This window comes from Zavarzinella formosa DSM 19928 (assembly GCF_000255705.1).
GTDB lineage: Bacteria > Planctomycetota > Planctomycetia > Gemmatales > Gemmataceae > Zavarzinella > Zavarzinella formosa.
Map to the genome: position 1 here is coordinate 1,249,236 of NZ_JH636439.1, position 40,812 is coordinate 1,290,047.

The following is a 40,812-nucleotide window of genomic DNA, read 5'->3' on the forward strand; positions in this document are numbered from 1 at the left end:
TGTCAGGGCGGCAGCGATGACCTCGGCTTTCTCGTCCGGCGTGTAGGTGGCCGGCCGGCCGGACCGGGCGGCGTCGTGCAACGCCCGCAGGCCGACCCGGTTGAACCGGCGCAAGCGGCCATACACGGTGATCCGTGTGACGCCCAGCCGGCGGGCAATGTGGGCTGGCTTCTCGCCATCGGCCAGGGCCAGGAGGATGGCGGCCCGTTCGACGACGCGGGCTTCGGATTTACGAGAACGAGTCAGCCGGGTGAGTTCGGCCCGTTCCTCAGCCGTCATCTCCCGGAGACGTAGTGGCTTCCAAACACGTCGTGGCATGCGGAGATTCCTGCCAAAAATGAAGTGCCAAATAGTGTATTGATATTTGGCGGATGCACCACTAAAAATGTCGCCGCCGGGACAGCCGGCGTTCGATCTGGTCCTTACCGACGCAACGCAGGGCTATCCCGCGATTCGAGAGGGATTGTTTCAAAAGATCGACATGTCGCGCATCTCGAATCTGGCGAACCTCAGCCCGTCGGTCCTTGACACTTGGGTGCATCGGGAAGGCTATGGCGTCACCTTCCCCGAATCGGCGCTGACGCTGGCATACAGCAAAGAATTAGTGGACTTCGAGCCGAAAAACTGGAGCGACCTGCTGAGGGAGAGCGTGAAGGGCAAAGTTGGTCTAAACGCCGCCTTCTACATGTCGCTTTACACGTTCGCCTGCATGAAGGTATCGCAAGAGGGCAAGCCCGGAACCGCTCACGCGGAGGTGAACACTAACCTCAACGGCGTTCTCAATTTCGCCAAGGAACACCGAGATCAAGTCAAGCTTTGGTGGCCGAGCGCGACCGACATGATGTTGAATCTGACGCAACGGAATCTCGCCATCGGCAACATGCACAGTTCCGAATTGTTGCGAGTGCGGCGGGAGAAAAAAGACATCGGCGCGGTGGCGCCGGTTGAGGATCGCGCGTTCCAGCAGTTGATGTGGGTCATTCCCGAAGGCACCAAAAAGAAGGAATTGGCCGAGGCGGCGATCAACGTCCTGTTTGGCGAAGAGGTCCAAACCGACTTTGCCCGAAACGGTTCGATGACGCCCCTTCTTTCCGTCGCGAAGAAGATGGCTGAAGAAAATGCTTTGTGGAAGCAGATTTATCCATCGACCGAAGAGCAATTGAAAGCCATTGAGTATTACCCCTACGACACCTTTTCCAAAGACTGGGACGATATCGTTTCGACGTGGGACAAGGAAATCATGCGGAAGGCCGGTTAACCCGGCTCACCCGCGTCGGACGAACGGAGGTTTTGAGTTTGGCGACAAACGATGTATTGCGGCTGGAAGGGTTGACCCGTTCGTTCGGCCACAACGCGCCCGCCGTGAACCAGGTCGATCTCCGCTTGGAGGCCGGCAGCCTGTTTTGCCTGCTCGGGCCGTCCGGGTGTGGAAAATCCACTTTGTTGCGGCTCGTCGGCGGCTATCTTGCGCCCGACGCCGGACGAGTCTTCCTCGCCGATGTTGATGTCAATGACATGCCGTTGGAGCGGCGCAACATCGGCATGGTGTTTCAAAACTACGCTCTCTTCCCGCATTTGACGGCGCGGGCCAATGTGGCCTTCGGACTGGAGGCGCGCGGCGTGCCGCGATCCGAACGGCGACAGCGAGTCGATGCCATGTTAGACCGCGTTGGCCTGTCATCGACTGAGCGAGAGCGCCGGCCGCGCGAACTCTCCGGGGGCCAGCAACAGCGCGTCGCCTTGGCTCGCGCGCTTGTCATTCAACCGAAACTGCTGCTGCTCGACGAACCGCTCGCCAATCTCGACCGCCAGTTGCGCGAGCAAATGCGGCTCGAACTCAAGGAAATCCTGCGCACCACTGGCGTGACCGCGCTGTTGGTGACACACGATCAAGAAGAGGCCCTGTCGCTGGCCGACCGTGTCGGCGTCATGCTCGGCGGACGATTGTTGCAGACGGACGCGCCTCGCGTTCTTTACAACCATCCACGCACTCCGTTCGTCGCCGGCTTTCTTGGTTTGGCGAATTTGCTGCGAGTCGCGGACGCCGTCGGCGACATGCTCCATCTCGAAGGGGGCCTGTCGTTGCGTGGGAAAGGGACGAAAGACAACCGAGTGATGATCCGCCCCGAAAAGTTCCTGCTCGGCCCCGCCGCCGAGCGATGCCCGACCCGTTGGACCGGCCGCGTCATCAACACGCTTTTTCTCGGAGCTCAGCAGATGCTTCAGGTGGCGGTGACACCCGCCGTCACGGTTCGCGCATGCTGCCGACCCGGCGAGGCCGGCGATGGTGACGAGGTGACGCTTGGCATCCCCGACGATGCCGTCTGGATCGTGCCCGGAGAGGATGTATGACGCCGTCCCGTTTCCGGCCGTATCTGCTGGCCTCCCCGGCGATCGTGTTGTTGCTGGGGTTCTTCCTCGCACCGATGCTGCAACTCGGCCGCGTCAGCCTCTACGACGGTGGCGGTCGCAGCGGATTCGGCATCGGCGGGGGTGGTTTCTACAAGCCGAACACTTGGACATTTCAGGCGTATCGGACGCTCGCCGGAGAAACCTACTTCCGCGAGGTATGGACCTTCACCGTTCTGCTTGGCCTCGGTGTGGCTTGCATCACCTTGCTGATTGCCTATCCGCTGTCGCTGTTTATTCATCGTCTTCCGCCTCGCGCCAAGGCGCTGGCCCTGACAGCCGTGGTGTTGCCCAAACTCGCCAATGTCCTCGTCCTCATCTATGGCTTGGAACTGCTGCTCAGCAACTCCGGCCCGGTCAACGGATTGCTCGTCGGATTGGGTGCGGTGTCGGAGCCGGTGGCATTCTTTCACAATCTGCCGGGCGTGCTGATCGGCGAGACGTATCTGATTCTCCCCTATGCCGTGCTGGCGCTGGTCGCCTCGCTCGACCGCATCGACCCGGCGTTGGTTCCCGCGGCGCGCGGCTTGGGCGCGGGGCCGCTGCGAGTGTTCTGGCGCGTGACGTTGCCGCTGTCGGCTCCCGGAATCGCCCTAGCGGCAATGCTGAGCCTGATCTGGGCCTTGGGGGCGTTCACTGGCCCAGTGCTGCTGGGCAGTCCGCAGGAATTGACGCTTGCCGTCGAAGTGCAACGGCAAACCTTCGAGAACCTCAACTGGCCGCGCGGCGCGGCGACGGCGGTTCTCATGCTCGTCACTCTCGCCGCCTGTCTCGTGTTGTATCAAGTGCCGGCGCGCTTCCTCCGACGCCGGGGAGGAGCGCCATGAGACGACGCCTGTCAGTATCCCGCCTGACGGGAAATATCTTCGGCTTGGGGACGCTCTTGCTGCTGTTGTGGCCGCTGGCTTACGCCGTGTGGATATCCTTCACGCCGAGTGAGTTGTTGGAGCCGCCACGCGGGGAACTATCGCTGCGCTGGTATCGGCGATTTTTCAATTCGCCGCAGTGGACCGCCGGGGTGTGGAACAGTCTGGAAGTGGCGGGGCTGGCTGTCGCCGGGTCGCTAATAGGCGGGACGGGATTGGCCGTGGCGGTGACTCGCCACCACTTTCGCGGACGACGGCTGTTGTCCGGCGCCGTGATGCTGCCGCTGTTCGTGCCGTCCGTGGTGCTGGGAATGGGGCTGTTGCCGTGGGTGCGATTTCTGGGATTCTGGGGATCGCTCTGGTCGTTGGGGGCAGGACATGCGTTGTGGAGTCTGCCGGTTGTGTTCCTCGTCGTCCGCTCAGCGCTGGAGGAACTCGATCCGGCGTTGGAGGAGGCGGCCCGCGGCCTGGGGGCGTCGCCGTTCCTGACGTTTCGCCGGGTGACACTGCCATTGATTATGCCGGCTGTGCTGTCGGGGGCGGCGATGGGATTCGTGCTGTCGCTCAACGAGTTCATGATCGCCCTGTTCCTGGCGACGCCCGACACGGAGACTCTGCCGAAAGTGATCTGGCCCAATCTCCGCTACACCCTGACACCACTGGTCGCGGCAGCTTCATGTGTGACGATGCTATTGACGCTGGCGGGCTTGGCGCTGACATCATCGTTGCTGCGAATGGAACGGTTCGTGGACCGGCTGTTGAGCCGAGGCAAGTAATAGAATTGCCTCTGCGATTTCCACGAGAAATGTTCGGGATAAAAGGAGACTACCAGCCTGTGGACGCACATCACCACAAGCCAGAAGTCTCCGAGGGAATCTGCCCGGCGCCTTCACTTCTCGCCACGGCGAACCACCGCCAGCACGGGTCGGTGATCTGACGCGATCTTCTCATCAATGACTTTCACTTCAACGGCTTTGAACTTTCCCCGGAAGAGGACGTAATCGATCTGTTCGGTTGGTGTGTCGGAGGGACTGGTGAGCAGCCCCTTCCCGCCCGGTTCCGTCACAAAAGTCCAGCGTTTCGCCAACGCCTTCACCGGCTCGCTGTTCGGCTCGGCGTTGAAGTCGCCCGCGAGAATCAGCGGGCCGTCCTCGTTGCCGAACAATTCGTTGATCGTTGCGACCTGCCGCTCGCGCGTCGCGCCGTCGTCATGCTGCAAATCGGTGTTCAAGAACGTGATCGCCTCGCCCTCGTCGGGAACGACGGTCGCCCGCATGACGATTCTTGCCTCCTGCCCGGCCTTGCCCGGAAGCTTGTGGGTCTTCACCTCTTTGATTGGAAACCGCGAAAGCATCGCGAGACCATAACCGCCCCCTTGAAGGTCAATGGCCTTGGCGAACTCGACGTTCATCCCGGTCAGCCTTCCCAATTCCACGGCCTAGTCGGTTTTTTTGGTGCGGGTGGTGTTCCGGTCCACTTCCTGGAGGGCAACCAAGTCTGGCTTGGACACCTTGATGACTTCCGCGAGGCGGGCCAAGTCGACTTTGTCGTCGGTCCCCTCTCCGTGGTGAATGTTGTAAGTGAGAACGCGAAGCACCTTCGGCGCCGGAGTGTCCCCGGCGTGAACCAGCCCGGAGAATCCAAGCATCAAAGGAAGAAGCAACAATCGCATGTCTTGTTTCCGGGCGTTCGCCCGGCCCGTTTGCAGAATGGCTCGGTTACTTTATGGCGATTGCCCGCGAGAAATGGCAGGCCGATTTTTTCAACAAAACTTCTTCCGCCGGCGACAAACCCAGATAGGCTTTAGTCAGGACAAGCGAGTGGCGATCCGGGCCGCGACAGCGGTCAGCAGTGCTTCGTCCGTAACGACGATCTGCTTCGAGGGCGATCTTCGCGTTGTATGCCCAACTGGCTTTCAGGTGCTGACGCTCTTCCTCGGCGTGGGCCTCCAATATCCATCCCCGCTCCTGGCCTTCACTCTGGTGACAGCGACGGTATTGGCTGACTGTCGTACTCATAGAGTTCCGCGCACGCCGGGCAGAGCATCGTGTACCTTTCGTTCGTCGAGAACTCAAGGAGATATTGTCCTTTCCCGCATGGGCAGACATGCGAGTGCTGGTAATCAAAATGCGGAACATGAAGCGTCACGGGATCGGTCTTGGCTATTGGTAGACTCCGGAAGGTTGGCGATAGCGATCAAGCATGTTTTCGGCTACGCCATGCCTGATATCCGAACACGCCTAAAACATTTTAGGCGTGTTCGGATATCAGCCGACCCAAGCTTTACTGACACATAATCATCCGCAATGTTCTCGTTGAAGCAGTAATCTGTGCACCGCAACGACTTGTCAGCAAATTCACATAGCCATCCATCAGAATTTCGTATGAGTTCACGATCCGAGGTTTTGTTTTCCGAGAGCCTATGGTGGCGTCGGCCACATGGATGTGCCCAAACTGACGCCGGAGATGCTGGCCGGTTTCCCGCCCTCGGCGGTGGAACTCATCCAACAGCTGCTCGCGGTCATCCAACTTCAAGCGGCAAAGATTGCGGAGCTTGAAGAGAAGCTGAGTCAGAACTCGCACAACTCATCGAAGCCGCCGTCGAGCGACGGACTGGCGGTCAAGCCGTCTCCCCCCAAGTCGGCCACGGGAAAGAAGCCGGGCGGCCAGCCGGGGCATTCCAAACAATCCCGGACGCTGATCCCGACCGTCGAATGCCATCGCATGATCCCCTGTTTCCCCGCCGTCCGCCGCAACTGCTCGAAACCACTGGCGGGAAACGATCCGAATCCGTTGCGTTTCCAAGTGACCGAACTGCCGCCGGTGAAGCCCGAGGTCACGGAATATCAACGCCACCGGCTCGTATGCGCCTGCGGTTTCTCCAATTGCGGCCCGCTGCCGACGGGCGTGACCGGGCAGGACGGTCCCCGGTTGCGGGCGTGGGTCGTGCTGCTGACCGGGCGATACCGGATGAGCAAGGAAAACGCGGCGAACCTGACAGGTGATGTGTTTGGGGTGTCTCTCTCGGCCGGGCAGGTCTGCTCCGTCGAGGCCGGGGCGGGCCGGATGTTGCAACCGGTCGCCGATGAAATCCTCGCGGCCGCCCGCCGGTCGGCGTCCAACATCGACGAGACGTCGATGGGCCGGGGCCGCTGGCTGTGGGTGATGGTCACGGCCGTCGGCACGGCCTTCCAGATCGTGACCGGCCGGAACCGCGAGGAACTGTTAAACTTGATCGGCGATAACGATGTCCGCGTGCTGACGAGCGACCGGCACAGTTTGTATTCCCGACTGTGGTCCGGGCAACATCAACTGTGTTGGGCTCATTTGCGTCGGGATTTCCAGGCGATGATCGACCGGAACAACGACGGCTCGGAAGTCGGGCGGGAGCTGTTGATGCTGTCGGACGAGTTGTTCGGCCTGTGGAAACGGGTGCGGGACGGAACCCTGACAAAGAAAGCGTTCGCCTCGAAAATGACCCGGCCCGGCGTCTTCCGGACCCGCCTCGACGCCGCGTTGAAGCAAGGCCTCGCCGGCGGCTGCGCCAAGACGCGCGGGACGTGCGGGCAGTTGATCGAACGGGAGGCGTCGTTGTTCCGGTTCGCCTTCAACGACGGGGTGGAACCGACCAACAATGCCGCCGAGCGGGCGATCCGGCATGGAGTGATCTGGCGAAAGCAGAGCCACGGCCCGAAGAGCGAGTCCGGGGCGGCATATCTGGCCAACATCTGGAGTGTCGTGGAGACCTGCCGTCAGCAAGGCCGACGAGTCTGGGACTTCCTCGCCGAATGCTTCAATGCCGCTCAAACCGGTCAGCCATTGCCACGCCTCGTCACGCCAGTTCCGCAACTTCAAGCGGCCTGAGTTAATATGGGTCGTGAACTACTACGCTTGAAGTCATGTCGGCAGACCGATTCGTTGACCGACATTCTAACCAAATTTCCTTGCTTGTTTCGCATCATCCGATGCCCGAAAGCAAACCGGCCGTTTTTGACTTTGGACCCTTGATGAGAGATTGAGATACCTTTTGCTGTCTGTTTCTTAACTCAGGAGTGTACTCGTGCCCATGCCTTTCGCCAGCAGGCTGTCTGCCTGCCTTCTCATGATTGTCATCACCGTTTCGGCGTCTGCCCAAGCACCAAGAGGGTGACTGGGCCGGTCGAGAAAATCCAAAAGGATTCCGTCGATCCTGTCGATGATCGGAAACCGATCATGAAGCCAAAAATGGAAGCAGGCAACGAGAAAAAAATGAAGCAGGCAGATGTCGCTGTGGCCGTCGGGATGAGCATTGTCTCTATCATTGTGATCGTTGTCATCATCGTGGGGTTTTCGATGATCCCTTTCCTCATCGCAATGATGCGGGGTCACAACAATCTCGCCCCCATTTTCCTCGTATGCTTCTTCTTCGGTTGGTCATGCATGGATGTATCATCGCATTGGTCTGGTCATTTTCAGACAACACACGAGCAAACAGGTATCGCCAAAGGTGGTAAGATTCAATCGACAGCCGGTTCAGATCGTTGTGATTTCGTCATAACTCCCCGTTAATCGAAGCAAGCGTTTTGGTGTTTTGGTAATGCTGGTCTAATGGTCTGGCCATACGTCGCCGATCTTCAGAACTTTGTAACAAGAGCTTATGCGGAAATTTATGCTGTAGCATATTCGACTGGTAGCACGCTCCGCCATCGCGAACCCTTCAGGGCATGCCTTGTTCGCCATGCGGCTTCGACCTCTTTTTGGAGCTTGCCTCGTGAGCCGACGCGCTTTTACGCTCATCGAATTGCTGGTGGTGATTGCCATCATCGCCATCCTCATCGGATTGCTGTTGCCGGCCGTTCAGAAAATCCGGGAGGCCGCCAACCGGATGAAGTGTTCGAACAACCTGAAGCAAATCGGGCTGGCGATTCATGGCTACGCCAGCGCCAACGACGACCAAATGCCGGACTCACATCGATACACGGCCCCGCTTTACGGCTGGGCGGTGAAATTACTGCCGCACATGGAGCAAGGATCGCTCTTTCGTCTTTATGACCCGACGGTGGACTGGTTTCACCCGAACAACGCCGCGATGTATCGCACCAAGTGGTCCGCCATGCAATGCCCTGGCACGCCCGACCCGGATCGCCGGTCGGTCGGGACTCAGGGAGCCGTCTCCGTGGATGCGGCCGTTTCGGACTACAACGCCATCTATGGCCTGACCACCAGTTTGGTTCCCTCGGTGATTCCCGCCACGTACCCCCGCTACGGGGCCATGCCCATCGACGAAAGCGTCGGCGGGGTGGTGACGGTTTACACCCGGAAGATCACGCAAATTCCCGACGGGACCACGAACACCATGCTTGTTTCCGAAAGCGCCGGGCGCCCCATGATTTATCAGGCAAACAAACCAAGCGTCGCCTCGTATCAGGAGAAGAATGCTTGGGCCTCGTGGAACGGCAGCTACATTCGCGGCTTCACGTTTGACGGATTGTTGTCGCCCGGCCCGTGTCCGGTGAACTGCTCGAACGACAACGCGATTTATAGCTTCCACATCGGCGGGGCGAACGTCGTGTTCGGGGATGGGTCGGTGCGGTTTCTGCGGCAGTCTCTTGATGTGTGGGTGGTTTATGCGATGGCCACCCGCGAGGGCGGCGAACTCCAACCCAACGGGCAGTGACCAACCATGACCCAAAACTTCAGCCGTTACGGGTTCGCGCTGGCCGATGCCGTGACGATGATCGCCCTGTCCGGCCTCCTGTGTGGAATCGTCACCCCGGCGATTCACAAGGCCCGCGAGACGGCGGCGAAGAAAACCTGCGAGCAGAACTTACGCAAACTTGGCCAGGCCGTGCATGAGTACGCCGATGCCAACGCCGATCACTTGCCGCATGGCCACCGATTCAAGGCACCCCTCAGCGGATGGGCCACGCTGCTGCTGCCTTATCTGGGCGAGGACAAGCTGTATCGCCAGTATGATTGGGAACATGATTGGTGTCATCCTGACAATCAGAAACTCGCCAAGACCCGGCTGGCAGTCTTTGAATGCCCCGCGACGCCCGACCCCGACCGGCTGATGGTCGGCGACGCGGGCGGGACGAAGTACGCAGTGCCTCCGGCCGATTACTTTGGCGTCAGTGGCTTCACGGACATGCTGATCCCGGAAGTGTTCCCGGTCGGCACGTCAAAGCACGGCGCCATGCCGGTGGACGAGGTTCGCAAGCGATCCGAGGTTCCCGACGGATTGTCCGCGACGCTCATCATCGGCGAGGACGCCGGACGGCCGCAAGCTTGGAGATTGCGGGAGAAACAGACAGCGATCCCGCCGAACGACAAGAACACTTGGGCGGCGTGGAACGGAAATTATGTGCGGGCGTACACTGCTGATGGCAAGTCGGCCCCTGGCCCGTGTGCCGTGAATTGCAACAATGTGAACATCTTTTACTCGTTCCACGACGGCGGAGCCTACGCGGCCCTCGGGGATGGCTCGGTGCGGTTTCTCAAGGTTGGTTTGGATGTGTATGTGATGTATGCGTTGGTCACCCGTGAAGGTGGCGAAATGGTGTCTCCAGACGATTATTGAGGCGGGCGACCATGAATCGATTATTCGCCTTGCTGACGCTCGTTTTCGTTTTTGCTTCTCCGGTGTTTGCCGCCGGACGCGATCCCGCCGAACTCGCCCGTCGCATTGACCGGCATTTGGAGGAGGCGTGGAAGCGGGAAAGAATTCAACCGGCGGCCAAAACCGACGATGCGGAGTTCCTTCGCCGTGTTTCCCTCGACCTGACGGGCCGCGTTCCGACGATGTCCGTCGTCCGATCCTTTTTGGCGGACAAGACGGCCGACAAACGAGAGAAGTTGATTGACCGGCTTGTCTCCCAACCGGGCTATGCGGCCCATTTCTCCCGCGTCTGGCGGCAGCGCTGGCTGCCCCAATCGGCGGCCCAATTCGAGGAACTGTGGCCGGAGTTCGAGGAATGGCTGCGGAGTCAGCTTCGGGGAAACGTCTCGTATGACCGCATGGTGCGGTCGTTGCTCGTGGCCTCGGGAGGGCCAATGGCGGGCCGGTCAGACCGGGTGTTTCTTCAGGCCAACGAATACAAACCGGCCAATCTCGCGGGGGGCACGGCCCGTCTTTTCCTCGGACTGAATCTCGATTGCGCCCAGTGTCACAACCATCCCTTCGCCCGCTGGACAAAAGAACAATTTTGGGAGTTCGCGGCGTTCTTCGCCGATCCGAGAACGGAAGGCAAGCGGGCGTTGCGGATCGCACTGCCTGATTCCAAAAAAGAAGTGGCCGCCCGTTTTGTGGATGGCGGCGAACCGAAATGGGCGGGAGAACCCAATGCGACGACCGGCCGGGCGGTCCTCGCGGACTGGCTGGTGTCGCCGAAGAACTCGTACTTCGCCAAGAATGCCGTGAACCGCGTTTGGGCCGGGTTGTTTGGCCTCGGCCTCGTCGAGCCGATTGACGATCTCAGCGGCGAGATCAAGCCAAGCCACCCCGAATTGTTGAACGATCTGGCCGATGCCTTCATCGCGAGTGGATTCGATCTTCAATATCTGATCCGTGCCCTCGTCCGCAGCCGGGCTTATCAACTGACGAGCGTCGGCTCGGCGGCTGATTTGCCGCCATCAATGTTTGCCCGCTTTATCCCGCGTTCGATGAGCGGTGACCAACTGTTTGACAGCGTGGTTCTCGCGGCCGGGTTGGAAACCCGCGAGGCGAACCGGGCGGCATTTTTGGCCCGGTTCGGTCAGTCCGAACATCCCGCCGAGGAAGGCCGCACCATTTTGCAATCGCTGACCCTGATGAACGGCAAGACGCTAACCGATGCCACTTCCCTCAAAGAGCGGGGTGCTCTGGCGGCGATTGCCGACGCTCCGTTCCTCGACACCGCCGGGCGAATCGACGCTTTGTTTCTGGCCGCCCTCGCGCGTTCGCCGAGTCCGGGGGAACTGAAACGGTTCGTTGCGTTTGTCGATGCGGGCGGGGCTTCCCGCGATCCGCGCCGGGCGCTGGCCTCGGTGTTCTGGGCCTTGTTAAACAGCCATGAATTTGCCGTCATTCACTGAGCCGGGGAGAACGGTCATGTCGGGTTCTTTTCAATTGTCACGGCGTCGTCTCCTCGGGGCGCTGGCCGGCGTCGGCGCGAGCGGCTGGCTTCCGGCGCTGGCCGCCGATGTCGCGCGGAACCCGGCCCGGAAGCGATCCTGCATCCTGTTGTGGATGAACGGCGGCCCAAGCACCATCGATCTGTTCGACCTGAAACCCGGCCACAAGAACGGCGGGCCATTCAAGGAAACCGCCACCAAAGTTCCCGGCTTGCGCATTGGGGAGCTGTTGCCGAAACTGGCCCGGTTCGGCGACCATCTTGCGGTGATTCGTTCAATGTCCACCAAAGAAGGGGACCACGGCCGGGCCTCGTACATCATGAGGACGGGTAACCTGCCCCAAGGCGCCATTCAATTCCCCGGTTTCGGGGCGTTGGTGGCGAAAGAACTGGACGACAAAGCCGCCGACCTGCCGGGGTATGTTCGCGTTTGCCCGCCGCTGCGGGAACGGGCATTCGGCTTGGGCACGGGCTCCGGGTTTCTCGGGCCTCGTCATAATCCCTTGGTGATTGGCGAGAGCGACCAAGCGGATCTCTCGGCCGATGAATTGTTACGGGTGCCGAACTTGGAGCGGGCGAATGGTGTGACAAATGCCGAACTGGATGAACGGCTTGGCTTGCTTGCGGAGATGGATCGAGACTTTGCCGCTGGTCGAACGGGTTCGCTGTCGGCCGCCCATCGGGATTAAACCAACCGGGCGGCTCGGCTGATGAGCCCTGCCGCCGCGAGTGCTTTTCGGTTGGATGATGAAAAGCTCGCGATCCGCGAACGCTATGGCCGGACACCGTTCGGGCAGGGTTGCTTGATGGCCCGCCGATTGGTCGAACGCGGCGTGCCCTTTGTGGAAGTCGGACTTGATGGCTGGGACACCCACAATCAAAACTTTGACTCGCTACGACGACTGGCGCCACCGCTCGACGCCGGATGGTCCTCGTTGCTGGAAGACCTCAAGGAACGCAGCCTGCTCGGCACGACCACGGTGGTCTGGGCCGGGGAATTTGGCCGCACCCCGGCGATCAACACCGGCAATGGCCGCGACCATTATCCGAAGGCATGGGCCACGGTGATGGCGGGCGGCGGCGTCAAGGGAGGCGTCGCGGCCGGCCGCACCAACTCCGACGGCACGGAGATCGAGGAGCGGGCGGTGGGTGTGCCAGATTTTCTCGCCACGATTTGCCGGGCCTTGGGCATCGACCCGCTGAAACAAAACCCGTCAAATGTGGGCCGGCCGATTCGGATCGTGGACAAATCCGCGAAGGCCATCGAGGAGGCGCTGTCATGAGACATTTGCCCCTCGTTGGTTTGATCGTCTGGGCCATGCCGCTGTTGGCGGCCCCGCCTGCGGAGAAAGGTTCTCCGGTTGAGTTGCTTCTGATTTCCGGGGATCGACTTTCTCTTCTGTCCATCGCAACGGAATTGGATCGTCGGCCTCATGCCGACGTTTGGGCAGACGCGGTCGCGGTCATCTTCGCCGACGCCGATGTTGATGGAAATGGATCGCTTGACGCGACGGAGGCGAAGCGGGTTCTATCCGTATTGCGGATCCGACAACTTGGCTGGGGCTATCTCTGGGCCACCCCGCAAGCGGCCGAATGGCGAGAACTTGACGTTTCACCAGTTGATGGGAAAGTGACACGCCAAGAACTGGCGGCCTATTACCATCGGCATCTGGCCGATGCCCCGCAAATCGGCGTCGGCCAGTCGCCGCCTGCTTCTTTGTTGACGGATGCTTTGTTGAAACAACTTGACGCGAACCGGGATGGTCAGGTGTCCGAAGCCGAATGGAAAAATGCCGAGGCCGCATTGCGGTCGCTTGACCAAGACGATGATGAGATGATCCGGCCCGGCGAACTTGTCGCCCGGACCCTGTATCCGGGCTCGGCCGGTGGAATGATGTTGTCGCCCGGCAATTCCAAGAGTCGGCCGAAGTTGCTTGCCGATCTGCCGCTGGCACGGTTGCCGGTCGTTCCCGGCGAACCGGTGATTCTTCCTTCTCGAAAAAGCAAATTCGCTGCGGATGCAAACAGCGATGGCATGCTGGATGCTGAAGAACTCGCGGCCTTGCGGAAGGCGCCGGGGAATGTCTCCATCGCCATGCGATTGGGAACACGAAAGCCCGGAGACACGGACCCTTTCCCGGTTGGGAACGAATCAAACGGTCTTCGTCTGTTTGCCTATGACGTGACATCGGGTTTGATCGACGAATTCGCGGCCGGTCGCAAAACAGCCGTTGAAAAGTTTGCCGCCGCCGATGCCAACGGGGATGGTTCCCTCGACGCCGCCGAGGTGAAGAACGCCGGATATGCCCCCCTCCGCGATCACTTCGCGTTCGCGGATCGAAATGGTGATCAACGCCTGTCGAAGGCCGAATGGGAGGCATATCTGGCGTTGCGTGCAAAACTTGTCGAAGCTCAAGCCGCCGTCACGATTTTCGATCATGGACGCGGCTTGTTTGAAACGCTGGACACCGATGGCGACGGGGCGCTCTCCGTCCGGGAACTGCGGCAGGCATGGTCGCGATTGACGACATTGAAATGTTTTCGCGATGGTCGGCTCGATGCGGCGAAGCTGCCTCACACGATCCGGATGGCGGCCAGTCGCGGGCGGCCCGCTTCGTTGCTGCGCGTTCCCCCTCGCGTCGGACCGGAGTGGTTTCTGGCGATGGATCGAAACCGGGACGGAGATGTCTCCCGCCGCGAATTCATTGGCGGGGAAGAGGAGTTCCGAAAACTTGACGCCGACCAAGACGGCCTCATCTCCGGAGCCGAGGCCATGCCGAAGAAAGAAAAGTGAACTGTGAATAATGTTCAATGCGGATGATGGTGGCCATGCCCATGCGGGTGGGCATGAGGCTTGGTGGTTTCTTCCGCATGGGCGACCATCAGTCATCCCTTATGGGACAGTCTCTTAGTCTTTCGCCTCTCTGATCTCTTTGCGTTCTGTTCAGCCACCCAACGGGTGGGGGGAGAATACAAAATCCTCATCTTTTAACCCGGCGATCAACGTAACCAAGATGGCCTGCGCCTTGGGTCCAATGGATACTGTGCGGACATGTCCTCTGTTAGCAGTCTTGTGTTCTGTTGGTTTGTATGTCCAGATCGAGCCCGACCTGTCGATGTCTCCCAGTCGCGTCACGCACGCTTCTCCGGAGCGCATTCCAGTGAGACGCAACAGTTCGACTAGCGGTCGCACGGGTCTGGAAAGATGTGGAAAAGTTTTGTCGATGAGTTCGTCTGCGACAGGTTGGATTTTCCTTCCCTCACGGCGCTCACCCCGCCCCCGACGCAAACCCTCAATAGCCGATAATCCTTGAAGAATGTTTGGGGGAACGATTTCGTTGGCCGTTCCCCATTTGAACAACCGCCTGATCCGGCCGACGTGATGATTGACGTTGACACGGGCCAGTCCGGTTAGAATGTAGGCTTCGCGGACAGCCTTCAGTTTTAACGGACCGAAATTGGCGACTGAGAGTGATTCGTAGAGTTTACGGAGTGGTTTGAGGGCCACACGATATGCGTTCAGGTCCGAAGTTGATTTCCCGTCAACACCTCGGAAGTAACCCTCGGCGTGAACCCAGAAACGTGCGATGAGTTCTCCAACGGTGACTGGCCTAGAAATTGCTTCAAGGGGAATTTTCGGGATGGTGTGGCCGGGTGTGGGGAGTCCGGTGGCGAGCCATTCATGGAGGGCTCGCTCGTAGGCTGCTTCAACGTCAACAGGCGTTTTTTTACCGAGTGGACAGTGTCCAAGATAGATGTCTTTGCCGGATAACGTGACCACCCCTTGGTGAGATGGTTTGTGCAATCGAAGTTTGGGGATTCTTCGAGACATGCGGTTTGCCTCCGAAAAACGGTAAATTACCGTTTTCTACGGGATTGCAGGCCGCACCATCTCACGCGAGACAGGTAACGTAAACACCGTTCGGCAAAGAGCTTAAGACCAGAGGCCTCGCCCGGATTCGAACCGGGGAATAACGGTTTTGCAAACCGTTGCCTTACCACTTGGCGACGAGGCCGGATATCACCGGACGATCAAATCTTATCGGACCCGGCCGGGGGCGTCAACCGGCACAACTCTACTATCGACAATCACGCGGCCGGTCTTTGAAGGAAAACCATAAACCTTCACACGGTTTTGAGTTCGGCAATCAAAAGACCATTCAATTGAGAGATGGAAAACCGGGAACACCTTACATTGTCCGTTGGAACAATGCTTTGCAGAACGGTAGGATGATGAGACTTCTGTTTTGGCGAGGGGATCGCATGAAGTTCCGTCCCGAATGGGCCAGATCGCACTTTCCAGCGCTAGATCGGCCCGCTGTGTTCCTCGACGGTCCCGCCGGCAGCCAGGTGCCCCGGTCGGTGATCGACGCCATCAGTTCGTATTACGCGAAGCATAACGCCAACCACGGCGGCTGTTTCCGCACAAGTCGCGAAAGCGATGCCGTGACGGATTGGGCCAGACGGTCGTGTGCCGATTTGCTGGGGGTTGCCGATCCCGAATGCGTTGTGTTCGGGGCGAACATGACGACGCTCACGTTTGCGTTCTCGCGGGCCATCGCCACCGAGTGGCAACCGGGGGACGAGATCATGGTCACCCGACTGGATCATGATGCCAATGTTTCTCCTTGGGTACGGGCCGCCCAAGACCGGGGCGTGACCGTTCGGCACATCGCCATTCATCCCGAAGATTGCACACTGGATCAGGACGATTTTCGACGACAGCTTTCCTCCCGCACAAAACTGGTGGCCATCGGGTGCGTGTCCAATGCCGTGGGCACCCGGAATCCGGTTGCCGAGATGACCAAAATTGCCCATGAAGCCGGGGCGATGGTGTTCTTGGATGCCGTGCATCATGCCCCGCATCTGGCGATCGATGCGGCCGCGTGGGATTGTGATTTTGTGTGTTGCTCGGCTTACAAGTTTTTCGGGCCGCATGTGGGTGTGATGTACGGAAAGCGGGAACACCTTGAACGGCTGCCCGCTTACAAGGTGCGTCCATGTCCGGAGACCCTGCCGGATCGTTGGATGACCGGCACGCAGAATTTTGCGGCAATTGCCGGGGTCGGGGCCGCCATTGAGTATCTGTCGGGTGTTGGCCGGTCGGTCGGGGTGACCGGGGATCGGCGGGCCATGCTTCTGGGGGCCTTTGAAGCCATTGAGGCTTATGAACGACACTTGGGCGCGCATATGCTGGCGGAACTGGCCACACTCAAGCAAGTCAAAGTTCATGGCATCACGGACCTGAAACGAATGGGGGAGCGTGTGCCGACCGTGTCGTTTACCCACGCGAAGAAATCCCCGGCGGAAGTGGCCGAGTTCCTGGGCGAACGGGACATCTTTGTGTGGTCCGGCAACTATTATGCCCTGCCGTTGACGGAAGCCTTGGGAGTGGAACCGCATGGGATGGTGCGGGTCGGCCTGTTGCACTACAACACGGCGGCCGAGGTGAATGAATTGATCCACGCTCTCCGCGAACTGGAGTAAGCCTTGCCGACTTTTCTCTCCGACCCATCGACATCCACTTATGCAATTCTTGCGGTGATCGTTTTCATCACGGGAGTGCTGGCCGCCAAATCCCGGCGAAAGAAACACATCATTCCCTTCTCGCTGGCGCTCGCGGCCTTGGTGGCGTTGTTTTTGATCGACAAGTTTGAGGAAAGCCCCCGTGAGGCGACCGTCCGCAAGATTGCGGAAATGGGGGCCGCGACGAGGGCCAAAAATTACAACGACCTCGTGAAAAATGTCTCGGAGACGTTTGCTCATGGCAGTCTCGACAAGAAGGGATTGAAAGCCCTTGGCGAGAAGGTGAACCACATCGGCTCTTGGGAGGGGATTGAAGCTTGGGAAGCGACGCGGGCGAACTTTAAGGAAGTGAACGATTCGACTGTTGAGCAAGGATTTCTCGTTCAACCGGTCGGGATGCCCCAGTTCCAGAAATTCTGCATCGGAACCTTCAAGAAAGACGCGGATGGTGAATGGAGGCTGAGCGGTTTCAAACTGTACAATCCACTTCAACGCACCAACGGCCCGGAAGAATCCGTGCCGATGTTGTGATCCTTAACCGTTTCAAGAGTCACCGCCCGTGAACTCGATCTCCACCCGAGCCCTGGATATCTTCGGCGAATGGGCCTCCGCCAAAGTGCGGGGCCAGTCGCTCGATTTCACTTCGATTGTCGGAGATGATAGCGCCCTGCGCTCCGAGGTGGAACGGCTGATAGCGGACTCGGCCCCGGAACATGAACTTCCCCCGGACACCCCGAGGTATATGTTTCGCACATTCATCGCTGGCGGGGGGATGGGCGAGGTCTGGCGGGCCTTCGATCTGGACCTGCGGCGAGAAGTGGCGATCAAGTTGTTGAAGGGGAATCTCGGCGAATCGGTTTCCCGGTTTTTGGCCGAGGCTCAACTGGTGGCCAAACTCGAACACCCGGCCATCGTCCCCGTTTATGATGCCGGTTTGTTGAAAGACGGCCGCCCTTTCTTTGTGATGAAACTGATCCAAGGGAAACGAAAACCGGACGGATCGACGGGCCCGCCGCCAACGCTTGAGCAGGTTCTGAAGAGCCGGGAATCCGTCACCCAGGATCTTCCCCGGTTGACGGATGTGTTCCAGCAAATCTGCGGGGCAGTGGCCTATGCTCATGCGATGAAACCGCCGGTCATGCACCGGGATTTGAAGCCCTCGAACGTGATGGTCGGCTTGTTCGGCGAAGTGCTGGTCACAGATTGGGGATTGGCAAAGGCAATTTTTGAAAAGACTCCGACGAATAAATCACTGGCCGACACCGTTATTTGCCTGAATGTGACGGGCAACGGAACAGACACCGAAGTCGCCGGCGAATCGAAAGCGAACGCCAAAAAAGAGAACGAACACTTCTCTGTTGGCACGGCAGAGTTTCTCTCCGGAGGCGTCGGCTACGAAAAAAATCGGCCCGAGCGGGCTGAAACAAAATACGGGCTGGTCAAGGGGACGCCCGCTTACATGGCTCCCGAACAGGCTCGCGGCGAAAATGATCTGGTTGGCCCTGCCAGCGACGTGTTCGCTCTGGGCGGTATTCTCTGCTGCATGTTGACCGGCAAGCCCGTCTTTCTCGGCGACGACATGACTCCCTTTTGGAAAGCAGGAGAGGGCGATCTGACCGAGACGTTCGCCCGCCTGGAGGACAGCAGGGCGGACCCCGAACTGATTGCCATTGCCTGTCGCTGCCTCTCTCCCGAGATATCCGGACGCCCCGCCGATGCCGGCGAATTGGCCATATTAATTTCAGATTACCGGGCCGGAGTGGCGCAACGGTTGCGCCGGATCGAACTGGATCAGGCCGCCCGGGAAGCCAAGGCGGCCGAACTTCGGAAACGTCGTTTGATGCAGATGATTCTCGGCGGCCTGCTTTTGAGCGCGGCGTTGTTCATGATTGTCGGGTGGTTTTTGGCCCAAGCCCGTTTGGATGAGGAGACCGAAAAATCCCGTATAACCGACCTTCGCTTGGAAGTCTCCGAGCATAACCGTCGCGATCACGAGGAACTGGCCCACTTGATGCGGGGGATGGAGTTGGTGTCGAGCCATCGCGGCAACTGGACCGAGAATTCCCGGTGGGAGTTCGGACAGGCGAAAAATATCGCTTCCGCGCCCCACTTGATCCCGCAAATACGCTCAGCGTTAATGGATGGCTTCAACGGCGCCAGCCTGGAAACGCCAGTCAGACTGGAGCCACAGGCCAAGGTTTCGGTGATTGCCTATTCTTCCGATGGCCGCTGGCTGGCGCTGGCTGATCGATTCACGATTGCGTTGTCCGGAGGATTGGCTGTTCATCTGTATGACACGACTTCCGGCAAGAAAATCCGCACGGTGGTCTTTCCGAAATCGAACCCGATTACAGATTTTTTCCGGCTCAAGTTCGATTTGGTGACCAAGCCCGATGGAATCACTTCTCTGGCCCTGAGCCGCGACAACCAATTGCTTGTCGCAGGTACACGGCATGGCAGCGTTCACATTGCGGACTTGACAACCGAATCCGCAACCATCCGCGCAGGTTCCTGGCTTCCCTCGGATTCGGTTGTTCAACTGGAGTTCTCGAAGGATCAAAAGACCATTCTGGCGATGGTGGGAAACCGAAACGGTCGGATCGTTTACATTGATCCGCTGACCGGCGAGCTTATTCAAGAATCGAAGCAAGGTAGCTCTTTCGGTTTTGTGACGGTTCCGCTCACCGGACATCTCTGGACTTTCTCCGGTCCAAACCTTGTCCGGCTGGACCCGGTTACCTTTCGCGAAACGGAGAGGCGACCCGTTGGCGGTTCCTCGGCGATCGCTCTGTCCCCCGCCGGCGACATGCTGGCGTTTGCCATCGGGAAACGATTGTTTCTGACGGAAGTGCAAAACCCCGGATTGGAACGGGAGTTTCGAGAAGGTCCGCAATCTCCGGCGCACTTGGAAGACATCACCGGCTTGGCGTTCGATCCTCGGGGGCGGTTTCTCGTTTCCACCTCCGAATGGAGCAACGATGTGAAGTTTTGGGACATCACCACCGGATCGAAGTTGTTGCAATCCAACGCCGGGCGAGGGCTGTCCAAGTGTGCCATTCATCCGGATGGCACGGAGATCACCGTTGGCTCGGAAAACGGCGCCCTGCGATATCGGGTCTGCCGGACCATCGCCGAACGTCGCCGACTGACGGGTTCGGGGATGGTGCTGAATTTTGATCTTGCCGATGACGGGAATCAATTGGTGACGGCGATTTTCCGACCGAATGAGGAAGTGCGATTCGAGGAATGGGAGGCTGATTCGCAAATCCCCCGGCCGCTTTTCGGACCAAAGGGTCTCAAACTGGCCGAGGAAGATTCCGTCGATTTGCAGCGGACAAGAACTCGCCAGACCGGCTATGCGTCGAACAAGGGGTATGGCTGGTTTGACGGCAACCCTCCGCAACCGGCCTTCCATCAGATGTTCGACGGTCAGTCTTTCATGAGATTTGGTCCCTCCGGGGAGATGTGGCTCGCCGGCAACGAGTTTTTGAAACTCAAACGCCCCGGATATGCAGAACTGTCTTACAAGTTTAGATTCGATCAGTTGACCGGGATGAGTTCGGTTACCGGCTTGGGGATCGGAAACAAGCATTTGCTGGTCGGCATGCGATCCGGTTATGCGTCGGTGTTTCCGGCAACCATCTTGGCGGGCACGGACAAAATTCCATCTCCCACCTCTTTGTCCGTTGAACACCTGACTTCGCTACGGGTGTTGGAGCCATTTGATGACAAAACATGGTTGGTTGGAACTCGAAGCGGAAAAATGCACCGCTTTGAATTGAACGCCCAAGAAAACAAAGCGGTCAACCAGCGAACATGGACGGCTCACGACGACGAGGTGACAACCCTGGCGGTGATTTCGCCGGAATATGTGGTGACCGGCGGCCGAGATCGCACACTGGCCCTTTGGAGGCTGACGGCATCAGCCGAGGATTTGGTGTGTCGCTGGGAAACCAGCGGTCCCGTCCGCCAACTCAGGTACGATGGCTCCAAGCGTCGTCTGTTGTGGCTAAATGTCGGAGAACACGGCCTGCGCGAACTCGATCTCTCTGCCCTCTGGAAGATGTTCGCGGATCATACGGTTGGTCCGCCAAAACCCTCAACATGGCCTTGATTTGGTTCGCTTCAAAAGGATTGCTCCATGCGATGGCTAATCGGTTGGTGCGTGTTGTTTTTGGGCGGGCCGGTGATGGCCCTAGTTCCGAAGCCGAACATCGTCGTGTTGCTCTGCGATGATTTGGGTTATGGCGATCTCGGTTGCTTCGGACATCCGACCATTCAAACGCCGAACATCGATCAACTCGCCAAAGACGGGTTGAAACTCACATCTTTTTATTGCGGGCAATCTGTCTGTTCGCCGTCGCGGGCGGCGTTGCTCACCGGCCGAAATCCGAATCGTTACGGGGTTCGGGATTGGATACCCCCAAACTCCGGGATCTCGCTTCCCAATCGGGAAATCTCCGTGGCCACCCTGCTGAAGAATAAGGGTTACAAGACGGCCCATGTCGGCAAATGGCATCTCAACAGCAAAATGGACGGCACGGAACCGACTCCCGGCACGCATGGCTTCGACCATTGGTTTGCCACGCAGAACAACGCGATCCCAACCCACGAGAACCCGGTCAATTTCATCCGCAACGGCAAACCGGTCGGGGCGCTCAAAGGGAACTCGTCCACCATCATCGTTGACGAGGCCATCGATTGGCTGAAGACCGGCAAGGAGGAGCCGTATTTTCTGTGTGTCTGGTTCCATGCCCCTCATGAAATCGTGGCGACGCCGGAGGAATTCACGAAGAAATACGCGGCCGAGACGGACGACACAAAGCGAACCTATTTCGGCAGCGTGAGCCTGATTGATCACGAGGTGGGCCGACTGGTCAAGTTTCTTGATCACCGGAAGGATGCCGCCAACACGCTGGTGGTATTCTCCAGTGACAACGGCCCGGAAACGCTAAACCGCTACAAGACGGCCAATCATTCGCACGGCACGCCCGGCCCGTTGCGGGGGATGAAACTGCACATGACCGAAGGTGGCATCCGCATTCCGGGCATCGTGAAATGGCCGAAAGTTGTAAAGCCGGGGCGGGTGTCCGATGTGCCGGTCGGTTTCGTCGATCTGTTGCCGACGTTTTGCGGACTCGCCGGGGCGACTCCGCCGACCGACCGCTTTTTGGATGGCACGGATGTCTTCAGCCTCCTCAAAGATGACTCGGAACCCAATCGTAAATCGCCCCTCTACTGGCAATATGACAAAGCCATCGGCGACACAAAACCGGTCTGGAAAGTCGCCACCCGGCAGGGAGATTTCAAACTGCTTGCCGATGTGAAACTTGAAAAGTTCGCCTTGTACGATTTGAAGAACGATTTGGGTGAGAAGACTGATCTGAGCGGAAAAGCGGACCAAGCCGAGCGATTGAAAAAGATGATCGCCGAGATGAAACAGATTCACGGCGGCATCAATGCCGGAGCCGTGATCCGGGAATGAAAAAAGCCCCGATGCCATATGGTGTCGGGGCTTTTGGCTTCACTATAAATCCGCAATTAATTAATACACGCCCACCGTGGTGGTGGCGGCAAATTCGTGGAACGGCCGAACGCCGCTGACGCCGTCCCAAGGGAACTTCTCGAACGGGGCTTCACGCTCGCCTTCATCCCGTTCGGCGAAGCGGGGCATGAAGAATTCTTTTGTCAACGTCGTCAGGATCACGCGGCCCGTTGCGCCGTAGGGAACCAGTTTGTTGTAATCCTTGAAATCGACCACTTCTGTTGCCGCCCGCGGTTGCGGGGCGTAGTAGCTGATCTTGTAGCCATCTTCCGGGCCGACCGGCTTGGAGCAGGCCAATCCCATCAGGGTGTTCCCGTAGGTCGGCGTCATGTACACCTTGCCTTCGAGCATTTCCTCCATCGCCTCGCGGGTGAACTGCGGAGTGAATTCCGTGCCTCCCGAGAAGATGCCGGTGATCCCGGTGTCTGCAATGCTGCGCAGCGAACCTTCGGGAACCGGGTGGCCGATTTCGCGTCGCTTGGCTTCCAAGCGGCCATCCCGCAAAGCGGCGTCAAGAGCGGCCAGCAGTTTTGGCGTCGTGAACATACACTTGATTTTGTGACCGGCCGCCAGAATGGTCAGGGCTTGGTCGATGGCGTGGTCGGCATAAGCCTTCACGTCTTGGATTTTGCCCGCCTTGATGAGTTTCACCACATAACGCGGGTCGAGGTCCACGCAGAAGCACATGCCGCCCCGGTGTTGGGCGAGGTGTTCGATGGCCAGACGAAGCCGGCGGGGGCCGGACGGCCCGAGCATGAGCCAGTGCGACCCGCGCGGGAAGTATTCATCCGGCAGCGTTTCGCTCATCATCTCATAGTCGATCCAGTGATCTTCGATCACAATACGGGACTTCGGAATGCCGGTCGTTCCACCGGTCTCGAACACATAGACCGGCTTTTTGCCCAGATACGCGCGGGGAACCCAGCGGGAAATATCCGTGTCCGGCGAGGCTCGCAGCCATTCGTCCTCGAATGAAGGGAACTGCTTCAAATCCTCGAAGCCCTGAATGTCTTTCAACGGATTGAATTTGTAGGTCTTTGCTTTGTCCAGCCAAAAAGGCGTGCCCGTGTCTTCGGAAAAATGCCACTGGACGATTTCGCGGACCTGTTTGTCCAAGGCTTCCTTCGCGGCATGGATTTTGGAGGAAAGGGAGATTTCAGAACTCACGATTGGCCTCGATGGTGTGGGAACGGGCGAGCCGTCATTTTTCTGTCGATGGAATCAGTTATAGTCGGGAAGGACGCTCCGTAAGCATCAAGACCGTGGTGGACGGGGAAAAATTCATTTGATCGGCCGGGAAAATCACGCGAAAACCGGACACGCCATTCCGAAACGGAACCGTAAGAATAGAGAAGTCTTTTTGTTGCCCGCGTGCCGAGGAACCCGCGATGTCCCGCCCTTACTTTTTCACGTGGGTTGACCGGCCCTATCTGGCGGCTTGCGCCTGGCCGAACGGGCCGGAGCAACTTCAATGGCTGCGGAAGGAAGGCGTGGACATTCTGGTGACACTCACGGAAGAACCCATCCCGAGAAATTGGGTGGATTCCGCCGGATTGATGGGGGTCCATATTCCCGTGCCGGACATGGAAGCCCCCACCCAAGCCCAACTCGAAAAGATTATCAGCGTGATGGACAAGGCCCGCCACAGCAACATGGGCGTGACGATTCATTGTCTTGCCGGCCGTGGCCGCACCGGCACGGCTCTGGCTGCCTATCTTGTTCACACCGGCATGACAGCCAAAGAAGCCATCGTGAAAATCCGAGACATCCGGCCGGGGTCGCTGGAAGTCCCGGAGCAGGAAAACGCCGTGGTGAAATACGAAAAAGAGTTGAAGAAACGCATCACGGATTGACCGTCTCTTCAACTCTCGCCGAGATGGGTCACGCCAGTTTCACCGGGGCGGTGGTCATCGTGAAACGGTTTTGTGCGGATTCGTTCCGCATTTTCAACATGGGCGAGTAATCCCACGTTTCCACGGTTCGGCCGTCGGCCTTGAATTCCAGCAATCGCAGCCAGCCATCCCCGCCGTTCGGCTTCATCTGGAAATTCACCAATACCTGCGGCACATCCCGCCCGGCCGGGGTGGTCGTCGTCACTCGGCCGAGGCCGTCATTCAGCACGTGCCCGTTGAGTGTCAGGATGAAGTTTTCGTGCTTGGAGATCAACTTGTCCCACAGTTCTTCGCCATCGGTCACGTCGTCGTTCGTGGCCTTGGCGATCGGATACGCATGCGGGTTCCAAGATTGTTTGGTTCCGTATTTCTTCCAGTTGTACCGGGTTTCATCGAAGTAAATCAGGGCGTGGGTAATCAGAATCACCTCCCGTTTCGGATGCTTGCCGACGACGGTGTTCGCCCAGCGAATCACGTCCGCACGCGGCCCGAATTCGAGGGCCAGCACCATGAAATCCCGGCCGCCGACTGAAAACAGGGAGTAGCTGTTTTCCATCCGGTCGGGTTCTTTGTCATACGTCCCGCCGAAAGTCGGCCGGTCGCGGAACATCTTGGCGGGGAAGTAGTCGTTGAGCCGGGTGGTGCGGTCCTTGCAACCGCCGCCTTCGCTGTAGTCGTGATTGCCCGTGCAGAAAAACCACGGCAAATGGCCGTCGAGTTTTTTCATCGCCGCCGAGGCATTTTCCCATTCGGCCACGGTGTTCCGGTTGGTGATGTCCCCGAGGTGCAAGACCGCCTGAATGTTCCGGGCCTTTTGTTGATCGAGGATGTATTGCGTCTGGGCGAGGTAGGTTTTTGGGTGTTTTTCGCTGTAGTGCTGGGTGTCCGGCAAAACTGCGATGGTGAATGATTTCTCGGCAATGGCCGGCGGTTCGCCTTTCACGAGCTTGGCGTCCGCATAGGGGGCCGGTTCCTTCGGTTTCGGCGCCTCTTCCTTCTTGGGCGTCTGGCCAAAGGCGAAGGAACCAAAAGGAATGGCCGCTAAGGCGGCCGCTTGTTTGATCGCCGACCGCCGGTTCATCTCTGACATCTGCTTGCTCCGGGAATGTTGATGAAAAGTGTAACCGATGCTGAAAGGGCCATCCATCAGCCAAGTGATAATGAAGAAGATTTCACGTTGGATGGTCGGATAGGGAGACAAAATCCGCAAGAGGAAAGCCGCCAACGGGTAGTGGTCATTACCCGTCTGAATCATGGGTTGGCATTTTGGGCCATTTTCAATTGGTCAAAATCGCTGCGCATTTGCCCAAAATCATCAGGCGACCCCTCTGTTTTACCGGGGGTTTTGAAAAATAGTGTTCAGTTGGCCCACTGGTTTTGACCACTTTTGGGGTGTGAAACTGTCCAAAAGTGGTCACCGGAGAGGTGTTTTTCACTTTTTCAGGTCATTTTTGGGACGGATTTTGACCGGTTTGAAAATCGTAAAAGTCAGGAGCCTGTAGCGTGTTCACGGGGAGAGGTCTTTGATGGATCGTTCTGATTCCCATTGAGATAACTACGCTCTCATTCGCTTCCGAGAAGAGTACAAACAAACAAGCGGGGCGTTCCGCCGGCCAAAGGAAGACACATTCTTCCTTTGGCCGACGGAACGTCCCGCTTGTTTCAGGCAACCTTCAAGCGGTCAACCAATTACTTCGCGGCGGCAATGGCGGCTTGGGCGGCGGCCAGACGGGCGATCGGCACCCGGAACGGCGAGCAGCTCACGTAGTCGAGACCGAGCTTGTCGCAGAACTTCACGGAATCCGGGTCGCCCCCGTGTTCGCCGCAGATCCCGAGTTTGATGTTCTCGCGGGTCGAACGGCCCTTTTCGATGGCGATCCGCATCAATTCGCCGGCGCCCTTTTGGTCGATGGTGGCGAACGGGTTCTTCTTCACGATTTCCGATTCGGCGTAGTGCGGCAGGAAGCTGCCGGAGTCATCGCGGCTCATGCCGAGGGTCGTTTGCGTCAGGTCGTTGGTCCCGAAGCTGAAGAACTCGGCCGTTTCGGCGATTTCGTCAGCGGTCAGGGCACCCCGAGGCACTTCGATCATGGTGCCGACGAGGTAGCTCAGCTTGACCTTCTTTTCCTTCTGCACTTGGGCGGCCACTTCGTGAACCACGGCCACTTGCAGGTCAAGTTCCTTCTTGAAGCCAACCAGCGGAATCATGATTTCCGGCTTGGCTTTGACGCCGGCCTTCTGGCATTCGGCGGCGGCTTCAAACACGGCTCGGGCCTGCATCGCGGAGATTTCCGGATAGCTGATCCCAAGGCGGCAACCACGATGGCCGAGCATCGGGTTAAACTCGTGGAGCGAGTGAACGCGGCTGGCAATCTTTTCCACCGGCACACCAAGTTTCTTGGCGAGGGCGGCTTGGGATTCCTTGTCGTTCGGCAGGAACTCGTGCAGCGGCGGGTCAAGGAAGCGGATGGTGGCGGGCAGCCCCTTCAGTTCCTTGAACATGCCCAAGAAGTCTTCCCGTTGGTACGGGAGCAATTTGGCGAGGGCCTTTTGCCGGTCTTCGAGCGTTTCTGCGAGGATCATTTCCCGCATGGCGTCGATACGGTCGCCTTCGAAGAACATGTGTTCGGTGCGGCACAGGCCAATCCCGCTGGCGCCGAAGCTGACGGCGTTGGCCGTCTGTTCCGGGTTGTCCGCGTTGGTGCGAACGGTCATGCGGGTGGACTTTTTGCACCAGTCCATCAATTGGACGAAGTTCTTGTAGGTGCTGCTTTCTTGAGCCGACTTTTCACCGTGCAACAGACCTTGGATGATCTCGGAAGGAGCGGTCTTCAATTCACCCGCGTAGACCGTGCCGGCGGTGCCGTCGATGCTGAGGAAGTCGCCTTCCTTGTAGGTCTTGTCGCCGACGGTCAGCGTCTTCTTGTGGTAATCGATTTGCAGGGCAGCGGCGCCGCACACGCAAACCTTGCCCATCTGCCGGGCGACGAGGGCGGCGTGGGAGCTCACCCCGCCGCGGGCCGTCAGGATACCTTCGGCGGCAATCATCCCGCGAAGGTCTTCCGGGCTGGTTTCCACGCGAACGAGGAGAACCTTTTCGCCCTTGGCGTTGGCTTCCACCGAACGGTCGGCGTTGAAGTAAATCTTGCCGGAAGCGGCCCCCGGACCGGCGGGGAGGCCGGTGGCGATGACCTTGGCGCTCTTGACGGCGGCCCGGTCGAAGATCGGGGCCAGCACTTGCTCAAGCTGGTCGGCCGGCACGCGGGTCACGCCCGTCTTCCAGTCGATCAGCTTTTCTTTCACCATTTCGCAGGCGATGCGAACGGCGGCCACGCCGGTTCGCTTGCCGTTCCGCGTTTGCAGCATGAACAGCTTGCCGTCTTGAATGGTGAATTCAAAGTCTTGCATGTCCTTGAAGTGGGATTCGAGGGTCTTGCGGACGCCTTCGAGTTCCTTGTAGGCATGCGGCATGATGCCGTTGAGCTTGGCGACCGGGTCCGGCGTCCGAACGCCGGCGACCACGTCTTCGCCTTGAGCGTTCATCAAGAATTCGCCGTAGAACACCTTTTCGCCGGTGGCCGGGTCACGGGTGAAGGCCACGCCGGAGCCGGAGGATTCGCCGGTGTTGCCGAACACCATCGCCTGCACGTTGACGGCGGTGCCCCACTCGTCAGGAATGCCGTACTTGCGGCGATAAACTTTCGCCCGGTCGTTCATCCACGAACCGAACACGGCGCCGACGGCGCCCTTGAGTTGGTCCCAAGGGTTTTCGGGGAACACCTTGCCGGTGCGGCTCTTCACGAGCTTCTTGAAGCGGGCGACCAGTTCCTTGAGGTCGGCCACGTTCAACTTGGTGTCTTCCATTTCGGCGTTTTGATAACGCTCGGTCTTCAACCCTTCGATGACCACTTCAAACGGTTCATGGTCTTCGTCCGGGGCCTTTTGCACGCCCAGCACCACGTCGCCGTACATCTGGATGAAGCGACGATAACAGTCCCACGCGAAGCGTTCGTTGTTGGTGGCGGCGACCAGAGCCAGCACGGTTTGATCGTTGAGACCCAGGTTGAGGATCGTGTCCATCATCCCCGGCATCGAGTCGCGGGCGCCCGAGCGGACGGCCACGAGCAGCGGCATCTTCTTCGTGTCGCCGAACTTGGTGCCAATGATCTTTTCGACCTTGGCGACGGCCGTTTCGATCTGCTTTTGCAGTTCGGCCGGGTAGGTCTTTTTGTTGTCGTAGAAGTACGTGCAGACCTCCGTGGAGATCGTGAACCCGGCGGGGACGGGGAGACCAATCAGACACATCTCGGCGAGGTTGGCGCCTTTGCCACCGAGCAATTCCTTCATCTTGCCGTTCCCGTCGGCCGTCTTACCGCCGAAGGAATACACATACTTGGCCATGTTCAGAAGAACCCTATGTGAGAGAAATTGAAGCGACGATGAAAATGTAGGGAGGGGGGCGCGGGTCGGCATCGTCCGCGACTCTCCGGAGCGGGGAATATCATCGGAACAACCGATTTTTACCGTCCGGCTTCGCGGATCAATAGTTTTTGCAACGCGGCGTGATGATTTTGCGGCAGCAAATTTCGCCAGGACAACAGAAAGTCGCGGGCCGGTTCATAAAGATGTTCGGCCGTCGCCGGTGTCGGAAACAGATCGCCACAAAGATCAGCCCGTACGAAGAAGGCGTTTACCCCGTTGAGGTCGCACCCAACCAACTGATAACCATGTCGCTCGGCGAGATGGGTCATGGCTTTGAGGCTTGCCCCCCACCAATGGCCGGATTGATCCCAAACCGAATCCGGCGCGTAGTCAACCTTCCAATCCACTCCGGCCGGGATGTGCCCGTTGTATTCGATGGCAAACACCCTTGCCCGGACATGCGGCAGCAGGGCTTCCCACACGTAATAGGTGTTCAAATCGATGTCGAGTGAAAGGAAATCCAGTTCCGAGGGGACGCCCGCTTCCATCAAAAGCGAAACCATGTTGGCGGCGTTCACAAAGGCCGGGATGAGCGATAACGTCTTGCGGCTCAAATGATTCTTGAAGTTCTCCCGAATGGCGGCGAGATTGCCCGGATCGGCTTCCACCCACCAACCGCTCCAATTTTGGGAGAGCAACAGGGCCGTGTTGTTTTGCAACCCGTCGCCGACGCCGATTTCCACGAACGTTTTGCTGCCGGAGCCGATGCGCCGAAAGATTTCTCCAATGATCCCGTCCTCTCCGTTTTGGGAGAAAAGTTGGGCTTCAGTGGAGGCGAGTCGTTTGGAGTCCGCGTATTTCGGATGACGGAGCAACCCGGCGATATGCTGTTCGATCTGAGTCCGCAGGGCCACGTCCCCCAGCATTCGCTGGCGGGCGAGTTCATCCAAGATCATGTGCTGTTCGCGGACGAGCGGGAGCTTGTGATAAAGTCGCTTCAGCCATGATCTCATGCCGGAATCCTTCCGCTCGCCGCGGGATATTGAGTTTGCGCGGAGATGGTTATACGTCCGTCGCAAATACCCACCAACCCTATTCAGCGCTCATCACGGGAACAAGCCGCGTTTTGCCTTTTCCAAGGCGACTTTGTTCACGCCGAGGCTCAGGGCCGCGAGCCGCATGGGGATGTTCCGCTCCTTGGAAAACGCCCGCACTCGCCGGAAGGCCTTGAGCATCAGTTCCCGCAGTTTCGCGTTCACCTGATCCTCGTCCCAGAAATATTGCTGAAGATCCTGCACCCACTCGAAGTAGGAGACGGTCACGCCGCCAGCGTTGCACAGCACGTCCGGGATCACAAAAATGTCCGAGTTCGCAAAAATCCGGTCGGCTTCCGGCGTGGTCGGGCCATTTGCCCCCTCGGCCAGAATCCGGCAATTCACCTTCCCGGCGTTGTCCTTGGTGATGACCCGTTCCATCGCGCATGGGGCGAGGATCGTGCAGGGAATGGCCAACAATTCGTTGTCTTCAATCCGGTCCGCGCCGGGGAAGTCTTTCACTTGTTTCCCGGAGGCCACATATTTGACAAGGTCCGGGATATCGATGCCTTTGGCGTTCTTAATCGACCCGAACCGGTCGCCGATGGCGATGATCTTCACTCCGCGTTGATATAGTTCCTGGCATACCACCGAGCCGACGTTGCCAAACCCTTGGACAACGGCCGTGCTTTGATCTGGCTGCAGGCCCAGTTCACCCATCGCCTCCATGATGCAATAGACCACGCCGCGTCCCGTGGCCTCGCGCCGACCGACGCAGCCGCCAAGTTCGACGGGTTTTCCGGTCACGATCTCCGGGCAGGCATAGCCGATCTTCATGGAGTAGGTGTCCATGATCCACGCCATCGTTTGTTCGTCCGTGCCCATGTCCGGGGCCATCACGTCGATCCGAGGACCGATGATTGGCAATACTTCCTCGGTGTAACGACGGGTGAGCCGTTCCAGTTCGCCCCGGCTCAGTTTGGTCGGGTCGCAGGCGATGCCTCCCTTGGCCCCCGAGAACGGCAGGTTCATGATCCCGACTTTCCACGACATCCACATGGACAACGCGGCCACCTCTCCCAAATCGACATGCGGTGCATATCGCAGCCCGCCCTTGGAGGCGCCGCTGGTCAACGAATGCTGGACGCGGTAGCCGACAAAGGTTCGCACATCCCCGCTGTCCATGCGGATGGGAACGGCCATGACCAGCGACCGCTTGGGAATCGCCAGTCGGGAAATGATATCCGGGTCTGTCCCCATAATTTCGGCGACGCCGAATAGTTGTTCGCAGGCCATTCGGTATGTGGGGGAAGAATCAAAGATGGTTGAGGGATGACCGGCAGGAGAAGACGAGGAAGAGGCCGACATGAAGAGACTCCTGGGAATGCGGGGAGTGAGTATCGAATTATACGGAGCGGGAAGTGCCACCGGCGGCGTCATACAACAGAAACAGACGGCGGGGTTCTCCGCAATCCGGGGCATGTGACATGGCCATGTTGGATATTACGTGCGGACATTGCAGCCGACAGTTCCGCGTCCGGGGGGAGTTTGCCGGGAAAACGACCCGCTGCCCTGGTTGTTCTCAACCGCTTGCGATTGGCATGGCGACCAAGGCCCCGCCGCCTCCCAGAGAAGATTACGACGATGCCCCCCGCCCCCGGCGACGGCCCGTCGAGCGGCCGGAACCGTCCGATATCTCGGGGAATTGGAAACAGACGAGCAAGGCAATCTCCAGCGAACAGGCGGCCGTCCGGTTCCTTGGTGTGCAAATTCTGGCCGATCTGGTGACGTTTTGTCTGGGCCGGTCCATTGATTCAATGGGGCAAATTCCGGCCATTGTGGTCGTGTTGTTCATTCTTCTTGTTCTTGGTCCGGCGATCATGTCCCTCATCATGGGAATGATCGCACGTATCGGCGCCCTGTCTGTGCCACCGGAAACCAATGCCGGCGGCACGGCGTGGGCCAGCATGTTTTGCGCGCTGGGCGGCATGCTTTCCATCCTCATGATTGGATTTGGTTTTCTGGTGAGCATTGACGGAAACCGCCGGGACGCGGAACCGGTTTTGATGATGGCCGTTCTCGGTGGCTTCCTGATGGCGGCCGGGGCGGTGGTCACGTTCGCCGCATTGGTGGCCCAAGTGGGCATCACCACGGGTTCTCGGGAAATTTCGGCAGGCATCGGCCGCATGGGAGTCGGCTTCATGGTTTGCCTGCTGATCTCATTGGTTTTGGGTGGTTGCGGTTCGGTTCTGATGCAGGGTTTCAGCTCCCATCACAGTGGCTATAACAATGGCCCGGATTTCGACGCCTTGGCGAAAATCCTCGCCTTCACGGCATTATTATCATCAGGCATTATGTTGGTGCTGTACCACTCGTTGTTGTCGAGCGCCAGGCAAGCCCTGCAAACTGCTTCCGGCCGGGGATGATTTTCGATCCTGTCAGGCGATCGCCTCTTGTCCTTTGTTCTTCAAATAAGCCTTTGCGGAGTCGGCCATCGTCACCAAGGCGGCTCCCATCATGATCGCATCCTTGATGACCAGCCGGCCGGCCCCGCTTAGATACGGGAACCCGTGAGTGGTGTCTCCCAACGGGGGAACCCAGCATTCCGGGGTGGTAATAAGGAACGAAAGCGTCACAAACGACATGACGAACACCAGAAAACTGCCGACTGCCGCCACCTGCGGAAGCACCGGATGGAGACAGAGCATCAATCCGTAAAGGACGATGACCGACCCCAGCCCATAAGCGAAGATGTACGTTCGATTGGCTTCGTGCCAGGAACGGTTCTCCGGGTTCAACACCCCTTCCGGGTTCTTGTGGGCCTTGTAGTTGGTCGGGTCGGCGTACCAGAAATTCATCAAGGGGCTGTTGGCCACGAAGGGGACAATGCCATCGGCTTCGTACCGGAAAGCTTTCAGGCCGCCGATCCAAAGCAAAACAACAATCAAGCCGATTCGTGTGAGTGTCACTCCGAGGCGATCCAGCCGGGCCATCGTCTCGAACATCTTGTGAATGAAAGTTTTCATCGTCCGTTCTCCCTGGAATTTGCCCGGCGTGACGAATGAGTTCTCGTGCTTCGCCAACGGGCTTTCTTCAAGGTTAACGGCGGTCGGCAGTTGATTGAATGGACGGAAGGGGCAAAGACATGGACAGATTGCTCCCGCCCCGAATGGTCGTCTCGTAGTCGCGGAAGAAGAGCGGAGAATAACCGGTGGCCCGTTTGAACAACCGGCTGAAGTAGAGTTCGTCCGCATAGCCAAGTTCGCGGGCAATCTCCTTCACCGGCCGGAGCGTGTGCAGCAGTTCCCACTTGGCATGTTTCAAGATGCGCTCGCGGATCAACTCGGTGAGTGTTTTGTGCAACCGCTCCTTGACGATTTTTCCAAGGGCCTTGGGGCTCATGAACAACCGATCAGCATACTCGGCCGGAGCGTGCATGGTCAGGTAATTTGTTTCGATCAACTCCCGAAGCGAATCGAGAACGGCCGGTAATCGCCCGCCGGGAGATTCACACGAAACATGCTGTTGCTCACGCTTCAGCCGGGTGGCCCTAATGAGAAGCACTTTCAGATACGAGAGCAAAATCTCGGAGTGAGCCAGCCCTTGGTCGGCTAATTCCCGCCGAATCTGGCCGACTAACTCCGCAAATTCCCGGGCGCTGGTGTCGTTCAGTTCCACCATTGGCAGGCCGTAAACATTGTTAAACAGAACGCCGTTGCATCCCACTTCTTCGTGGTGGGTTTCGATGCAAAGAAAATTGGCGTGGAATTGGATGCGGGTCACGCGGACCAACCCGTTCGGCACAAACCGCACATTCTGATACGGGACGAAGAACAACAAGGTAGAGGCCGCAAACGGGTGACAGCCCGAATCAGCCCAGACGACTCCCTCGCCCTCACGAATCCAATCGACAATAAAGCAATTGGTCCTTGTGGCCGCCGTTTCGGGGGTAATGTCGAGGTCAACAACGCTCAAGGACAAATCACCGTTGCGGGGATCGTACAAGGTGTCCGATGGCTGGGCCAAGCGCAACCCTCCGGGCGTTTCGATAATGAACCGATCACAGGGAACGTGATAGGATCGAAGCATCAGAATCGCCAAGAGATCTTGCATGGTCCGGAATTCACTTTGAACCTGTCATCGGCGATTTCTTCTCCGTGATGTGGGGGCTTTTCCTGGCCATGTCCGCATTGAGAGCGACATACGAGATCCAGTGGGCCGGGATGTCGTTGTCTTGGTAAATCGCCTTTACGGGACATTCGGGAACGCAACAACCGCAGTCAATGCAGTCGTTGGGATGGATGAACAGCATGTCATCCCCCTCGTAAAAACACTCGGTGGGACAGACAACAACGCAATCCGTGTGTTTGCATCCGCGACAGGGTTCGGCAACAACATGGGCCACGAGCGGCTCCTTGAAAGTCTGACAGAAAAAAGTCACTGCCAGAAAGATGCGGATCCGCGAATGATGTTGGCCAAAAAAATTTCATTGCCGGAAAAACATGGAAGAAACATCGGCAGAACTACTCGAACGGTTTCGTCAGGGCGATGCTCAAGCCGCTGATGCTCTTTTCCATCGATATGTCGAACGGCTCACTTTCATGGTCCGGCGGCAAATCAGTCTTTCACTTCGTCGACGGATTGATCCGGAAGATGCCGTTCATTCCGCATATCGCAGTTTTTTCATCAAAGCGGGTCGCGGCGAATTCGTGCTGGAACACAGCGGCGACTTGTGGAAATTGCTCGTCACCATGACCCTCAACAAACTCCGGAGACAAATCGCCCATCACTCGGCGGGCAAGCGAGCCGTTCACCGGGATCGTCCCTTGGAATCGGCCGCCGCCGGCTATGTCGATGGTCCCTCGCCGTTGGAGGCTTTGGCCACAGCCGATGAGTTGGAATCATTCATGGCGAAACTCGCCCCGGAACAACGAACAATTCTCGAAATGCGACTGCAAGATCGCACTTGGGCTGAAATCGCGGAGGCCACGGGTCGGCCGGATCGCACCGTTCGTCGGGTCATTGAGGAAATTCGCCAAGTCTGGGGGAGGGAAATACCTTCCGAGGGTCCGGAGGCGACCGCCCCGCCAATGATGGCAAAGCCCGCGTCTGTTCCGGCTGATTCTTATTCGGAGGGTTTGCTGGATTACAGCGACTTCATGTTGAACGAACTGGTCGGCCGGGGAGGAACGGGCAAGGTCTACCGGGCTTGGTGGAAAAGCAAGCAACAACAAGTGGCCGTGAAAACACTTCACAAATCGCAATGGGTGTCACGTGAGTCGGCCGGCCGGTTTCTGGAGGAGGCCCGAATCATCGCCCGCCTGCGCCATCCGGGTATCGTCCTCCTTCATGGCGTGGGGCAAATTCCCGGCGGTGGCTTGTTCATCGTCATGGATTTCATCGAAGGATCAAACCTGGCCGAAATTGCGGCCAGTGGACGCCCTTCACCCCGGCAAGCAGTCGAATGGGTCGCAGAAGTTGCCGCGACGCTTGCACACGCACACGACCGGGGAATCATTCATTGCGACTTGAAGCCGGGCAACCTGATGCGAGAACATACCGGCCGAATCGTCGTGGGGGACTTCGGCCTGGCCATGAATCTCGAACCATTTGAGAATTCCCGAACATGGGCGGGAACGCCGGGTTATATGGCTCCCGAACAACTGGATTCCGCATTCGGCCAGATCACCCCGGCCACGGACATTTTCGCTCTTGGCCTCGTCTTGGCGAGGTTGTTGACAGGAAGAGTGGTCTTCGAGGGGAAGCATGTCTTGGAAGTGCTTTTGGAAAAATCCCCTTCTGTTGAATGGTGGCGGGATCGTTCAGATCCCGACCTGCCATCGGAATTGAAAGCCGTCATTTCCAAATGTCTGACAATCGATCCGGCGAGCCGTCTTTCCACGGCGACCCGCCTTGCCGATGGCTTGCGGGCCGCCATCCAAATGTTTCCGACCAATATTGATGAGCAATGATTGGTTGTTTTGATGCGGGGGAAATGGAACATGTCGAAAATTAAAATTCATTAAATTTTCACTATTGCGAAACTTGACCATCACGCCTAACATTTTTGACAGGAGTGTTTTGGTTGCGCCGATTAATTTCGTCACATCCTGTCTGACCAACACATTTCTAAACGACCCTTCAAGAAACTTTTCATTGTTGGGTTCTTCTCTCCATTCTCTTCGGTTTTTTCAAGGAGCTGTTGTGTTCTCTCTCCATCTCCCAAAACGTCCCCTGAAGGGACGACGGGGCTTCACGCTCATCGAGTTGCTGGTGGTGATTGCCATCATTGCCATCCTCATCGGCCTGCTGCTTCCGGCGGTGCAGAAGATCCGGGAAGCCGCCAACCGTTTGAAATGCACCAACAACTTCAAACAAATCGGGCTGGCTTTCCACAATCACAATGACACGGTGGGCAATCTGCCGCCTGGTTGGGTGGTGAATACCGCCGGCGGCGCTCCCAGTCCCGGCTGGTCATGGGGCACGGTCATCCTCCCGTTCCTCGAACAAGACAACCTCTACAGGCTCCTGAACCCGGACCTGAACGGTGGCAGCGGCCCGACTGTCAACGCGAATACGACCATCAAGATTCCGGGATACCGTTGCCCGTCCGATTCCGGCGCGGACGTCAATGCGTTGTATGAAGGCTACGGCCGTTCAAACTATGTGGTCAACCGGGAGGTTGTGGGACCGGACGTCAACAACAAAGCCGCCCCGATGCGCATCCAAAATATTTCGGATGGGTCGAGCAACACGATTTTGGTTGGCGAACGAGACTCCGTCAAAACTTACGGAGCCATCTGGCCCGCGAGATCCAGCGTCACCACTGCCAGTTTTGAAGGACGGCCGGGGCGGGGGATTAACATTGCCGTCCCCGGCGCTCCACCGGCGCCAACCACCTACGGCGGCGACAACGCCCGGTTGGGTTTCACAAGTTTGCACACGGGAGGTTGCAACTTCTTGCTTGGCGACGGTTCTGTCCGGTTCGTCCGCAATAGCATCGACGCCGACCAGAGCGCCGACCATGCCGCTTTCCCGGCGGCCACTGGTAATTTCACTCTCCAGAACCTGATTCACCCGGCTGACGGAAACACCGTCAATCTCAACTGATCCCGCAAACCGGGGAACCCGCGGGTTCCCCGGTTTGCTCTCCCTGGAGCATCTTGATAATGACGTTTATTCAGAACCGCCGGACACGTCTCATGGCCGTCTGCGTTGTCTTGTCGGCCTTCACCGGATGTGGTCAGACCGACCAAACCCTGGCCGGGGATGTTAGTTTTGACGGCCAGCCGATTGACGACGGGGTTGTCCTCTTCGTTCCGACAGACGGAGGAGGAAACAACCGCCAAAAAGTGGGTGGTCAGATTGCCAACGGCAAATATTCGATTGAAAGCGGTCGGGGTCTGGCTTCTGGCAAATATCGTGTGGAAGTCACTTGGATGAAGAAGACCGGCCGAAAGTCGTCAACCGGCGACGGTTCACAATTGCAAGAAGATAAAACCCAAGTGTTGCCAGCGAAGTTCAACTCGCAATCCACCCTCACGGCCGAGATTCCCGCCCCCGGTAACAAGCTCGACTTCCAATTGAAGTCCAACTGACCCGACCCTTGGGCCATCACTTCCCACCCGACTCTCCCGCGGGTTTCCTAGAATGCGATTTGGCAAACCAACTCTTCACGGGAGATGACGACGATGGCTGACAAACGGCTGGCCGGCAAGGTGGTTTTGGTAACCGGGGCGTCGCGGGGGATCGGGGCGGCCATTGCCAAACGGCTGGCCGCCGACGGGGCAAAAGTGGCCGTCAATTATGCCAAGAGCGAAGGCCCGGCGAAGGAAGTCGTCTCGGAGATCACCAAAGCCGGAGGTGAGGCCATTGCCGTCCATGCGGACGTGAGCCAGCCTGCCCAAATTCCAGTCATGTTCGCAGCCGTCCAGAAAGCCTACGGACGTCTTGATATCTTGGTGAACAATGCCGCCATCATGCAGCGGGGCTTCCTGAAGGATGTGACAGCCGAGGACTTCGACCGGCATTTTGGCCTCAACGTTCGAGGTTACTTGTTGTGCGCCAAGGAGGCCGCCGCCGTCATGCCCAAGGGGGGCTGCATCATCAACATTGCCAGCGCCATTTCCCGGATGGCTTACCCCGGTTCGGTCGTTTATTCCGCGACCAAGGGAGCCATTGATGTGATGACCCGTGTTCTCGCCGCCGAATTAGGCCCGGACGGCATTCGAGTCAATGCGGTTGCCCCTGGTTCCACTCGCACGGACATGAACAATGCCTCCAGCGGGAAGACCAAGGAAGAAGAACAAATGGAAGAGCAAATGACCGCCCTCCGTCGCATTGGCGAATCCGAGGACATCGCCGATGCCGTTTCATTAATCGTCTGCGACGATGCCCGGTGGATCACCGGAGCGTGGATCGATGTCTCGGGCGGGATTCGGCTGTGAGTCCGACATTTGCGACAGTGAGACAGGTTTTTGAGTGACTGATGCGTCTGTTTTGGTCGTCTTGGAAAGCTCTCAAACTCAAAAAACGACACCCTCGAACCTGTCTGTCGATTAATTCCGCCAACGAACCCGCATTGAGTGTGTTTAATTACCAAACAGTGCGGAACAAGCGGAACCGCTGGCGGCGGCCCGTGTGACAGGGTATGCTGAAAGCAGTACGACCCGACGAACGTCTCCCGGCCGGCCTCTCCCGCCCGACCGGGATAGAGGATGCCCGGTGCGATTTGCGAGCCAACGGTTCCACTGACACTGATGACGAAGCGAGCCTGATCCGGGCGGCCCAAGGAGGGGACCGGGCAGCCTTCGGCACATTGATCGAACGATACTGGGACCACCTGTTTCGGTGGCTGTGTCGGCTGAGCCGTGATCCTTCAATTGCCGAAGATTTGACCCAAGAAACCTTCCTAAAGGCATTTGCGGCCGTCAGCCGCTTTGAGGCCGGGAGTAACTTCCGGGCGTGGTTGTTCCGTATTGGCCACAATAATTTTGTGAACCAACGGCGAACGATTCGCCATCAGCGTCAGCCGCTGGTCCCGGAAATTGCCGAGGAACCGCAGGGCCCGGTCGGAAACGCACTGACCAAGGAAGCCCTGCAAGTGGTGGCCGATGCCATCAAAAAACTGCCCAGCGATTTTCGGGCGGCGCTATTGCTAAGAATCGAGGACGATCTTTCGTTTCGGGAGATCGCCGAAATTTTAGAAATTACGGAGGAAACCGCCCGGTGGCGGGTATTCAAGGCCCGGCAGAAATTGATGACTGTGTTGTCCGCCGATTTTTTACCCCACGGCTCTGAAAAGCCGAAAGCGTCATGAACTGTCAGACCATCCAACACCGAATCTTGGGGCTTGCCGACCCTGCCGACCTGACCGGGTCTCTGGCCGAGCATGTTTCCGAATGTCCGTCCTGTCAGGCCTGGCATCACCTGTTGGTGCAAATGGAAATCGCCATCGCGGGCATGCCCGTTCTTCCGGACAGCGGCCGGGCGAAGGCTCAACTGCTGAGTCAGTTCAAACCGGAACCCGCGAAGCCGAAAACCAAGCAAACGACCAAGGAAGTGGCGCCACCCAAACCGGTTCCGGCAATCTCAGTTCGTCCCCGTCAACCGTTTGGCGACCGGATCGCCCGTTTGTGGCCCGCCGGGGCGGTGGCTGTGGTGGCTTGTGTCGGCGTGGTGTTGTGGAGTTTCGTCGGCAAGAAAACACCTGTGGAAATGGCTTCGCATACCCCGGACCCGATGCTCGACCGCGTCGTGGCTGCCAAAGTACAACTCGACGTGGCCAAGACCGCGCCCGACCGTCTCAAGGTACTCGCCAAACTCGCGGATGATGTGCAGGATCAAGCCCGCAGCCTGTATCTGGTGGCCCCTGGCGATGAAATGGCGTCACTTTCCAAAATGTACAACGATATCGTGGCGGAGGGATTGGTTTTCCAAGCTGAGGTTCTCGGCGACAACGAAAAGCGACAACTCCTCGGCGAGTACACGGATCGGCTCGCCAAAACCGAACAACAGGCCGAGCGACTGGCCGCCGAGGCTCCGGTTGGTTCGGACGAACCACTGCGGGAAATCGCTCGCACTGCTCGCAACGGCAAAAACCAACTCGCCAAACTCCGGGAGAAATCGTTGTGATTCGCCACACGCTCTCTCTGTTGTTGATGGTCGGCATGACCGCTTGGGTCGGCGGGCAGACGCCGACGGCCCTTAAGCCGCAATACCGTGCCCAACTTTACAAACAGAACCGGGTGGTGATCGAGCGTCTTGTGGAAAAGACAGTCACGTCAGCCCGCACGCCAAACGATCACCTTAAACGGGCCGACGGCTATTACAAACTCTTGTTCCAGTTCAACACAGAGATCACGCAAGCCATCGACCGCAAGGACCAGGCTCGCGTAAACGAACTGACCCGCCATTTGCAAACGCTGTTGGATCAGGGGTTGGCCCCGACGCTGGAGGATGCCCGACGCCAAGTCGAGGGGGGAACCGGGGCCGCCGAGTTTCCGGTGGTAAAGGATCAACTCCTCTCTCAGTTGGATTCCCTGTTGAACACGCTTTCCGAAGACGCAACCGCCAAACAATCCCTTACCGGGGCCAAGGACCGCCTGTTGAAAGTGCGATCCAACCCTTAAAAGCGAACCTGTCGGCAAAATCCGCAGTCTTCCCTTTTCAAGAATCAAACACGAACGGATCGGTCTTGCCGCGCCAGACGAAGACGCTAAGATACCGACTCGAAATCGTGATTGATTTCGCCGCCTTAGCTCAGCGGTAGAGCACGGCTTTCGTAAAGCCGGGGTCCAGGGTTCAAATCCCTGAGGCGGCTTACCCCATCGGTTGGCATCACATTCACTCGTTTACCTTCAATCCGCATTTCTCCAAACAGTTGCGATGATTTGCCATCGATCAGTTTGGTGTGGTTTATCAAATTTCTAACCATCAAATAACTTTTTGATCCATCGCTTTTTTGGTACAGGTTTGGCACTTAGAGCCTCTAACTTTATGAGATAGTGCGGCACAGCGTTCGCAGGC

At 58.2% G+C, this 40,812-nt stretch carries 35 protein-coding genes, 2 tRNA genes and 2 pseudogenes; 26 read left to right on the forward strand and 13 right to left on the reverse strand.

The window, feature by feature from the left end:
- Positions 1 to 318, reverse strand: a 318-nt coding sequence (locus tag BGIM_RS60190; protein ID WP_238537532.1) for a helix-turn-helix domain-containing protein, incomplete at its 3' end; no start/stop codon positions are given.
- 67 nt (positions 319 to 385) lie between these two features.
- Here BGIM_RS60190 and BGIM_RS48915 point away from each other — a divergent pair.
- Genes BGIM_RS48915 through BGIM_RS48925 form a run of 4 tightly spaced genes read left to right on the forward strand, consistent with a single transcriptional unit; the run spans position 386 to position 4,051 of the window.
- Positions 386 to 1,258, forward strand: a complete 873-nt coding sequence (locus tag BGIM_RS48915; protein ID WP_020468884.1) for an ABC transporter substrate-binding protein — start codon at positions 386 to 388, stop codon at positions 1,256 to 1,258.
- Between the two features lie 38 nt (positions 1,259 to 1,296).
- Entirely contained in the window at positions 1,297 to 2,352 is a 1,056-nt protein-coding gene (locus tag BGIM_RS48920; RefSeq protein ID WP_020468885.1) for an ABC transporter ATP-binding protein, read from the forward strand.
- Positions 2,349 to 3,236 carry an ABC transporter permease gene (locus tag BGIM_RS0105970; RefSeq protein WP_020468886.1) on the forward strand — a complete coding sequence of 296 codons (888 nt, stop codon included), beginning with the start codon at positions 2,349 to 2,351 and terminating at the stop codon, positions 3,234 to 3,236. The genes BGIM_RS48920 and BGIM_RS0105970 overlap by 4 nt, the downstream gene beginning before the upstream one ends.
- Entirely contained in the window at positions 3,233 to 4,051 is an 819-nt protein-coding gene (locus BGIM_RS48925) for an ABC transporter permease (protein ID WP_084759710.1), read from the forward strand. Before BGIM_RS0105970 ends, BGIM_RS48925 begins: the two co-directional genes overlap by 4 nt.
- Positions 4,052 to 4,164: 113 nt before the next feature.
- Here BGIM_RS48925 and BGIM_RS48930 read toward each other — a convergent pair.
- Both BGIM_RS48930 and BGIM_RS0105985 read right to left on the reverse strand, forming a co-directional pair.
- Positions 4,165 to 4,947 (reverse strand): annotated as a pseudogene (locus BGIM_RS48930) (endonuclease/exonuclease/phosphatase family protein).
- 46 nt (positions 4,948 to 4,993) lie between these two features.
- The gene (locus BGIM_RS0105985) at positions 4,994 to 5,293 is read right to left on the reverse strand and encodes a hypothetical protein (protein WP_157368632.1); all 300 of its coding nucleotides are present in this window, start codon (positions 5,291 to 5,293) and stop codon (positions 4,994 to 4,996) included.
- Positions 5,294 to 5,714: 421 nt separating this feature from the next.
- Between BGIM_RS0105985 and tnpC the strand changes: the two genes are divergently transcribed.
- The 7 genes and pseudogenes from tnpC (at position 5,715) to BGIM_RS0106025 (ending at position 14,159) form a co-directional block, all read left to right on the forward strand.
- A complete protein-coding gene (gene tnpC, locus BGIM_RS0105990) occupies positions 5,715 to 7,139 on the forward strand; it encodes an IS66 family transposase (RefSeq protein ID WP_020468891.1) in 1,425 nt (474 codons plus the stop codon).
- Positions 7,140 to 7,487: 348 nt separating this feature from the next.
- Positions 7,488 to 7,823: a superinfection immunity protein gene (locus BGIM_RS0106000; RefSeq protein WP_020468892.1), complete on the forward strand. Its 336-nt coding sequence runs from the start codon at positions 7,488 to 7,490 to the stop codon at positions 7,821 to 7,823.
- Positions 7,824 to 8,025: 202 nt separating this feature from the next.
- A complete protein-coding gene (locus tag BGIM_RS0106005; RefSeq protein WP_020468893.1) occupies positions 8,026 to 8,931 on the forward strand; it encodes a DUF1559 domain-containing protein in 906 nt (301 codons plus the stop codon).
- 6 nt (positions 8,932 to 8,937) lie between these two features.
- Complete coding sequence (locus BGIM_RS0106010) at positions 8,938 to 9,834, forward strand: DUF1559 family PulG-like putative transporter (protein ID WP_020468894.1); 897 nt, start codon at positions 8,938 to 8,940, stop codon at positions 9,832 to 9,834.
- Between the two features lie 11 nt (positions 9,835 to 9,845).
- Positions 9,846 to 11,327, forward strand: coding sequence for a DUF1549 and DUF1553 domain-containing protein (locus tag BGIM_RS0106015; protein ID WP_020468895.1), 1,482 nt, complete (start codon positions 9,846 to 9,848; stop codon positions 11,325 to 11,327).
- Positions 11,328 to 11,343: 16 nt separating this feature from the next.
- Positions 11,344 to 12,648: pseudogene (locus BGIM_RS48935) on the forward strand (DUF1501 domain-containing protein).
- Positions 12,645 to 14,159: a hypothetical protein gene (locus BGIM_RS0106025; protein ID WP_020468898.1), complete on the forward strand. Its 1,515-nt coding sequence runs from the start codon at positions 12,645 to 12,647 to the stop codon at positions 14,157 to 14,159. The pseudogene BGIM_RS48935 and the gene BGIM_RS0106025 overlap by 4 nt, the downstream one beginning before the upstream one ends.
- Before the next feature lie 150 nt (positions 14,160 to 14,309).
- Here BGIM_RS0106025 and BGIM_RS48940 read toward each other — a convergent pair whose 3' ends face one another.
- A complete protein-coding gene (locus BGIM_RS48940) occupies positions 14,310 to 15,197 on the reverse strand; it encodes a site-specific integrase (protein WP_020468899.1) in 888 nt (295 codons plus the stop codon).
- 112 nt (positions 15,198 to 15,309) lie between these two features.
- Positions 15,310 to 15,381 (reverse strand) — tRNA-Cys (locus BGIM_RS0106035).
- Between the two features lie 247 nt (positions 15,382 to 15,628).
- On the opposite strand from BGIM_RS0106035, the gene BGIM_RS0106040 reads away from it, so the two are divergent.
- The 4 genes from BGIM_RS0106040 to BGIM_RS48950 are packed head-to-tail and all read left to right on the forward strand — an operon-like array spanning position 15,629 to position 22,376.
- A complete protein-coding gene (locus tag BGIM_RS0106040; protein WP_020468900.1) occupies positions 15,629 to 16,852 on the forward strand; it encodes a cysteine desulfurase-like protein in 1,224 nt (407 codons plus the stop codon).
- A gap of 3 nt (positions 16,853 to 16,855) precedes the next feature.
- Complete coding sequence (locus tag BGIM_RS0106045; RefSeq protein WP_020468901.1) at positions 16,856 to 17,422, forward strand: hypothetical protein; 567 nt, start codon at positions 16,856 to 16,858, stop codon at positions 17,420 to 17,422.
- A gap of 28 nt (positions 17,423 to 17,450) precedes the next feature.
- Positions 17,451 to 21,005, forward strand: coding sequence for a WD40 repeat domain-containing serine/threonine-protein kinase (locus tag BGIM_RS57025; protein WP_020468902.1), 3,555 nt, complete (start codon positions 17,451 to 17,453; stop codon positions 21,003 to 21,005).
- A 27-nt stretch (positions 21,006 to 21,032) separates the two neighbouring features.
- The gene (locus BGIM_RS48950; protein WP_020468903.1) at positions 21,033 to 22,376 is read left to right on the forward strand and encodes a sulfatase-like hydrolase/transferase; all 1,344 of its coding nucleotides are present in this window, start codon (positions 21,033 to 21,035) and stop codon (positions 22,374 to 22,376) included.
- Between the two features lie 60 nt (positions 22,377 to 22,436).
- On the opposite strand, the gene BGIM_RS0106060 is transcribed toward BGIM_RS48950, so the two are convergent.
- Positions 22,437 to 23,603 carry a phenylacetate--CoA ligase family protein gene (locus tag BGIM_RS0106060; protein ID WP_020468904.1) on the reverse strand — a complete coding sequence of 389 codons (1,167 nt, stop codon included), beginning with the start codon at positions 23,601 to 23,603 and terminating at the stop codon, positions 22,437 to 22,439.
- A 221-nt stretch (positions 23,604 to 23,824) separates the two neighbouring features.
- Between BGIM_RS0106060 and BGIM_RS0106070 the strand changes: the two genes are divergently transcribed.
- Positions 23,825 to 24,289 (forward strand): phosphatase domain-containing protein, encoded by a 465-nt coding sequence (locus BGIM_RS0106070; RefSeq protein WP_020468906.1) that lies wholly within the window; start codon positions 23,825 to 23,827, stop codon positions 24,287 to 24,289.
- A 28-nt stretch (positions 24,290 to 24,317) separates the two neighbouring features.
- Here BGIM_RS0106070 and BGIM_RS0106075 read toward each other — a convergent pair whose 3' ends face one another.
- Positions 24,318 to 25,418, reverse strand: coding sequence for a metallophosphoesterase (locus BGIM_RS0106075; RefSeq protein ID WP_040888282.1), 1,101 nt, complete (start codon positions 25,416 to 25,418; stop codon positions 24,318 to 24,320).
- Between the two features lie 21 nt (positions 25,419 to 25,439).
- Between BGIM_RS0106075 and BGIM_RS62535 the strand changes: the two genes are divergently transcribed.
- Positions 25,440 to 25,709 (forward strand): hypothetical protein, encoded by a 270-nt coding sequence (locus BGIM_RS62535; RefSeq protein ID WP_157368633.1) that lies wholly within the window; start codon positions 25,440 to 25,442, stop codon positions 25,707 to 25,709.
- 308 nt (positions 25,710 to 26,017) lie between these two features.
- Here the strand turns inward: BGIM_RS62535 and ppdK are convergent, their stop codons facing one another.
- From ppdK to BGIM_RS0106090, 3 genes are all read right to left on the reverse strand, one after another.
- Positions 26,018 to 28,729, reverse strand: coding sequence for a pyruvate, phosphate dikinase (gene ppdK, locus BGIM_RS0106080; protein WP_202947222.1), 2,712 nt, complete (start codon positions 28,727 to 28,729; stop codon positions 26,018 to 26,020).
- A gap of 119 nt (positions 28,730 to 28,848) precedes the next feature.
- Positions 28,849 to 29,763 (reverse strand): hypothetical protein, encoded by a 915-nt coding sequence (locus tag BGIM_RS0106085; protein WP_020468909.1) that lies wholly within the window; start codon positions 29,761 to 29,763, stop codon positions 28,849 to 28,851.
- A 93-nt stretch (positions 29,764 to 29,856) separates the two neighbouring features.
- The gene (locus BGIM_RS0106090; RefSeq protein WP_020468910.1) at positions 29,857 to 31,152 is read right to left on the reverse strand and encodes a Glu/Leu/Phe/Val family dehydrogenase; all 1,296 of its coding nucleotides are present in this window, start codon (positions 31,150 to 31,152) and stop codon (positions 29,857 to 29,859) included.
- 119 nt (positions 31,153 to 31,271) lie between these two features.
- On the opposite strand from BGIM_RS0106090, the gene BGIM_RS0106095 reads away from it, so the two are divergent.
- On the forward strand, positions 31,272 to 32,210 hold the full coding sequence (locus tag BGIM_RS0106095) for a hypothetical protein (protein WP_020468912.1): 939 nt from the start codon (positions 31,272 to 31,274) through the stop codon (positions 32,208 to 32,210).
- Between the two features lie 12 nt (positions 32,211 to 32,222).
- Here BGIM_RS0106095 and BGIM_RS0106100 read toward each other — a convergent pair whose 3' ends face one another.
- From BGIM_RS0106100 to BGIM_RS0106110, 3 genes are all read right to left on the reverse strand, one after another.
- A complete protein-coding gene (locus BGIM_RS0106100) occupies positions 32,223 to 32,810 on the reverse strand; it encodes a DUF417 family protein (protein ID WP_029629780.1) in 588 nt (195 codons plus the stop codon).
- A 73-nt stretch (positions 32,811 to 32,883) separates the two neighbouring features.
- Positions 32,884 to 33,897 carry a helix-turn-helix domain-containing protein gene (locus BGIM_RS0106105; protein ID WP_020468914.1) on the reverse strand — a complete coding sequence of 338 codons (1,014 nt, stop codon included), beginning with the start codon at positions 33,895 to 33,897 and terminating at the stop codon, positions 32,884 to 32,886.
- 10 nt (positions 33,898 to 33,907) lie between these two features.
- Entirely contained in the window at positions 33,908 to 34,189 is a 282-nt protein-coding gene (locus tag BGIM_RS0106110; RefSeq protein WP_020468915.1) for a ferredoxin family protein, read from the reverse strand.
- 97 nt (positions 34,190 to 34,286) lie between these two features.
- Here BGIM_RS0106110 and BGIM_RS0106115 point away from each other — a divergent pair, with 97 nt between their 5' ends.
- The 8 genes from BGIM_RS0106115 (at position 34,287) to BGIM_RS0106150 (ending at position 40,606) form a co-directional block, all read left to right on the forward strand.
- Positions 34,287 to 35,756, forward strand: a complete 1,470-nt coding sequence (locus tag BGIM_RS0106115; RefSeq protein WP_020468916.1) for a protein kinase domain-containing protein — start codon at positions 34,287 to 34,289, stop codon at positions 35,754 to 35,756.
- A gap of 232 nt (positions 35,757 to 35,988) precedes the next feature.
- Positions 35,989 to 36,894, forward strand: a complete 906-nt coding sequence (locus tag BGIM_RS0106120; protein ID WP_020468917.1) for a DUF1559 domain-containing protein — start codon at positions 35,989 to 35,991, stop codon at positions 36,892 to 36,894.
- Between the two features lie 92 nt (positions 36,895 to 36,986).
- Positions 36,987 to 37,382, forward strand: coding sequence for a hypothetical protein (locus BGIM_RS0106125; RefSeq protein ID WP_029629782.1), 396 nt, complete (start codon positions 36,987 to 36,989; stop codon positions 37,380 to 37,382).
- A gap of 93 nt (positions 37,383 to 37,475) precedes the next feature.
- A complete protein-coding gene (locus BGIM_RS0106130; RefSeq protein ID WP_020468919.1) occupies positions 37,476 to 38,231 on the forward strand; it encodes an SDR family NAD(P)-dependent oxidoreductase in 756 nt (251 codons plus the stop codon).
- A 203-nt stretch (positions 38,232 to 38,434) separates the two neighbouring features.
- On the forward strand, positions 38,435 to 39,103 hold the full coding sequence (locus tag BGIM_RS0106135) for an RNA polymerase sigma factor (protein ID WP_020468920.1): 669 nt from the start codon (positions 38,435 to 38,437) through the stop codon (positions 39,101 to 39,103).
- Positions 39,100 to 39,918: a lipase chaperone gene (locus BGIM_RS0106140; RefSeq protein WP_020468921.1), complete on the forward strand. Its 819-nt coding sequence runs from the start codon at positions 39,100 to 39,102 to the stop codon at positions 39,916 to 39,918. The genes BGIM_RS0106135 and BGIM_RS0106140 overlap by 4 nt, the downstream gene beginning before the upstream one ends.
- Positions 39,915 to 40,415 carry a hypothetical protein gene (locus BGIM_RS0106145; protein WP_020468922.1) on the forward strand — a complete coding sequence of 167 codons (501 nt, stop codon included), beginning with the start codon at positions 39,915 to 39,917 and terminating at the stop codon, positions 40,413 to 40,415. The genes BGIM_RS0106140 and BGIM_RS0106145 overlap by 4 nt, the downstream gene beginning before the upstream one ends.
- A gap of 119 nt (positions 40,416 to 40,534) precedes the next feature.
- Positions 40,535 to 40,606, forward strand: a tRNA-Thr gene (locus BGIM_RS0106150).
- Positions 40,607 to 40,812: the final 206 nt, after the last annotated feature.

Bases quoted from the DNA above. Each gene is read 5' to 3' on its own strand.
- BGIM_RS0106015 (WP_020468895.1), top strand. From the start codon at position 9,846: ATGAATCGATTATTCGCCTTGCTGACGCTCGTTTTCGTTTTTGCTTCT.
- tnpC (WP_020468891.1), top strand. From the start codon at position 5,715: ATGGATGTGCCCAAACTGACGCCGGAGATGCTGGCCGGTTTCCCGCCC.
- BGIM_RS48950 (WP_020468903.1), top strand. From the start codon at position 21,033: ATGCGATGGCTAATCGGTTGGTGCGTGTTGTTTTTGGGCGGGCCGGTG.
- BGIM_RS0106100 (WP_029629780.1), bottom strand. From the start codon at position 32,810: ATGAAAACTTTCATTCACAAGATGTTCGAGACGATGGCCCGGCTGGAT.
- BGIM_RS0106130 (WP_020468919.1), top strand. From the start codon at position 37,476: ATGGCTGACAAACGGCTGGCCGGCAAGGTGGTTTTGGTAACCGGGGCG.
- BGIM_RS0106025 (WP_020468898.1), top strand. From the start codon at position 12,645: ATGAGACATTTGCCCCTCGTTGGTTTGATCGTCTGGGCCATGCCGCTG.
- BGIM_RS0106135 (WP_020468920.1), top strand. From the start codon at position 38,435: ATGCTGAAAGCAGTACGACCCGACGAACGTCTCCCGGCCGGCCTCTCC.
- BGIM_RS0106075 (WP_040888282.1), bottom strand. From the start codon at position 25,418: ATGTCAGAGATGAACCGGCGGTCGGCGATCAAACAAGCGGCCGCCTTA.
- BGIM_RS62535 (WP_157368633.1), top strand. From the start codon at position 25,440: ATGAAAAGTGTAACCGATGCTGAAAGGGCCATCCATCAGCCAAGTGAT.
- BGIM_RS0106115 (WP_020468916.1), top strand. From the start codon at position 34,287: ATGGAAGAAACATCGGCAGAACTACTCGAACGGTTTCGTCAGGGCGAT.
- BGIM_RS0106000 (WP_020468892.1), top strand. From the start codon at position 7,488: ATGAAGCCAAAAATGGAAGCAGGCAACGAGAAAAAAATGAAGCAGGCA.
- BGIM_RS0106040 (WP_020468900.1), top strand. From the start codon at position 15,629: ATGAAGTTCCGTCCCGAATGGGCCAGATCGCACTTTCCAGCGCTAGAT.
- BGIM_RS0105970 (WP_020468886.1), top strand. From the start codon at position 2,349: ATGACGCCGTCCCGTTTCCGGCCGTATCTGCTGGCCTCCCCGGCGATC.
- BGIM_RS0106105 (WP_020468914.1), bottom strand. From the start codon at position 33,897: ATGCAAGATCTCTTGGCGATTCTGATGCTTCGATCCTATCACGTTCCC.
- ppdK (WP_202947222.1), bottom strand. From the start codon at position 28,729: ATGGCCAAGTATGTGTATTCCTTCGGCGGTAAGACGGCCGACGGGAAC.
- BGIM_RS0106095 (WP_020468912.1), top strand. From the start codon at position 31,272: ATGGCCATGTTGGATATTACGTGCGGACATTGCAGCCGACAGTTCCGC.
- BGIM_RS48915 (WP_020468884.1), top strand. From the start codon at position 386: ATGTCGCCGCCGGGACAGCCGGCGTTCGATCTGGTCCTTACCGACGCA.
- BGIM_RS0106070 (WP_020468906.1), top strand. From the start codon at position 23,825: ATGTCCCGCCCTTACTTTTTCACGTGGGTTGACCGGCCCTATCTGGCG.
- BGIM_RS48940 (WP_020468899.1), bottom strand. From the start codon at position 15,197: ATGTCTCGAAGAATCCCCAAACTTCGATTGCACAAACCATCTCACCAA.
- BGIM_RS0106090 (WP_020468910.1), bottom strand. From the start codon at position 31,152: ATGTCGGCCTCTTCCTCGTCTTCTCCTGCCGGTCATCCCTCAACCATC.
- BGIM_RS0106140 (WP_020468921.1), top strand. From the start codon at position 39,100: ATGAACTGTCAGACCATCCAACACCGAATCTTGGGGCTTGCCGACCCT.
- BGIM_RS0105985 (WP_157368632.1), bottom strand. From the start codon at position 5,293: ATGAGTACGACAGTCAGCCAATACCGTCGCTGTCACCAGAGTGAAGGC.
- BGIM_RS48925 (WP_084759710.1), top strand. From the start codon at position 3,233: ATGAGACGACGCCTGTCAGTATCCCGCCTGACGGGAAATATCTTCGGC.
- BGIM_RS0106085 (WP_020468909.1), bottom strand. From the start codon at position 29,763: ATGAGATCATGGCTGAAGCGACTTTATCACAAGCTCCCGCTCGTCCGC.
- BGIM_RS0106125 (WP_029629782.1), top strand. From the start codon at position 36,987: ATGGCCGTCTGCGTTGTCTTGTCGGCCTTCACCGGATGTGGTCAGACC.
- BGIM_RS0106010 (WP_020468894.1), top strand. From the start codon at position 8,938: ATGACCCAAAACTTCAGCCGTTACGGGTTCGCGCTGGCCGATGCCGTG.